General features: G+C 56.8%; 57 protein-coding genes and 5 tRNA genes (2 of these 62 running past the window's edge). 22 read left to right on the plus strand and 40 right to left on the minus strand.

Annotation, left to right across the window (positions count from 1 at the left end; genetic code table 11):
- The 9 genes from MKleb_RS20930 to MKleb_RS20970 form a co-directional block, all read right to left on the minus strand.
- Positions 1–1,038, minus strand: partial view of a heme lyase CcmF/NrfE family subunit gene (locus MKleb_RS20930; protein ID WP_025107311.1) — the 5' portion only. It extends 900 nt beyond the left edge of the window; the window shows 1,038 of its 1,938 coding nt (coding positions 1–1,038); it begins with the start codon at positions 1,036–1,038; its stop codon lies off the left edge, out of view.
- Entirely contained in the window at positions 1,035–1,514 is a 480-nt protein-coding gene (ccmE, locus tag MKleb_RS20935) for a cytochrome c maturation protein CcmE (RefSeq protein ID WP_025107310.1), read from the minus strand. The genes MKleb_RS20930 and ccmE overlap by 4 nt, the downstream gene beginning before the upstream one ends.
- Positions 1,511–1,714 (minus strand): heme exporter protein CcmD, encoded by a 204-nt coding sequence (ccmD, locus tag MKleb_RS20940; protein ID WP_025107309.1) that lies wholly within the window; start codon positions 1,712–1,714, stop codon positions 1,511–1,513. Before ccmD ends, ccmE begins: the two co-directional genes overlap by 4 nt.
- Positions 1,711–2,448: a heme ABC transporter permease gene (locus MKleb_RS20945; protein ID WP_025107308.1), complete on the minus strand. Its 738-nt coding sequence runs from the start codon at positions 2,446–2,448 to the stop codon at positions 1,711–1,713. Before MKleb_RS20945 ends, ccmD begins: the two co-directional genes overlap by 4 nt.
- A 97-nt stretch (positions 2,449–2,545) precedes the next feature.
- Positions 2,546–3,202 (minus strand): heme exporter protein CcmB, encoded by a 657-nt coding sequence (gene ccmB, locus MKleb_RS20950; RefSeq protein WP_086074038.1) that lies wholly within the window; start codon positions 3,200–3,202, stop codon positions 2,546–2,548.
- Positions 3,202–3,843: a cytochrome c biogenesis heme-transporting ATPase CcmA gene (ccmA, locus tag MKleb_RS20955; protein WP_029946929.1), complete on the minus strand. Its 642-nt coding sequence runs from the start codon at positions 3,841–3,843 to the stop codon at positions 3,202–3,204. Before ccmA ends, ccmB begins: the two co-directional genes overlap by 1 nt.
- A 7-nt stretch (positions 3,844–3,850) precedes the next feature.
- Entirely contained in the window at positions 3,851–5,245 is a 1,395-nt protein-coding gene (locus MKleb_RS20960; protein WP_025107305.1) for a cytochrome-c peroxidase, read from the minus strand.
- A 405-nt stretch (positions 5,246–5,650) separates the two neighbouring features.
- Positions 5,651–6,844 carry an MFS transporter gene (locus MKleb_RS20965; protein ID WP_014839275.1) on the minus strand — a complete coding sequence of 398 codons (1,194 nt, stop codon included), beginning with the start codon at positions 6,842–6,844 and terminating at the stop codon, positions 5,651–5,653.
- Positions 6,845–6,907: 63 nt separating this feature from the next.
- Complete coding sequence (locus MKleb_RS20970) at positions 6,908–7,684, minus strand: SDR family NAD(P)-dependent oxidoreductase (RefSeq protein WP_025107304.1); 777 nt, start codon at positions 7,682–7,684, stop codon at positions 6,908–6,910.
- Positions 7,685–7,829: 145 nt separating this feature from the next.
- Here MKleb_RS20970 and MKleb_RS20975 point away from each other — a divergent pair, with 145 nt between their 5' ends.
- Positions 7,830–8,750, plus strand: a complete 921-nt coding sequence (locus MKleb_RS20975; RefSeq protein WP_025107303.1) for a LysR substrate-binding domain-containing protein — start codon at positions 7,830–7,832, stop codon at positions 8,748–8,750.
- Between the two features lie 39 nt (positions 8,751–8,789).
- On the opposite strand, the gene MKleb_RS20980 is transcribed toward MKleb_RS20975, so the two are convergent.
- From MKleb_RS20980 to MKleb_RS21010, 7 genes are all read right to left on the minus strand, one after another.
- A complete protein-coding gene (locus tag MKleb_RS20980) occupies positions 8,790–9,563 on the minus strand; it encodes a transporter substrate-binding domain-containing protein (RefSeq protein WP_025107302.1) in 774 nt (257 codons plus the stop codon).
- A 35-nt stretch (positions 9,564–9,598) separates the two neighbouring features.
- Entirely contained in the window at positions 9,599–10,393 is a 795-nt protein-coding gene (locus MKleb_RS20985; protein WP_025107301.1) for a CatB-related O-acetyltransferase, read from the minus strand.
- Positions 10,394–10,528: 135 nt separating this feature from the next.
- Positions 10,529–11,593, minus strand: coding sequence for a fimbrial protein (locus MKleb_RS20990; protein ID WP_049103470.1), 1,065 nt, complete (start codon positions 11,591–11,593; stop codon positions 10,529–10,531).
- Between the two features lie 48 nt (positions 11,594–11,641).
- On the minus strand, positions 11,642–14,176 hold the full coding sequence (locus tag MKleb_RS20995) for a fimbria/pilus outer membrane usher protein (protein WP_108703521.1): 2,535 nt from the start codon (positions 14,174–14,176) through the stop codon (positions 11,642–11,644).
- 28 nt (positions 14,177–14,204) lie between these two features.
- Complete coding sequence (locus MKleb_RS21000) at positions 14,205–14,864, minus strand: fimbrial biogenesis chaperone (RefSeq protein ID WP_217076173.1); 660 nt, start codon at positions 14,862–14,864, stop codon at positions 14,205–14,207.
- A 163-nt stretch (positions 14,865–15,027) separates the two neighbouring features.
- Positions 15,028–15,624, minus strand: coding sequence for a fimbrial protein (locus MKleb_RS21005; protein WP_014226488.1), 597 nt, complete (start codon positions 15,622–15,624; stop codon positions 15,028–15,030).
- Positions 15,625–16,288: 664 nt separating this feature from the next.
- The gene (locus tag MKleb_RS21010) at positions 16,289–17,809 is read right to left on the minus strand and encodes an acetaldehyde dehydrogenase ExaC (protein WP_025107297.1); all 1,521 of its coding nucleotides are present in this window, start codon (positions 17,807–17,809) and stop codon (positions 16,289–16,291) included.
- A 249-nt stretch (positions 17,810–18,058) separates the two neighbouring features.
- Between MKleb_RS21010 and MKleb_RS21015 the strand changes: the two genes are divergently transcribed.
- Positions 18,059–19,846: a sigma-54-dependent Fis family transcriptional regulator gene (locus tag MKleb_RS21015; RefSeq protein WP_025107296.1), complete on the plus strand. Its 1,788-nt coding sequence runs from the start codon at positions 18,059–18,061 to the stop codon at positions 19,844–19,846.
- Positions 19,847–19,859: 13 nt separating this feature from the next.
- Here MKleb_RS21015 and MKleb_RS21020 read toward each other — a convergent pair whose 3' ends face one another.
- Positions 19,860–20,456: a phosphatase PAP2 family protein gene (locus MKleb_RS21020; RefSeq protein WP_025107295.1), complete on the minus strand. Its 597-nt coding sequence runs from the start codon at positions 20,454–20,456 to the stop codon at positions 19,860–19,862.
- Between the two features lie 182 nt (positions 20,457–20,638).
- Between MKleb_RS21020 and MKleb_RS21025 the strand changes: the two genes are divergently transcribed.
- From MKleb_RS21025 to MKleb_RS21035, 3 genes are all read left to right on the plus strand, one after another.
- On the plus strand, positions 20,639–20,938 hold the full coding sequence (locus tag MKleb_RS21025; RefSeq protein WP_014226491.1) for an ArsR/SmtB family transcription factor: 300 nt from the start codon (positions 20,639–20,641) through the stop codon (positions 20,936–20,938).
- A gap of 9 nt (positions 20,939–20,947) precedes the next feature.
- Complete coding sequence (locus MKleb_RS21030; protein ID WP_014226492.1) at positions 20,948–21,469, plus strand: rhodanese family protein; 522 nt, start codon at positions 20,948–20,950, stop codon at positions 21,467–21,469.
- A 91-nt stretch (positions 21,470–21,560) separates the two neighbouring features.
- A complete protein-coding gene (locus tag MKleb_RS21035) occupies positions 21,561–21,740 on the plus strand; it encodes a YodC family protein (protein WP_014226493.1) in 180 nt (59 codons plus the stop codon).
- Positions 21,741–21,786: 46 nt separating this feature from the next.
- Here MKleb_RS21035 and stpA read toward each other — a convergent pair whose 3' ends face one another.
- Positions 21,787–22,188: a DNA-binding protein StpA gene (gene stpA, locus MKleb_RS21040; RefSeq protein WP_014839288.1), complete on the minus strand. Its 402-nt coding sequence runs from the start codon at positions 22,186–22,188 to the stop codon at positions 21,787–21,789.
- A 704-nt stretch (positions 22,189–22,892) separates the two neighbouring features.
- Between stpA and alaE the strand changes: the two genes are divergently transcribed.
- Positions 22,893–23,342: an L-alanine exporter AlaE gene (gene alaE / locus MKleb_RS21045; protein WP_014839290.1), complete on the plus strand. Its 450-nt coding sequence runs from the start codon at positions 22,893–22,895 to the stop codon at positions 23,340–23,342.
- A 41-nt stretch (positions 23,343–23,383) separates the two neighbouring features.
- Here alaE and MKleb_RS21050 read toward each other — a convergent pair whose 3' ends face one another.
- A complete protein-coding gene (locus MKleb_RS21050) occupies positions 23,384–23,734 on the minus strand; it encodes a DUF2002 family protein (RefSeq protein WP_004123942.1) in 351 nt (116 codons plus the stop codon).
- 149 nt (positions 23,735–23,883) lie between these two features.
- On the opposite strand from MKleb_RS21050, the gene MKleb_RS21055 reads away from it, so the two are divergent.
- Positions 23,884–24,210, plus strand: a complete 327-nt coding sequence (locus MKleb_RS21055; RefSeq protein ID WP_004123945.1) for a DUF883 family protein — start codon at positions 23,884–23,886, stop codon at positions 24,208–24,210.
- 63 nt (positions 24,211–24,273) lie between these two features.
- Here the strand turns inward: MKleb_RS21055 and MKleb_RS21060 are convergent, their stop codons facing one another.
- A complete protein-coding gene (locus tag MKleb_RS21060) occupies positions 24,274–25,632 on the minus strand; it encodes a MocR-like pyridoxine biosynthesis transcription factor PdxR (RefSeq protein WP_025107294.1) in 1,359 nt (452 codons plus the stop codon).
- A gap of 87 nt (positions 25,633–25,719) precedes the next feature.
- On the opposite strand from MKleb_RS21060, the gene MKleb_RS21065 reads away from it, so the two are divergent.
- The 14 genes from MKleb_RS21065 to leuA all read left to right on the plus strand — a co-directional run bounded on the left by MKleb_RS21065 (position 25,720) and on the right by leuA (position 40,391).
- On the plus strand, positions 25,720–26,151 hold the full coding sequence (locus tag MKleb_RS21065; protein WP_004853446.1) for a carboxymuconolactone decarboxylase family protein: 432 nt from the start codon (positions 25,720–25,722) through the stop codon (positions 26,149–26,151).
- A gap of 182 nt (positions 26,152–26,333) precedes the next feature.
- A complete protein-coding gene (nrdH, locus tag MKleb_RS21070; protein WP_004853449.1) occupies positions 26,334–26,579 on the plus strand; it encodes a glutaredoxin-like protein NrdH in 246 nt (81 codons plus the stop codon).
- Positions 26,576–26,986, plus strand: coding sequence for a class Ib ribonucleoside-diphosphate reductase assembly flavoprotein NrdI (nrdI, locus tag MKleb_RS21075; protein WP_025107293.1), 411 nt, complete (start codon positions 26,576–26,578; stop codon positions 26,984–26,986). Before nrdH ends, nrdI begins: the two co-directional genes overlap by 4 nt.
- Positions 26,959–29,103, plus strand: a complete 2,145-nt coding sequence (gene nrdE / locus MKleb_RS21080; protein ID WP_025107292.1) for a class 1b ribonucleoside-diphosphate reductase subunit alpha — start codon at positions 26,959–26,961, stop codon at positions 29,101–29,103. The genes nrdI and nrdE overlap by 28 nt, the downstream gene beginning before the upstream one ends.
- Positions 29,104–29,113: 10 nt before the next feature.
- A complete protein-coding gene (nrdF, locus tag MKleb_RS21085) occupies positions 29,114–30,076 on the plus strand; it encodes a class 1b ribonucleoside-diphosphate reductase subunit beta (protein WP_014226498.1) in 963 nt (320 codons plus the stop codon).
- Between the two features lie 345 nt (positions 30,077–30,421).
- The gene (proV, locus tag MKleb_RS21090; protein WP_014226499.1) at positions 30,422–31,624 is read left to right on the plus strand and encodes a glycine betaine/L-proline ABC transporter ATP-binding protein ProV; all 1,203 of its coding nucleotides are present in this window, start codon (positions 30,422–30,424) and stop codon (positions 31,622–31,624) included.
- A complete protein-coding gene (proW, locus tag MKleb_RS21095; protein WP_004853456.1) occupies positions 31,617–32,681 on the plus strand; it encodes a glycine betaine/L-proline ABC transporter permease ProW in 1,065 nt (354 codons plus the stop codon). The genes proV and proW overlap by 8 nt, the downstream gene beginning before the upstream one ends.
- 62 nt (positions 32,682–32,743) lie before the next feature.
- Complete coding sequence (gene proX, locus MKleb_RS21100) at positions 32,744–33,739, plus strand: glycine betaine/L-proline ABC transporter substrate-binding protein ProX (protein WP_014226500.1); 996 nt, start codon at positions 32,744–32,746, stop codon at positions 33,737–33,739.
- Between the two features lie 278 nt (positions 33,740–34,017).
- A complete protein-coding gene (locus MKleb_RS21105) occupies positions 34,018–34,764 on the plus strand; it encodes an AzlC family ABC transporter permease (protein WP_014226501.1) in 747 nt (248 codons plus the stop codon).
- Entirely contained in the window at positions 34,754–35,089 is a 336-nt protein-coding gene (gene ygaH, locus MKleb_RS21110; RefSeq protein WP_009652550.1) for an L-valine transporter subunit YgaH, read from the plus strand. Before MKleb_RS21105 ends, ygaH begins: the two co-directional genes overlap by 11 nt.
- 91 nt (positions 35,090–35,180) lie before the next feature.
- Positions 35,181–35,711 (plus strand): transcriptional repressor MprA, encoded by a 531-nt coding sequence (mprA, locus tag MKleb_RS21115; protein ID WP_004104785.1) that lies wholly within the window; start codon positions 35,181–35,183, stop codon positions 35,709–35,711.
- Between the two features lie 132 nt (positions 35,712–35,843).
- Positions 35,844–37,016, plus strand: coding sequence for a multidrug efflux MFS transporter periplasmic adaptor subunit EmrA (gene emrA / locus MKleb_RS21120; RefSeq protein ID WP_004853464.1), 1,173 nt, complete (start codon positions 35,844–35,846; stop codon positions 37,014–37,016).
- A gap of 15 nt (positions 37,017–37,031) precedes the next feature.
- Entirely contained in the window at positions 37,032–38,570 is a 1,539-nt protein-coding gene (gene emrB, locus MKleb_RS21125; protein ID WP_004123984.1) for a multidrug efflux MFS transporter permease subunit EmrB, read from the plus strand.
- A 144-nt stretch (positions 38,571–38,714) separates the two neighbouring features.
- On the plus strand, positions 38,715–40,391 hold the full coding sequence (leuA, locus tag MKleb_RS21130) for a 2-isopropylmalate synthase (RefSeq protein ID WP_025107291.1): 1,677 nt from the start codon (positions 38,715–38,717) through the stop codon (positions 40,389–40,391).
- On the opposite strand, the gene MKleb_RS21135 is transcribed toward leuA, so the two are convergent.
- From MKleb_RS21135 to pncC, 16 genes are all read right to left on the minus strand, one after another.
- Entirely contained in the window at positions 40,370–41,137 is a 768-nt protein-coding gene (locus MKleb_RS21135; RefSeq protein ID WP_014839297.1) for an AraC family transcriptional regulator, read from the minus strand. The two genes, leuA and MKleb_RS21135, sit on opposite strands and share 22 nt — an antisense overlap.
- A gap of 54 nt (positions 41,138–41,191) precedes the next feature.
- The gene (gene luxS / locus MKleb_RS21140) at positions 41,192–41,707 is read right to left on the minus strand and encodes an S-ribosylhomocysteine lyase (protein WP_004104795.1); all 516 of its coding nucleotides are present in this window, start codon (positions 41,705–41,707) and stop codon (positions 41,192–41,194) included.
- 165 nt (positions 41,708–41,872) lie between these two features.
- Positions 41,873–43,429 (minus strand): glutamate--cysteine ligase, encoded by a 1,557-nt coding sequence (gshA, locus tag MKleb_RS21145; RefSeq protein ID WP_025107290.1) that lies wholly within the window; start codon positions 43,427–43,429, stop codon positions 41,873–41,875.
- Between the two features lie 66 nt (positions 43,430–43,495).
- Entirely contained in the window at positions 43,496–43,924 is a 429-nt protein-coding gene (locus MKleb_RS21150) for a YqaA family protein (protein ID WP_025107289.1), read from the minus strand.
- Positions 43,921–44,487 (minus strand): fructose-1-phosphate/6-phosphogluconate phosphatase, encoded by a 567-nt coding sequence (gene yqaB / locus MKleb_RS21155; protein ID WP_014226508.1) that lies wholly within the window; start codon positions 44,485–44,487, stop codon positions 43,921–43,923. The genes MKleb_RS21150 and yqaB overlap by 4 nt, the downstream gene beginning before the upstream one ends.
- Positions 44,488–44,614: 127 nt before the next feature.
- The gene (locus MKleb_RS21160; RefSeq protein ID WP_004853477.1) at positions 44,615–44,929 is read right to left on the minus strand and encodes a BON domain-containing protein; all 315 of its coding nucleotides are present in this window, start codon (positions 44,927–44,929) and stop codon (positions 44,615–44,617) included.
- 318 nt (positions 44,930–45,247) lie between these two features.
- Positions 45,248–45,324: transfer RNA gene (locus MKleb_RS21165), tRNA-Arg, on the minus strand.
- A 192-nt stretch (positions 45,325–45,516) separates the two neighbouring features.
- Positions 45,517–45,593: transfer RNA gene (locus MKleb_RS21170), tRNA-Arg, on the minus strand.
- A 192-nt stretch (positions 45,594–45,785) separates the two neighbouring features.
- Positions 45,786–45,862 (minus strand) — tRNA-Arg (locus MKleb_RS21175).
- A 194-nt stretch (positions 45,863–46,056) separates the two neighbouring features.
- A tRNA-Arg gene (locus tag MKleb_RS21180) sits at positions 46,057–46,133 on the minus strand.
- Between the two features lie 4 nt (positions 46,134–46,137).
- Positions 46,138–46,230, minus strand: a tRNA-Ser gene (locus tag MKleb_RS21185).
- A gap of 323 nt (positions 46,231–46,553) precedes the next feature.
- A complete protein-coding gene (gene csrA, locus MKleb_RS21190) occupies positions 46,554–46,739 on the minus strand; it encodes a carbon storage regulator CsrA (protein WP_217076176.1) in 186 nt (61 codons plus the stop codon).
- A 238-nt stretch (positions 46,740–46,977) separates the two neighbouring features.
- Positions 46,978–49,605: an alanine--tRNA ligase gene (gene alaS / locus MKleb_RS21195; protein ID WP_025107288.1), complete on the minus strand. Its 2,628-nt coding sequence runs from the start codon at positions 49,603–49,605 to the stop codon at positions 46,978–46,980.
- 130 nt (positions 49,606–49,735) lie between these two features.
- On the minus strand, positions 49,736–50,236 hold the full coding sequence (gene recX, locus MKleb_RS21200) for a recombination regulator RecX (RefSeq protein WP_009651620.1): 501 nt from the start codon (positions 50,234–50,236) through the stop codon (positions 49,736–49,738).
- 71 nt (positions 50,237–50,307) lie between these two features.
- Positions 50,308–51,366 carry a recombinase RecA gene (gene recA, locus MKleb_RS21205; RefSeq protein WP_004104808.1) on the minus strand — a complete coding sequence of 353 codons (1,059 nt, stop codon included), beginning with the start codon at positions 51,364–51,366 and terminating at the stop codon, positions 50,308–50,310.
- Positions 51,367–51,446: 80 nt separating this feature from the next.
- Complete coding sequence (gene pncC / locus MKleb_RS21210; RefSeq protein ID WP_014226512.1) at positions 51,447–51,944, minus strand: nicotinamide-nucleotide amidase; 498 nt, start codon at positions 51,942–51,944, stop codon at positions 51,447–51,449.
- A 204-nt stretch (positions 51,945–52,148) separates the two neighbouring features.
- Here pncC and MKleb_RS21215 point away from each other — a divergent pair, with 204 nt between their 5' ends.
- The gene (locus tag MKleb_RS21215; protein WP_025107287.1) at positions 52,149–52,376 is read left to right on the plus strand and encodes a hypothetical protein; all 228 of its coding nucleotides are present in this window, start codon (positions 52,149–52,151) and stop codon (positions 52,374–52,376) included.
- Between the two features lie 36 nt (positions 52,377–52,412).
- Here MKleb_RS21215 and MKleb_RS21220 read toward each other — a convergent pair whose 3' ends face one another.
- The 4 genes from MKleb_RS21220 to mltB all read right to left on the minus strand — a co-directional run.
- Complete coding sequence (locus MKleb_RS21220) at positions 52,413–53,291, minus strand: metal ABC transporter substrate-binding protein (protein WP_014226514.1); 879 nt, start codon at positions 53,289–53,291, stop codon at positions 52,413–52,415.
- Between the two features lie 8 nt (positions 53,292–53,299).
- A complete protein-coding gene (locus MKleb_RS21225) occupies positions 53,300–54,163 on the minus strand; it encodes a metal ABC transporter permease (RefSeq protein ID WP_014226515.1) in 864 nt (287 codons plus the stop codon).
- The gene (locus tag MKleb_RS21230) at positions 54,160–54,870 is read right to left on the minus strand and encodes a metal ABC transporter ATP-binding protein (RefSeq protein WP_162557671.1); all 711 of its coding nucleotides are present in this window, start codon (positions 54,868–54,870) and stop codon (positions 54,160–54,162) included. The genes MKleb_RS21225 and MKleb_RS21230 overlap by 4 nt, the downstream gene beginning before the upstream one ends.
- 203 nt (positions 54,871–55,073) lie before the next feature.
- A protein-coding gene (mltB, locus tag MKleb_RS21235) for a lytic murein transglycosylase B (protein WP_009651581.1) crosses the window boundary here: on the minus strand, positions 55,074–56,077 show its 3' portion. The gene runs 73 nt beyond the window's last position; the window shows 1,004 of its 1,077 coding nt (coding positions 74–1,077); its start codon lies beyond the right edge, outside the window; it ends in the stop codon at positions 55,074–55,076.

A 56,077-nucleotide genomic window follows, 5' to 3' on the forward strand; every position in this document is an offset into this window, starting at 1 on the left:
CCAGAGCGCATTATTTACCCGAGAGCGGACTTTATAGCCACGCATGGCGAACAGCAGTAAAGAGCCGCCAATGACCAGCACCATAAAGGCTAGAATAAACATGCCGCGCGCCGGGTCGGAGGTAAAAGCGTGAACCGAGACCAGCACGCCGGAACGCACCAGAAAGGTCCCCAGCAGACAGAGCGAAAATGCGCAGATAGCGAGCAGAAGCGTCCACGCCTTGAAGCTGGCGCGCTGTTCAGTGACCGCCAGCGAATGCAGCAGCGCGGTGCCGGCCAGCCATGGCATCAGCGACGCGTTTTCCACCGGATCCCAGAACCACCAGCCTCCCCATCCGAGCTCGTAGTAAGCCCACGCGGAGCCCAGCACAATACCGAGCGTCAGGAAGGCCCACGCCGCCAGCGTCCACGGGCGAGAGAAGCGCGCAAAGGTGCTATCCAGCCGCCCGCTCAACAGCGCGGCTATCGCCAGGGCAAAACTCACCGAGAAGCCCACATAGCCCATATACAGCAGCGGCGGATGGAAAATGAGCCCGGGGTCCTGCAACAGCGGGTTCAGGTCGCGCCCTTCAATGGCAAATTCCGGCAGCGTACGGGCAAACGGGTTGGAGGTGAACAGAATAAACAGCAGAAAGCCAACGCTGATCGTTCCCATCACCGCCAGCGCCCGGGCGACAATATCAAGCGGCATTCGCCTGCTGCGCAGCGCTACCGCCACTGTCCAGCCGCTCATCAGCAGCACCCATAGCAGCAGCGAACCTTCATGTGCGCCCCAGGCTGCGGCCACGCGGTACCGGACCGGCAGCTGAGTATTGGCGTTACTGGCCACGTAGCTCAACGTAAAATCGTTGGTAATGAAGGCGTTAATCAGCACCATAAAGGCGCCCATAATGAGGATGAACAGCAGAACGGCAAATACCCGGGAAGAGGCCATCATTCGCCTGTCCCCCCGCGCCGCGCCCCACAGCGGATAGACGGAAAGCAGTAGCGCGACGCCAAGCGCCAGGCACAGCAGCCCGTTGCCGACTTCAGGCATCATAAGGATGTGTCCCTGTAGGCGCTATCCGGGCGACGATGGTTGCTCTCCATCGCTTTTTCCACGTCTGGCGGAGTGTAGTTCTCATCGTGTTTGGCGAGCACTTCTTTCGCCTGTATCCGGTTGTGCGCATCAAGCTCGCCCTGAACCACCACGCCCTGCCCTTCGCGGAACAGGTCCGGCAGAATGCCTTCGTAGCTGACGTCCACCGAACCTTCGGCGTCATAGATGCTAAAACTCACCTGCAGCGAATTCGCATCCCGCTTCACGCTGCCGGGCGCGACCATCCCGCCGACGCGCAGACGCTGACCCCGCTCGGGCCGCTGCTGCGTTTCGCGCTTGCCGTAGAGGATTTCGCCAGGCGTATAGAACAGGTCGATACTGGAACGCAGCGCATAGAGCACCAGCGCGGTGGTCAGCGTTAGCCCGGCGATCACCGCGAGGGCGACCCACAGGCGGTTTTTGCGGCGAATATTCATATCGCCTCCCGCGCCGCGCGCCTGCGGGCTTCACGGGCGCGCTGCCGGGCGATATCGCGCAGAATGACACGATGCAGGATCGCGCTGTGCGCGACCAGCGCCGCCAGCGGGAGAATGGTCAACGCCACCGCCAGCCAGACGTAAAAGGCATAGCCGCCCATGGTCAGGAAATCACTCCAGCTTGTAAATGCGCTGCTCATCGACGACCTCTTTTTAAAATCAGTTCACTGACCCACGGGCGACGTTTTTCCATGAGCAAAATCAGATTCCGCATGCGCATTAGCGCCAGCGTGATAAACAGCAGCAGGTAGCCGATAATCGCCAGCCGCAGCGGCGCGCGCATCGCCGGGGCGATGCTTTGCTGCATATTCGTTGAGCCCTGATGCAGGGTGTTCCACCACTCAACCGAGTAGTGAACGATAGGTAAATTCACCACGCCAATCAGCACCAGAATAGCCGCCGCGCGCCCGGCCAGACGGCGATCGTCAAAAGCGTGCCACAGCGCTATCGCGCCGACGTAGAGAAACAGCAGCACCAGCTCAGAGGTCAATCTGGCATCCCAAACCCACCAGGTTCCCCACATTGGCTTACCCCACGCGGAACCGGTCACCAGCGCCACAAAAGTAAACACCGCCCCCACGGGCGCCATCGCCGCCAGCGCCAGATTGGCCATTTTCATCTGCCAGACCACGCCGATGAACGCCGCGGCCGCCATCAGGGCATAAATGCCCATAGACCACATTGCCGCCGGAACATGCAGATAGATAATGCGATAGCTCTCGCCCTGCTGATAGTCCGCGGGCGCAAAGCCAAATCCCCAGACCCAGCCTGCGATCAGTACCAGCGCGCTGGCGCCGCCCAGCCACGGAGCGACCCTGCCGCAGAGCTGATAAAGCCGCGGCGGATTCGTCAGTTGAATCCCTGTTTTCCTCATATTTCAGTCACCAGAAATAAAGATAAATCCATTGATAAGCCCGGGCCTGAATCCCAGGCGCCGCAAACCTGATAAGCGCCATCCATCAAAAACCGCGCTAGTGCAGACTGACGCGTAGTGCCGCCGCCGTCGCAAAGGGGCTTAACGTTGCGCTGCCCGCCAGCAGCGCGCCCAATATCGCCATATACCCCGCCACGGGCAGATGCATGGAGGCCGCATCCATCGCGGCGGTAGCAAAAATAAGTAAGGGAATAGTCAGCGGCAGAACCAGAATGCTTAACAGCGCGCCGCCGCGCTTAAGTCCGACGGTGAGCCCCACGCCCGGCGCGCCGAGGAACCCCAGCGTCGGCGTCCCTAATAGCAGGGTCAGCGCCATAATTTTCCAGCCATAGACGTCCATGCCCAGCAGCAGAGCCACCAGCGGCGACAGGATCAGCAGGGGCACACCGGTGACCACCCAGTGAGCCATCACTTTAGCCACGACCACCGCCGGCAGCGGTAAAGGCAGCAGCATCAGCTGTTCAAGGCTGCCGTCCTGTAAGTCGTCGCGAAACAAGCGCTCGAGCGCCAGCAGCGAGGAGAGCAGCGCAGCGACCCAAATAATGCCGGGCGTCAGCCGCGCCAGCAGCTGCGGCTCCGGACCAACGGCAAGCGGAAACAGCGTAATGACAATCAGAAAAAACCACAGCGGATTGGCGATTTCCGCGCGATGGCGAAACGCGACCCGCAGTTCAAGGCAAAAAATCCGCCACATCACGGTTCCGCCCTCTCGCCGCACAGCGCAATGCGTCGAATCCTGTCGGATGCCGCGCTAATTGATTGATGAGCAGTGAAAATGACGATGCCGCCTTGCTCCGTGTGCTGCGCCATGCGCTGAATCAGGCGTTCGACGCCCTCCGTATCGACGGCGGTAAAAGGTTCGTCGAGGATCCACAGGCGGGCGCGGGTCAGCCAGAGGCGCGACAGCGCCACGCGCTGCTGCTGACCGGCGGAGAGCTGGTTAACAGGAATATCGTCGAAGCCGGCAAGCCCGGCCTGCTTAAGGGCCTCCCGGCACTGGGCGATATCATCGTGTTGATGGAGAAAGCGCAGGTTTTCCATGGCGGTCAGCCTGGCTTTGATTCCCGGCTTATGGCCAATCCACAGCAGGTTTTGCTGGTAGCTATCGCGCACGCGATGCAGAGGGCGGCCTTGCCAGTAGATTTCTCCGGCATCAGCGCGGGCCAGCCCGATAAGCAGGCGCAGGAGAGTGGTTTTCCCCGCACCGTTGCCTCCGGCTATCTGCACCCAATCGCCCGCCGAAACGCTGAATGAAAAATCTTTCAGCAGCGTCCGACCATCGCGTTCGCAGTGCAGTTTAATGGCCCTGAGCCAGCTCCGGGAACTTTCGCTCATCATCCCGTTATTGCCCCGGCTGATACGGCGTATAAACACCGGTCAGGCTATGCAGAAAAGCGACAATATCATCGATATCTTTTTGCGCTAAATCCGTACCGACCTGATAGCGCAGCATCAGTTTTACTGCGCCATCAAGCGTCGGAACATCACCGCGATGAAAATAGGGCGCGGTGAGCGCCACGTTGCGTAGACCCGGCACTTTTTGGCGTAATTTATCCCGTACCTCTTTCGTCACATTCATTCGGCCAATATCAGCAGCCGTGATTTCACCAAAATTAAAATCACGCTTCAGCCCCAGCGGTTCAAAAGAGCGGCCGCCGAGAATAATACCGCCGTGACAGGTAGCACATTTATTATCTTTAAATAGCTGATAGCCATGTTTTTGTTGCGCGGTCAGCGCGTCTTCATCACCGCGCAGCCAATTATCAAATGGCGCGTCGGGGGTAATTAATGTTTTTTCAAATTCAGCGATAGCGTCAGTGATGCGCTCACCGCTAAAACCTTGCGGATAAACGGCTAAAAAATCCTTTTTCAATACGGGATCTTTATCCAGTTTATTAATAATGTCTCCCCAGGATTTTGATGCCATCTCAATGGGGTTTAACGGCGGGCCACCGGCCTGTTCTTGCAGCGTTGATGCCCGTCCGTCCCAGAATTGCTCAATATTAAAGACGGCGTTAAATACCGTTGGCGCGTTAATTGGCCCAACAGCGCCCCCCACGCCGATAGACGTTTTTCTGCCATCGACCCCGCCCGCGTTTAACGCATGGCAGTGTGCGCAAGAAATGGTGCTATCCCCGGACATTCGCGCGTCGTGATAAAGACGAAAACCCAGCGCAGCTTTCCGCTCATCAACGGGCAGCTTTTTAGGGATCGGCTGGAGAGGTTCATTGCGATGCTGCGCGGCGGTATCAGCGCTGGCGTAGTAGCGCTCGCGCTGGTGCTTAATCCAGTTGAGTATCTCAATACGTTCGCTGTCGCTAACGCCGCCGGTCCAGTGCAGCGCGACGTATCGCGTAGGCGGCATCGTTTGATGCTGCATAACCCACTCAATCTTGTTTAATTCACTTTGTGAAACGGGTTTATCGTCAATCAGTGACGTACGCACGGATTGAAGGTTAAAGGATTTGTATCCCAGCTGTACGTCATAATCCATCAGCTGTTTGGCAACGGGAAAAGCGGCGTAAAAGGGCAACTCCGCCGAGGGCGTATGGCAATAGTCGCAACCTTTTTCACTAAAAAAAGAGAGAACTTTATTATTCTCGGCAACCGCCGAGAACCGGACGTCGTTTTTTTTAATACGCTGACTGTCGTAATACCAGATATAGCCTGACAACCCTAAATAACATAACACGCCTGCGGTAATGACCGAGGCTGTAATGGTCGCAATTTTCTTCATAAGATCATTCCTTTGAGGCATTGCAGCTGAGATAATGACGTTTTATATTTATAGTTTCACGTAACATCATAGCGGTGACGGCGCCGTGGATATTGATTAGCGTCAAAGCCGATGACAGGCAGGACCTATAGATATAATAACCACACCCTATCATCACTATATTATTCTGCGCTGCGCGCGGCGGCTAAAAATCTCACCCCTTTGCTCAATTTTCCATGTATTCACCCTTATTATACAAACGGGTAAAACATTAATGAGAGGATTCACATTAGCGTGTTTCCATTAAGCAGTAAAAAAGAGAGATGAATTTTATCTCACCCTACCAATTCATATTTTAAATTTGCTCTCGCGGCAGAAATAAAAAGCGGAAAAATAATTCCGCCTGCGTTTGAAAAGCTAAGAGGATTAACCCCTTAGCGTTGGGCGTCGGCCTGCCAACAATGCGATCAGCGCAACCGCAACCGGCACCAGCGAACCCCACAGCACGGCATTCCAGCCGAAGAGGTTCATCAACGCGCCCGAGGAAAATGAGCCAATCATCATGACGCCGAAGACAATAAAATCATTCAGCGATTGCACCTGAGTTTTCTCTTCCGGCCGGTGGAAATCCATGATCTGCGCCGACGCGCCGGTAAAGCCGAAGTTCCAGCCGATACCCAGCAGGATCAGCGACAGCCAGTAGTGCATCACGTCGATACCGGCGAGGCCAACCATCACCGACAGCAGCAGCAGAACTAAACCGGCCGCGTTAATACGCCGGGCGCCGAAGCGATTAATCAGCTTGCCGGTAAAAAATCCGGGACCGTACATGGCGATCACGTGCCACTGAATGCCCAGATTCGACGCCTGCTGGGAGATCCCGTGCATATGCATGGAAAGCGGCGCCGCGGTCATCAGGAAGTTCATCACCATATAGGATATAGCGCCGCTAAAAACCGTCCGGGAAAACCCCGGCTGGCGCACGATTTCGCCCAGCGGGCGCCCGCCCGATTTGGCCTGCGCCGCCGGCTCGGGGGTTTTTACCCCCAGCAAGACCAGCGCGGATACCGCCGCCACCAGCCCCTGAGCGATAAAGGTCATCGCAAAGGTGTGCGGCGGCCACAAATTCATGGTCGCGGTCACCAGCATCGGGCCGATGATCCCCGCCGCCACGCCGCCGCCCATGACCAGCGAGAGCGCCCGCGCGCGCCGCTCGCCGCTGACGCCGTCGGTAGCGGCAAAGCGGAAGGACACCGCCACCGCCGCATAGGCGCCGCCGAAAAAGGCCGCGAGACAGAACAGTCCGAACGAAGCGATCGCGACCGCCAGCGCCGCCAGCGCTCCCGTCAACACGCCGGCGCCGGTACCGACCATAAAGACCGTTTTGCGCCCGCGTCTTCTGGCCAGCGCGCCAAACGGCAAAATACAGGCCGCCATCCCCAGCACAAAAATGGTGATGGGCAGCGTGGCCAGCGTCGGCGAGGGCGCGATGGCGTTGCCCACAATCGCCCCTGTGGCGTAAAACACCACCGAGTTTGCCCCTGCGAGCGCCTGCGCCGTCGCCAGGCGAACAATATTTTGGTTTTGCTGTCCGACGGGCAGCGTTATCTCAGCGCTCATGACTCTCTTTATCCTGAATTCGTTTGCGTTATGCCAATACCCTGACTGACATAATGAACGTAATCAGGCATGACGACCAGCCATCACGCCGCCATCAATATCCCAAACCGCGCCGGTCACCCAGCGGGTGCTATCGCTGAGCAGAAACGCCACGGTTTGCGCGATATCATCAGGCGTGCCGACGCGGCCAATGGGATGGAAGCCGTCAAAGCTGTTCATCACATCCTTCACATCCTCTTTAGGGATAAACCCTTCATATATCGGCGTATGCACCACCGCCGGCGATACCGCATTGACCCGAATCCCGCTGCCGCCCAGCTCAATCGCCAGATTTTTGGTCAGCGCATGCAGACCCGCTTTCGCCATGGAGTAGGCTGACGACGGCGTTGCGCCGATGGCCTGCTGCGCCCACATCGAGCCGATATTCACAATCGAACCTTTGATGCCATTAGCCAGCATATTGCGCACCACCTCGCGGGTGATAAAAAACGTCGCGCGGTTGAGATGCATATACCGATCGTAGTCAGCCATTTCATGTTCGATAAACGGCTTCGGGAAGAAAACGCCGGCGGCGTTGACCAGCAGGCTGATATCCTGATGTTCCGCGTTAATAGCGGCCATAACCTGCTGCATACCGCTTTCGCTCGTCAGGTCAGCGACGATAACATCCACCTTCCCCGCTGCCGCCAGCGCCTGACGCGCCTGTTCGGCTTTCTGCCGACGATTGCCCACCAGCACCACGCTGCCGCCATTCTCCACCACCCGTTTGGCCGTCGCCAGCCCCATACCGCTGGTCCCGCCAACCACTAACAGTTTTTTCCCCATAAACGCCGTATTCATCATTCACCTCTTCACGCTTTATTTGTGTGGCCTAAGCATGCCTTTCCTGCAGCGCGCTGACGAATGAGAAGAAATAGCCAAGCGACAAAGAAAATCTATCTTGATGGCCTATACTGAGACGCAAATTCACTGGGGGATATTCACCATGCGATCGCTTAACCGACTGAAATGGCTTCACGCATTTGAAGCCACCGCCCGCCACGGCAGCTTTACCGGCGCGGCGCGCGAGCTGGGCGTGACGCCCGCCGCCGTCGGGCAGCTGGTCAGGGCGCTGGAAGAGTGGGTCGGCCATCCGCTGCTGCACCGTACCCGTAGCGGTAAAGAGCGTCTCACCCTGGTGAGCGAAGCGCAGGCGGCGCTGCAGGATATTACTCAGGGGCTGGATAAGCTGGAGAGCGGACTGAATAAGCTTCGCGGCCGCCGGGCGCGTTCCGTGGTGGTGATTACCGCCTCGCAGGTGCTGATGATGAACTGGCTGATGGAGCGCTTAAACCGCTTCTCTGAAGTCCATGATAATATCGACCTGCGTCTCAACGTTACGGAAAAGCTGATGGATGTGGCCCACGGCGAAGCGGATTTGGCGGTACGCTGCGGTCGCGGCGACTGGCCCGGGGTCGATAAAACCTGGCTGATGGATGAAGAAGCGGTGCTGGTGTGCAGCCCGCTAATCGTCCCGGCAGACAAAACCGTCTGCGGCGAGTGGCTGGCGGCGCAAAAGCTGATTCATGATGATACACCCTATCCCGGCGCCAGCTTTCCATCATGGGCGGAAGTGCTGGAGGCCGCTCAGGCGCCAACGGCGCGCGATAGCGGGTTGCATATTAACTCAACGTCGGCGGTCATCCTGGCCGCGCTCAGCGGGCGCGGCGTCGCTATTGTTCGCCGGGCGCTGGTACAACAGCTCCTCGCCACCGGCCAGCTCGTTCAGCTACACCCGGCCCGCCGCTGGCCGCTCACCTGGTCCTACTATATTGTGACGCCCCAGCATGCGGTCATGCGCCCGGAAGTGAAGGTGTTTTATGACTGGCTGCTTCACGATGTGCTGGCGGAAAACCCGATACGCTGAATATCTTCCGCCACACCCGCATAGAAAACCTTTATTGCTTTATGGTTTTAGCTGGTCATGAATGCGCCACTTCTGTTTCAGCACGTTTTTGTCTTGGCTGGCCAGCCACTGGTTAACCTTGTCCAGCAGCTGCGGGTTATCTTTATTCATCATATAGACTTTGAAGCTGGCGGTGCCCGGGAACGGCTGCTCATTGGCCACGCAAAACACGCCCGGTTCATTGCTCTGGTAATAGACGCCCTCAATCAGGTCGGTCACCATCATATCCGCCGTTTTCTGCCGCAGCGCTTCAAGGTTATCGATATTGTTTTTCACCCGAATAATCTGCGCCTGCTTGATATGTTCATCGACAAAGCTTTGGTTGGTGCCGCCCGGATTCACCACCACCTTCACGTTTGGCTGGTCGATTTTTTCCAGGCTACCGAGCGCCGGCGCCGCCGCGCAGTTAGCCAGCGCAATCTTGCCGTTCGGCACCACCGGCTGGCTTAACGCGAAATCTTTCGCCCGAGCTGCGGTTTCCGTCACCCCGCCCATGGCGATATCAAACTTATCGGCCTTCAGGTCGGCGGAGAGCGTGGGCCAACTGGTCGTCACAAAGCTCACCTTTAGCCCAAGCCGCTTGCCGAGATCTTTCGCCATATCAACATCGTAGCCCACCAGCTCCCCGGCTTTATTATGAAACGCCAGCGGCGCGTAATCCCCCGGGACGCCGACTTTCAGTTCGCCGCTTTGTTGAATGCTGTTCATGTCGCGCGCCTGGGCGCCAAAGGCGACGGCAGCGATGACGAAAACAAGACCTGACTTCGACTTCATCGTTATATCCTTGTTCAAATGTGAACCGTTTATGATTACACCGCGCTGCGCAGCGGATGCTGTTTATTGTTTATAAAATCTTTAATCATGGATATCGTCAATACCGGCGGCGAGAAAGGCGGCATCGTTCCTTCGGCCACCCGCCCGGCGAGCTGCTCGCAAAAGCGCTCAACCTGATTAACCGGATACCCGGCAATATCCTGGGCGGAGTAACGCCACCATCGTAGCGCCATCAGCTGCTCAATAATCGCCTCGCTGAAGCGCATGCGGATGATCTTCGCGGGATTACCGCCGACGATGGCGTACGGTGCGACGTCTTTGACCACCAGCGCGTTGGCGGCAATGACAGCCCCATCGCCAATAGTAATCCCCTGCGCCAGGGTGACATTCTGGCCAATCCACACATCGTTGCCGATGGTTATCGGCCGGGGCGTTTTTGCAAAAGGATAAAACTGGTTGGTCCTGCCGCTATCGGCAGCCAGCGTCGCCATCACGCCGGAATGATGGGCATAAAACACCGGGCTGGCGCTGGCCCACTCCAGGGGATGTCGGTCGCCGAGCACCTGTAACCGATCGGCAATCGACGTGTAGCGCCCCACGTTAATCAGCGCCGGCAGCAGGGTTCGCGTATAGCTAAAGGCGCCCAGCGAGGCCAGCCGTTCGCCGCAGCGTCCCCAGTAGGTGGTATAGGCCTCGGTGGCTAAGTTTTCCGGTATCTCAATCGGCAGGTCGTCACGGTAAAAGGCGTGGCCGCAGGCCAGCGTCTGCCCGCCGACAAAAATCCGCTGCGCCTGCAATAGTGGCTTAAGCTCCCCAAAGGCGATTTTCATTATCGATTTTCCCGCACAAAAGTATTACCGGACAGCCGCTTAATCTCTCGATCATTGATAGCGTACCGATCCGCTCGCCGTGCGAAAAATCGTTATGACTTCTCTTTTTTGTGAGCGACAGCGCGAAAGCGACGGTCAGTTATACTCCAGCGCAAACGTCACCATGCTATTGGCGGTACCGGCGGTTACCGCGTCATCCGTCTGTACGTACTGGGCGTTAAAGTTGATATTTTCCGCCGCCCCCGCGCTGCTGGCGGTAATCCGCTTGAGTACAGGTAAGTTACTGGCCTCATTGATTTTGACGCCGGTTCCGGCGGCGGGCGCTGGGGCACTGTTATTGCCGTAGGTGAGCCTGACGCCCACACCGCTCGCGGAGGCGTTTGCTTTACTTAGCGCCAGAGTATCCGTTCCCCCGGATGGCGAGGTGACGCCAAAAAAGCCGATGCGGATATCGGTTGGCGTGGAGCAGAAGACCGGTATGGAGAAGCGCTTCGCGACGCCGCCGGTGGTGTTTTTGCCCTTAAACTCCGCTTTATTTACCGTGCCGAGGCTAACGTGAATATTCGCGGTTGAAACCTGACAGCTGCCGCTGCTGCCGATATCGACATTCAGCGCCGCCATATCGAGCGTGACCGGCGAGCTGGCGACAAAACCGCTGCGGCTGTCGGCCTGCTGCTGGATAGTGAGTTCGCCAATCTGCGGCTGCGCCGGAACGTTTGCGTGGTTGCCGCTGACCAGGGCGACATTACCGGTCTTATAAAACGTCACAAAGACTTTCACCACAATCTGCTGCTGGTTCAGCAGATTAGCCATCTCATTGCTGTCGCAAACCGTCACGGATTCCCCATTACCGGCCGCATGGCTGCCATCAATAAAGCGAACGGCGCCGCCGCTGCACTGGAAGCCCAGCGAGTATCCTATGCCGTCCAGCGCTGAGGGGAACACGTGCTGACCGCCGATTGACAGCGGCGTTGAGGCCGTTTTTAGCTGCCGATAAACCAGACGCTTTGCCGCCGCTTTCGGCACCTGAAGATCGCAGGAGAAATGAATCCCGCTGCCGTTATCCGCCATCATGCCGGTCATCTGGGTATTCAACGGCAGCGTGGGCAGGTACTTGATATTCTGGACGTTCACGGTCATCTGGCCGATATCTCCTCTGCAGGTTTCCGCCCAGCCGCTGTGGCTATAAATCCCCGCCATCAGCAGGAATAAAAACGATACTATGCGCAAAATCACCTCTGTGCAGACCTACTGGCAGAGGCCAGAGACGGTTTTAACCGGACTCTGCCCCTGCTGTACGGTATCGGTAAGATGGAAATGCAGTGCGCATCTCCGTGAGAGATTGTCGGCGTTCCAGGCGGCATCGAGCGTCCCTTCTTGCGGAATACCGCTCAGATAGACCTGCCCGCCATCCGCCACCATGCCGCCCGGCGCCGCGCCCCGATCGTCTTCTGCTTTACGCAAGCGAACGCTGGCGCCGAACGGCAGCGGGCCGTGGCTATCGCTGAGGGTAAACAGCACGCGGCTGCCGATGTGGGTCTGATAGTTTGCCTGCACCACCGCCCCGCCGCCGGGGATCACCGTCTGCCCTTCAAGTTCAACATCGGCATCGTCGGCCAGCGATTCGGTATCGAGCGTAATGGTATTTTTGCGATACGCCGTCAGCGAGGGCACCACCGCATAGCCCCGCCAGTCGGTATGCACGTTGCTGCCGTTCTGAATCGCCACGTCGGCGGCTCCCGGCGCGCGTACGATGGCAAAGCTTTCGCCGACGGTCTGACCCAGCGTCACTCCATGAGGATGGGCGACGATGGACCCCGATGCGCCCCAGGTCAGCTGATGGCTTGCGCTATCGCGGCGATAGCCGAGCTGCGCGGTTCCATAGCCGCCGTGGTAATCGAGCGATGCGCTGCTGTTGCTGCCCTGGCCGCCGTTAACGTAGCCCTGCTGAAGGGAGTAGTAGAGATTGGGATTGCGCGGAAGCGAACCGTACAGCGACGCCTGCTGCGAGGTGCGTCCGTTATTGTCGGAGGTGGTGCTGTAGCTAACCGCACTCTCGGACAGCGGGCCGCCAAGCGGAATGCTCAGGTTCAAGGACCACGAGCGATCGTCTTTTTGGCGATCGGATGACTGGGTGTAGTAATAACCCACGCCCCACGAAACGCCTCGCCAGGCGCTGTAAAAACCGAGATGGATCGTTTCATCGCGGCTCTGGCGGTGCCAGTACTCCTGCGACCAGGCGGAAATCGCCAGGCTGCTCATACCGCCAAACGCCTGAGAAAGGGAGACCTCTTCGCGGCTGCGCTTGTTATCCAGCAGGCCATTGCGGCTCTCAAGCGCGCTGGCTTCGCTGAAGTCGTAATAACCGCCTGAGGAGTAGCGATAGCTGGCGAGGCTAAATGAGGTGCCGGTGCCGGCAAAATCCTTCTGGTACTGCACCCGTACCGAATGGCCGGCCGAGCGCTTTCCCGACGGCGTCGTGGTGTTCGCCCATGTCGCATCGCCTCCAAGCGATCCGAGCTCGCCAAAACCGCGCCCGACGCCGAGCGCCCACGACTGGTAATCCTGCGCCAGCTGGCTACCGCCGTAGAGCGTGAATTCAGCCGGTAGCCCATAAAAGAGCGTACCCTGCAAAAACGTCGGCGAGCGCGCCTGGCTCTGCTCCGAATGGTAGCGTCCGGCGCTCAGGCTGAATTTCACGCGTCCTTCCCGCAGCATAAACGGGACGGCTGAAAAGGGCTGGGTAAAGGTCCGCACCGAACCATCGCTCTCTTTTACCTGCACCTCGAGATCGCCGCTTTGCGCCGTTGGATAGAGGTCGTTTATCGCAAACGCTCCCGGCGAGACGAACGTTTCATAGATAACGTAGCCATGCTGGGAGATGGTGACTTTGGCGTTGCTGTGCGCCATTCCGCGGATCGTCGGGGCGAAGCCGCGCTGGCTATCCGGCAGCATTTCATCATCGGACATCAGCTGAACGCCGCGAAACTGCACGCTGTCGAAAACGTCGCCGGTCGTAAAGGTATCGCCCATCCGCAGCAGGCTTTTGAGTGACTTCAGGTCGCGCTGTAGCCAGGTACTCTGAGAATTCCAGCGCCGGGTCCGGTCATACTCCATCGACGAGACGTTACGCAGGCGCCAGGCACCGAGGTTAACCCCGCTGCGTAGATTCAGGTAGCTGGAGCGGCTGCTGTCATCCGTCTGCCGGGTTTGCGACCCGGTCAGGTTATAGTTAACAAACGCCGCCGGGATACCGTCATCCCAGCGTGCCGGATCCACGTATCCGCGGCTTTGGGCGTTCATGGCCGCCTGGGGAATACTTAAGTTCAGACGCTGAGTGGCGAAATCAAAACGGCTGCTGGCATCGGGGATGTAGCGCTCGATGCGAGTAAACGTTTCTCCCTCATGCAGGGTATTAAACGCCGGGAAAGCGCTGACGTTGACGCCATATTCCGCCAGCTGCGCCGGGGTTAACTGCGGCCGCAGTTCGCCGTTGCTGTCGACAAATGTCACCTCGCCCTGGGCTATCTCCTGGTTATTCACCCAAATGCTGACCGGGTATGTCCCGGGCTGCTGGCCGCCAGCTTTAGCAAAATAGTGTAAATCAGCGGTCTTTTGCTGCGGATTAGTAAATTCTAATGCCGCCGGATCAAAGTAGTCCTCCGCCCGCGCGATACCGCTTTGGTACAGCAGAAAAAGCGCCGTCGGCAATAATAAAATCCCGCCGGTTGGCGCCGCGATCGCCGAATAAACGGAAGTCATATCCGAAGTGTTATTTTTCACAATATCCTGACCAGGCGAAGCAAATTAATTACTGTTGCGCGTAATCCGTAATACCACCGAAGTCATTAATGGCGCGCCATTTAACTACCCCGGAATGAGTAATCGGCCACGCTTTATGATCAAAGGGGCCAATCATGCCGGGTTGCGGAATATCTGTACCGCCAACCGAAATAACAAAAAAGGAGACAAAATAGGGCGTCGGGTTTTGGGCAACCAGCCTGGAACCTTCAATGTTAAACGTCAGCTTGCGCCATGCATCGTCAGGCTCGCCCGCCAGACCATTCGGGCGATAGAAGATCTTAAACTTTGATTTAATATTGACCTGAAGCTTGTTCACTTCATCTTGTTTCGTTGGTGCAATACTTTTCACATTGAGCCAAAAAACGGATTCGCGATCGGTGGGCAGCGTTCCACCAATATAGTTAATACGCAATACGTTCTGCTGTTCAGGATCGAGACGGAAAAGCAGCGGCGTCACAATAAAAGGCACCCGGCTTTTATTGTTTTCCGTATAGTTTTCTACCCACGATTGCACCAGATAAGGTGAATGAGTATCAGCGTTGGTGACCGATATTGCGGCTTCACGTTTCCCTTCCTGATAAACAACACGGGTTCCTCCCATGACAATACCGGCCTGTGCCGCAGTTGATAGCAATAAAAAGGCTATCGCGGCGATCGTTCGTTTCATAATGACTACCGTCCGGGAATAATAAAAGCGGGTATCACTGCCTGAAGCTGATAAATAATCTGCATTAATTATGCCGACCCTATTTCAGCCGGGCGGCGGCGGCTGGCGGCTTACCCGGCGTGGGAAGCCATGAATAACCGCAGCTTTACCCGCTTCCAGGGTATTAGTTGTAAACCATATTGAAGTTGGCCGTACCGTTGGCAGAACCGGCGGAAACCGCGCTGGTTGAGACATAGTCAGCAAAGAATTCCAGATCGGCGGTACCCGTTGCCGCGCCGCTCGCGCCAGCGGTAACGCTGTGGCCGCGTGAGACGGCGCCGAGATCAACCGGCGTCGACTTATCATCTTCATACAGCTTTATCGCTACCCCACTTGCGGTACCGTTAATCGCCAGCAGATCGCTATTGTTGGTATCGCGGGTACCGTCAAACAGCACCGAGACGGTGGTAACGGTAGAAGGACAATCTTTCACTTTGATATGGAAGGCGGTTTTGGTCGTTTCAGAACCTGCGCCGGTAAAATAGCTGCTCGCCCATTTCCCCAGATCGACGCTCTGATTTGCGCTGGTGCTATCAACATTACAGGAGGAATCGGTAATCGATCCGGTAAATTCGACCTGCCCACCCGTCCCCTGCGTGCCCGCATTAGAACCGGGGTTAACGGTCATTGCCGATCTGGCGGGTTGTGAAGGCGAGGATAATGCGCTAGCGGACACCAGAGCACCGACAAACATTGCCATAATACGAAATTGCGTTTTCATTATTCATCTCATCTCTAACTTATATTTTCGACAGATTGCGCGCGAGGGATTAAGCCCCGGGCAAATCTGCGTGCAGATCCTCCATGTTAATAATATTCGCGTTCCGTCCGCAGGACATCAGGCAGCAAAAATAAGCTGCTTAATTGGCTATTTTGATAAAAAGAAGTTCTTCGGCGAAATTGATAAACCCTTTATTAAGGTAACAAATAAATACTATCCCTACCGATTACAAATCGCAATATTTTGTTATGTTAATGAAATGCTGTTTTATTTTACATATAAAGATAATATTAAAAACATTATGCGCATTGTTAATTAATGCAACCAAAAATCACGATGCAATAACATCAAAAAGCAACATCAGGCGGTGTAATTTAACAATCACCCCTAATTTCACCGCGATTTTTCGGCAATAATTCTGTGAGCGGACTGGGTTTTTATAGAATATTAGGATAAATCTTAGATTGGCTTTTATCTTATTTTCGTTGTCGAATAAACAATAATCACGCGAGTCATTATAAGCAGGAGATATTGATGACAAGTGTATTTCATCTGAAAGCCGGAGAGGAAAGATGAATAACAATACTTTCTTTGTGGAATAATAAACCCGCAATCGATGCTGAAGATTGCGGGTTATCCTAAAATAAATAGCTGACAGGGACGATCAGAACAGGCCCAGCGGCGCGGTACCGTAGCTCACCAGCAGGTTCTTCGTCTGCTGATAGGCATTGAGCGCCATCTTATGGGTTTCGCGCCCTACGCCGGACTGTTTGTAGCCGCCGAACGCGGCGTGCGCAGGGTAGATGTGATAGCAGTTGGTCCACACCCGACCGGCCTTAATGCCGCGCCCCATGCGATAAGCCAGGTTGGTATCCCGCGTCCACACCCCGGCCCCAAGGCCAAACTGGGTTTGGTTTGCAATAGCCAGCGCCTCGGCTTCATCTTTAAAGGTGGTGACGCCGATAACCGGGCCAAAGATCTCCTCCTGGAAGCTGCGCATATCGTTGCGGCCCTGAATCAGCGTCGGCTGAATATAGAAACCGTTATCCAGTTCGGCAGAGATGCTGGCGCGTTCGCCGCCGGTCAGGATCTTTCCGCCTTCATCGCGAGCGATCTTAATATAGGAAAGGATCTTATCGAACTGCTGACGCGACGCCTGCGCGCCGATCATCGTATCGGTATCAAAGGGGTCGCCGCGGCGAATTTGCGCCACCTTCTCCATGACCCGCGCCATAAAGGGCTCGTAAATAGACTCCTGAATCAGCGCGCGGGACGGGCAGGTGCAGACCTCGCCCTGATTAAAGAAGCCCAGAACCAGGCCTTCAACCGCCTTCTCGATATACTCTTCTTCGCCTTCCATCACGTCGGCAAAGTAGATGTTCGGCGATTTACCGCCCAGCTCAACGGTACAGGGGATAATGTTTTCCGCCGCGCAGGCCATGATATGGCGGCCTACCGGCGTTGAGCCGGTAAAGGCGATTTTGGCGATGCGTTTACTGGTTGCCAGCGCTTCGCCCGCCTCTTTGCCAAATCCCTGAACCACGTTAAGGACGCCCGCCGGGAACAGATCGCCAATAATCTCCAGCAGCAATGTAATGCTGAGCGGCGTCTGCTCTGCCGGTTTCAGCACCACGCAGTTGCCCGCAGCCAGCGCCGGAGCGAGCTTCCAGGCGGCCATCAGCAGCGGGAAGTTCCACGGAATAATTTGTCCGACCACGCCGAGAGGCTCATGGAAGTGATAAGCCACCGTCGTTTCATCAATCTCCGCCGTGCTTCCCTCCTGCGCGCGCAGGCAGCCGGCGAAATAGCGGAAGTGATCGACCGCCAGCGGCAGGTCGGCGTTGAGGGTTTCGCGGATCGGCTTACCGTTATCCCAGCTCTCCGCTACCGCCAGATATTCCAGATTGGCCTCAATACGGTCGGCAACCTGCAGCAGCAGATTAGCGCGGTGCTGAGCCGACGTTTTGCCCCAGGCGTCGGCGGCCCGGTGCGCCGCATCAAGGGCGAAGTCGATATCTTTGGCATCAGAACGCGGAAACTGCCCGATGTTGCTACCGTCGACCGGGGAGGTATTCATAAAGAATTCTCCACCGATGGGTTCAACAAATTTACCGTCAATAAAGTTACCGTAGGCTGACTTCAGTGAAACCAAAGCGCCCGGTGTGTCAGGATGAGCATAACGCATCGCGAATCTCCTTCATGTAGGGTTGAGGGCAGCGGCATATTAGTTTTGTACGGCGGCTCGCTGCGTCTCTCGTCTATTGCAGGGGTTATGCCATTTTTTATATTTTAAAAAAGAAATTAATTTTCAATAAATTAGATAGGTCACGTCACTTTCTGTCGCACAGAATCTCTCTTATGTGTCGCAAATCGCAACACCACGAAAACCATATAGCTACAATATTGCAACACAAATTAAACGACGAGGTGTCCCGTGCCAGGAAATCCGTTTGCCCTGACGCCAGAGATCGAAGCGAACCCGCTGCTCAGCGACTCCTGGTGCCGTAGCCAGCGCTATGGCCTCGACCCCGCCACGGATGACTTCCCTCGCCTGCACGCCAGCGAACTGGCCGACAGGCTCGCCAGACACAGCCGCCTGCAAACGCTGGCCCAGCCGGTCGTTAATGAGCTATCCCGCAAAGTCAACGCTCTGCAATCCGTCGTGGTTCTCTCTGACGCCAGCGGTCTGGTTTTGCAAACCTTTGGCGATACGCACGCCATGCAGAAAGCGCAGCGCTTCGCTTTAGCGCCGGGCAACCTGTGGAGCGAAAGCGGACGCGGAACCAACGCCATTGGCACCGCGCTGGCGATTGACGACAGCTGCGAAATCGATGGCCGCCAGCATTTTCTGACCAGTAACCAGGGTCTTTATTGCGCCGCCGTGCCGCTGCAAAGTCCCGATGGCAAAATAGCCGGGGTGCTGGATATCTCCGGCCCGGCCCGGTACCCGCACGCCCGCACGCTGGCGTGGGTAAAAGGCGCCGCGAAGCAGATAGAATATCTGTGGGTTAAACAGAGTCTGCATCCGCAACAGTGGCTGATGAGCCTGCATCCTCAGCTGGAAAAGCTCGACGGCGTCGACGAATGTCTGCTGGTCTTTACCGACAATGTGCTGATGGCGGCTAACCGGCTGGCGATGCGCGAGTTCTCACTTAACGCAGATCGGTTCGGCCACCTCACGTTCCAGCAGCTTTTTCCGCAGCTGCGGCAAACCGCCGTCAGCGTACCGCTGCCGCTCGTCGCCGGAGATCGAAACTACTATTACCGTCTACGCGCTCCCGTGACCGCTGGCGTGGCAGTGACCGCGCGCCCCACCCTCGAGCTGCCTTTCTCCAGCCAGCGCGAAGGCGAAAAGCTGCTGCGCCTGCTTAACGCCGGGATTGGGTTGTGTATCGAAGGCGAAACCGGCTGCGGCAAAGAGTACGTCAGCCGTACCCTGCATCGGCACAGCCGCTGGAGCGGCGGCAAATTCGTCGCCATCAACTGCGCCGCGCTGCCGGAATCACTGATTGAATCCGAGCTGTTTGGCTACCAGCCCGGGGCGTTTACCGGCGCAAACAAAAACGGCTACATCGGCAAGATTCGCGAAGCCGACGGCGGCGTACTGTTTCTTGATGAGATTGGCGATATGCCGTTAACGCTTCAGACCCGGCTGCTGAGGATCTTACAGGAGAAAGAGGTCACGCCGCTTGGCGCCAGCCAGAGCTCGCCGGTTAATTTCGCGGTGATTTGCGCCACCCACCGCAATCTGGCGCAGCGCGTCGCGGAAGGGACCTTCCGCGAAGACCTGCTCTACCGCCTGCGTGAGTTTGCTTTAACGCTGCCGCCCTTGCGCGAATGGCCTGAACTATCCGGGTTTATCCAACGATTGTGGCGCGAGCTGGGCGGAGAAAAGCGTCGCATCGCGCTGGCCCCGGAAGTTGTGCAACACCTGACGTCTCATCCCTGGCCGGGCAACGTCCGCCAGCTGCAAAGTGTGTTGAGGGTACTGCTGGCCCTCGCCGAAGAGGGTGAAACGCTGGGGATAGATGATTTGCCCCAGGAGTATCGAAGCCCGCCCGCCGCCCGCCCGCTGCGCGGGCTTCAGCAGCACGATGCGCAGCTGATTGCCGACACGCTGGCAAGCTATAACGGCAACATCAGTAAGGCCGCGCAGGCGTTAGGCGTCGCGCGCAGTACGCTGTATCGCCGTGCGGCCCGTCGCGGAAGCCATAGCGCATAGCCTTCTGATTCGCTCAGGGCGTGAAGCGCGGCGGTAGCCAGGCGAACAGGCGTCTGCTTATCGCTTCACACAGGGAGGTTAAGCGGTGCCCAATGCCCGACCAGATAAGCTTCGCGACGCAGACGCCGCAGGCTGAAACCAACGCCGCCCCCACCATGTCCAGCGGAAAGTGAACCCCAAGAAAGATCCGCGACCAGGCCACGGGCAGCGCCGCCAGCAGCAGAAAGAGCCCCGCGGCGCGTGAGCGCAGCGAGAGCAGTGCAAACGCGGCGCTAAACATCACCGTGCCGTGGTCGCTCGGGAAAGAGTTATCCGCCGGATGATTTATCCAGGTATGGCCGAGCGGGATCATAAACGGCCGCGGATGAAACAGCAGCATTCCGCAGATCGATCCCAATCCCAGCGCGATCAGAATACTCAAGGTACAAAACAGCGCCTGCCGATGACCCTGCCGCCCGCCGGAAAACCACAGCCAGAGCAGAATGGCCGGAACCACAAAGATGATCCCGCTCGCTGAAAAACGTGCCAGTGCCAGGATCGCCTCCGGCGTGCCGGGCGATGCGTTCAGCGCTAAAAAGGCGCTTTGATTAAGGGTTTCCAGTGCGTTCATGGCGGTAGCTCGCGACAGTCTTATTTCCGTCATTATCGCCACCCTGGCTTAAGTTACGCTTAACCCGGCGCTCAAGAATCGTCCTGGTTTTGGCCACGCTGCTTAGCCACAGCGGCAGCCATTGCTGGCGTAATACGCTTTTTTATTTTAGACTTTACTAAATTTAGAAAAGACTAAAATAAATGAATACACCCGAACAGCTACAGGCCAGCGCCGGTGAAGCCGCCGCGCTGCTGAAAGCCATGAGCCATCCCAGCAGGCTATTGATTCTGTGCATGCTATGCGATGCGCCGGGCACCAGCGCCGGCGAACTGGCGCGGATAACCGGGCTGAGCCCCTCCGCAACTTCCCAGCATCTGGCGCGGATGCGTGATGAAGGCCTGATCGGCTGCGAACGTCAGGCGCAGCGCATTCACTACTTCATTACCCGGCCAGCGGTTCAGCAAATCGTCGCCGCGCTGAAGTCAATCTATTGTCCTTAAGGAGCCTTTATGCCTATTGCTACTCTTTCGCCTGCCGAAGCCCAGGCGCTCGTCGCCCGGGGCGGCCGGCTGATCGATATCCGCGATGCCGATGAATACGCCCGCGAGCATATTCCCGGAGCGGAGCTCGTGCCGCTGGCGACGCTGACGAATGGCGCAGCGCTGCACGCCAGTCCCGAAGAGACGATTATTTTTCACTGTCAGGCGGGATCGCGCACCCAAAATAACGCGGCCCGTCTGGCGCAGGCCGCCGCACCGGCGCAGGTAAAGCTGCTGGCTGGCGGAATTCAGGCGTGGAAAGCGGCCGGTCTGCCGGTGAAAGAGGATAAATCACAGCCGCTGCCGCTTATGCGTCAGGTACAGATCGTCGCCGGCGCCCTGATTTTGCTTGGCGTCGCTTTAGGTTATGCTTTCAGCAGCGGCTTTTTTCTGCTTAGCGCCTTCGTCGGCGCCGGCTTAACCTTTGCCGGTATTACCGGGTTTTGCGGTATGGCGCGTCTTTTGGCTTTGATGCCCTGGAACCGTCGCTAGCCTCTACCTCTTTTGAGAGACTGTTGGTAACGCTTTTGCTGAGCTATGGTTATGTCAGCGAAAAGATTCATCAGCACACAGGAGAAGCAGTATGTTTTCAGTCGGTGACCTGGTACAACCGCGCGCGGGTGGGCCAAAACTTAAAGTCGTTGAAGTCCAGGACGATCGCATTATTGCCGTTCAGGCAAGCAACGAGCAGGGTGAGAAATATACGCTGAAGGCCGCCGATGTGACGGCTTATAAAGAAGACGGCGATTTTGGCGTGTGCTGATTAAGCCGGCTAACGATAACGGTGGGTCTCCCCACCGTTTTCAATATTAGATCAGGAAGCTATCGAGGGATTTTCCCTCAGCCACCGCTTTAGCCAGCGGCTTCGGCATACGTCCCTGCCCGGTCCAGGTTTTCTCGGCGCCGGTATGGTCGGTAAAACGATATTTAGCCGGACGCGGCTGGCGCTTTTTGCTCCCTTTCGGGGAAGCGCTATTGTAGCCCGCTAATTGTTCAGGGGTAATGCCGTCAGCCATCATTAATTCCAGCCAGGTATTTATTTTTTCCTGATGTTCTGCGCGCAGCGCCTGAGCCGCCTGCTCCTCAGCGCGTTTTTCTTCAGTGACGGTCCTTAGCTTTGCCAGCATATCTTCAAGCACGTCAATGGAGAATTCACGGGACATGGCGCGAAGTGAACGGATATTATTCAATTTCTCTAATAGTAATGACATATAATTCAAAAAATTCCCAAATAGCAAATGAAACAAAGATTACGGCGCTAGTTTAATTGATATGATAATGTATTTCCAGCCTTTCACTAATTCCTGATATAGCACCAGAAATGTTTAGCAATTAATAAGGCAAACAAATCGATAAAAGCGAAATTATCAACACTGAATAAATTCTTTTGCAAATAATACTATTCGCCAGGCAACGTCTTTATCTTATTACCTGTATGCTCAGCAGGTTATCCGTATATTTACGGTTGCGCCTCGCAGGGCGCTACGGCGTTTATAGAATAGTCATGCAAAAAATCCGAATGTCCACCCAGCAGACAAATCAGCATATAATGCTGCCATTCCTCTTTTATACGTGTAAAAAACGCCAAAAGTGACACAACTCACACCGCTACGCGATTCTGTCGCGAAATCCCCCCTTACAACCCGGATTGGCTCTCATCTATATGACGTATTTATTTTACAACCAATTGAAAAACAATAAAAAAATCAGTAAAGAGAACAAAAGTAGCGTAACGAACAAAAAATAGCCTGACGCAGAGTATTTTATCGACCAAAAGCCTTTAAATAAAAATTTATAGCTAGTTGCCTCTTTTAATGCAGAGATATAATCTACGCACATCAAAACAGGCACCCAAAAACGCTGAATAACCGCGAATCTTTTGGCATTATCGACTTCATTTTCGAGGAGCATACCAATGTTCTCTGCGCAGTCCCGCTTGCGTCATGCGGTAGCAGACACCTTTGCGATGGTGGTGTACTGCACCGTTGTGAACATGATGATCGAAATTTTTCTCTCCGGAATGACTTTCCAGCAGTCGTTATCTTCGAGACTGGTGGCGATCCCGGTGAACATTATTATTGCCGTGCCTTACGGTTTTTATCGCGATTTCGCGATGCGCCAGGCGCGCCGCATTAGCCCGTCCGGCTGGATGAAGAATATTGCGGATGTGGTGGCCTATGTGACGTTCCAGTCGCCGGTATACGTCGCGATTCTGCTGGTTGTCGGCGCCGACTGGCATCAGATCGCCGCGGCGGTAAGTTCCAACATCGTGGTATCGATGATGATGGGCGCAGCGTACGGCTATTTCCTCGACTACTGCCGCCGCCTGTTTCGCGTCAGCCCCTATCAGCAGGCCAAAGCCTGAGTTGATACAAAAAAGCGACTGGTTCAGCCAGCCGCTTTTTGTCAGCTATACTGCGTTTCGCCAAACAGGCCACTCAGAAAACGCTCAAGCGCCATGCGCGAACTGAACCCGTGTGGAATACCATAATGCTGCTGAGCATCGCCCGCTAAATAGAGCGGGAACTGCTCGTAGTGATCGCAGGTTTTGATATCCGACGCGGGCTCCGCAAGCGTTGTGCTGCGCTCTTTTAAAGCCGGATGAATAATTAACGCGGTACGCCCCATACGAGCTTCACGGTTCACATAAACATAATTATCGCCACGGCGATAGCCGTACGCTTTTTGCGTCACAACATCCATGGTGAAGCCGGCTTTTTCAAGAACACGCGCCACCTCATCGGGTCTTAAATACATACTCATTCCTCATTATCTTTTACCGCACGTTAACCTTACCTTATTCATTAAAGGCAACGCTTTCGGAATATTCCATAAAGGGCTATTTACAGCATAATTCAAAATCTTGTCCTACACTTATAGACTCAATGGAATTAAGGGAGAAACCAATGGCCAACCGAGCAAACCGCAACAACGTAGAAGAGAGCGCTGAAGATATCCATAATGATGTCAGCCAATTAGCGGATACGCTGGAAGAGGTGCTGAAATCATGGGGCAGCGACGCCAAGGACGAAGCGGAGGCCGCGCGTAAAAAAGCGCAGGCGCTGCTGAAAGAGACCCGCGCGCGGCTTAACGGCAATAACCGCGTTCAGCAGGCGGCGTGCGATGCCATGGGCTGCGCAGACAGCTACGTGCGCGATAAACCGTGGCAAAGCGTCGGCGCCGCAGCTGCCGTTGGGGTATTTATTGGCGTATTGCTGAATTTACGTCGATAATAAAACAGCCAGACCCATGAAGATAACAAATACGCGTCTACCCCTGCACTGCAGGGGTTTTTGTTATCCCTGCGGGTAAAGCGCGACATAAAGCTTACGCACAGCCTGATTCGCCATTTCTGCCGACGTCAGGTTGGTGAAGCTCATTATCAGCCCCCCTTCTCCCCGAGTCTCCATCCGCCAGTCGCTCAGCGCCTGTACGGCCAGACCGGCCCGTCTGGCGCGCTGCGCCAGAGGCCGATCGTCTCCGACAACCCTGACCACCATCTGGATCCCGCCCGCCTGAGGCACGACGGTGAATCCCTGCGCCCGCAGCGCCGACTCAAGCCACAGTCGGCGCTGGGCATAGCTGGCGCGCATTTTCTTCAGATGCCGCCAGAAGTGGCCTTCGCGAATAAAATCCGCCAGCGTCTGCTGCCACAGCGTCGGCACGCTACAGCACATCAGCGCGGCCTGTTCACGAAACGGCGCCACCAGCGGCTCAGGCACCACCAGCCAGGCCGCGCGTAATGCCGGGAACAAAGACTTGCTGAACGCCCCGGCATAGATGACCCGCTGCGGGGCGTCGAGGCTTTTCAGCGGCGGCAGCGGCTTACCGTGATAGCGGAATTCGCTATCGTAATCATCTTCGATAATCCACGCGTTATTCTGCGCCGCCCATAGCAGGAGCTGTCTGCGCCTGGCCAGCGATAGCGCCACGCCGAGCGGGCTTTGATGAGCCGGGGTCAGCAGCGCGAAATGGGCACTCGGGTAATGCCGCTGCGCCCAGGGAATATCCATCCCGTCGTCGTCGACCGGAACGGGATTGATCGCCACCCCCTCGTCGTTCACTACCGGCCGGATCAGCGGAAACCCCGGATCTTCCATCCACATTTGCTGGCCAGGCCGCGCCAGCGTGCGCAAAATAAGGCGCATCGAGGCCGCGTAGCAACCGGTGATCAAGACCTGCTCAGACCGACACTCAATACTGCGCGACAGACGCAAATAATCGACGATCGCCCGGCGAAGCGTCGGTTCACCGCTGGGATCGCCTGGCGCGAGGTCAAAACGCGTTTGTGTACGCAGACGCCGACCCATCACGCGCGCCCACAGGCCGCGTGGAAACAGATCCAGCGCGGGCAGCCCCAGTTGAAACGGCAGCGGCGCCGCGGGTTCATCGCCCTCGACGGGCTGAACGGGCGCGTTTTGCTGCGGCAGCAGCCGATCGCTGACAAAGGTCCCCGCCTGTCCGCGCCGCTCCAGCCATCCCTGCGCCACCAGATCTCCCCAGGCGTTCTCAATCGTCGCCCGCGACACGCCAAGCTCCTGAGCATAGACCCGACTTGCAGGCAGCCTGCTGCCCGGAGCCAGCTCACCGCGCTCAATCGCCTGCTTAAGCTGTCGGGCAATGCGCTGGTAGTGCGGAATTTTTTTACCGTCCATCATGGTCTGCTTTTTTCATCGCAATATGGCTATCTTATGCAGTCCATTATAGTGCTATTTTCCTCGCGTCTTAATGAGGAGAGTAAAATGAACACACTACGTCAGCCGTACAATGAACTGAGCCCGGAAGTCTATAACGCCCTGGTTCAGGCCAAAATTGCGCTGGAAAAAAGCGAGCTGGATGGCGCGCTGATCGAGCTGGTGTATTTGCGGGTATCGCAAATCAACGGCTGCGCCTTCTGTCTGGAGATGCACAGCAAAGCCCTGCGTAAATCCGGCGTCGCGCAAAACAAGCTGGACGCGCTGGCAGGCTGGCGGGTGAGCGCCCATTTCAGCGATGCGGAACGCGCGGCGCTGGCGTGGGCGGAATCGGTGACCCATATCGCCGAAAGCCATGCGGAAGACGCCGTTTATCAGCCGCTGCTGGACCATTTCAGCGCCCGCCAGATCAGCGATCTGACCTTCGCCATCAGCCTGATGAACGCCTTTAATCGTCTGGCGGTGAGTATGCGCCTGTAATTTCACGGCAAGAAATCCCGCCCCCCGCCGGATCCTCCCGCGGGGGCTAACCTTTACAAAAACCATATATATTGAGTTGTTGAACTTTTAAATAACTACATCTAGTATTTCCTTCAACGATAACCCATAGCACGCGACATCAATTTTACGTCGTACTGTTATCTTAAATGGAAATACGAATCATGCGCATTACTATTTACACTAAAAACGACTGCGTGCAATGCCATGCCACTAAACGGGCCATGGAAACCCGCGGGTTTGAATTCGACATGATCAACATCGACCACCATCCTGAAGCCGTCGATATGCTGCGCGAGCAGGGTTTCCGTCAGCTGCCGGTGGTGATTGCCGGAGAGACCCGCTGGTCCGGCTTCCGTCCCGATATGATCAATCGCCTGCGCCCGACAGCGTCAGCGGCCAGCGTATGAGCCTGATCGTCTACTTCTCCAGCAGTTCCGAAAATACGCACCGGTTCGTCCAGCGTCTGGGGCTGCCCGCCGTGCGTATACCGCTTAACGAACGCGAGCACATCCAGGTAGACGAACCCTACATTCTTATCGTCCCCAGCTATGGCGGCGGCGGCACGGCGGGCGCGGTCCCCCGGCAGGCGATCCGTTTCCTCAACGATCCGCATAACCGCCAGCTCATTCGCGGCGTCATCGCCGCGGGCAATCGTAATTTTGGCGAGGCCTACGGCCGGGCAGGCGACGTCATCAAGCAGAAATGCGGCGTACCGTATCTCTATCGCTTTGAGCTGATGGGCACCCCGCAAGATGTCGACAACGTGCGTAAAGGAGTAAGCGAATTTTGGCAACGACAACCGCAGAACGTATAACCACCGAGGCGCCGGATTTCCACGCCCTCAACGCGATGCTGAATCTCTACGACAGCAACGGCCGCATTCCGTTTGACAAAGACCATCAGGCGGTAGCGGCGTTTATGGCCAACCACGTTGAGCCGAATACCGTGCCCTTTACCAGCCAGGACGACAAGCTGACGTGGCTGGTCGCCGAAGGCTATTACGACGCCAGGGTGCTGGCCCGCTACGATCGCTCGTTTATTCATGCGCTGTTCGCGTACGCTCAGGACTACGGTTTTCGCTTCCAGACGTTTCTCGGCGCATGGAAGTTCTATACCAGCTACGCGCTGAAAACCTTCGATGGTAAGCGCTACCTTGAAGGCTTTGGCGACCGCACCTGCATGGTAGCCCTGGCCCTGGCGCAGGGTAACGAGGCGCTGGCCCGGCAGCTAACCGATGAGATCCTCTCCGGACGTTTTCAGCCCGCCACGCCGACGTTCCTCAACGCGGGTAAACAGCAGCGCGGCGAGCTGGTCTCCTGCTTTCTGCTGCGCATCGAAGACAATATGGAATCCATTGGCCGGGCGGTGAACTCGGCGCTACAGCTATCCAAGCGCGGCGGCGGCGTGGCGTTTCTGCTCTCCAATCTTCGCGAAGCCGGGGCGCCAATCAAGCGCATCGAGAATCAGTCCTCCGGCGTGGTACCGGTGATGAAAATGCTGGAAGACGCCTTCTCCTACGCCAACCAGCTCGGCGCGCGCCAGGGGGCCGGCGCGGTCTATCTGCACGCCCATCATCCCGATATCCTGCGTTTCCTTGATACCAAACGCGAGAACGCCGATGAAAAAATCCGCATTAAAACGCTCTCGCTCGGGGTGGTGATTCCGGATATCACCTTTCAGCTAGCGAAAGAAGATGCGCAGATGGCGCTCTTCTCGCCCTACGACGTCGAGCGCCTGTACGGTAGACCGTTCGGCGATATCGCGGTAAGCGAAATGTATGCACAACTGGTGGCCGACGCGCGGGTCAGCAAGCGCTGGATCCGCGCCCGCGATCTGTTCCAGCGGCTGGCGGAAATTCAGTTTGAATCCGGCTATCCGTACATCATGTTTGAAGACACGGTTAATCGCGCGAACCCAATTGCCGGGCGCATCAATATGAGCAACCTGTGCTCGGAGATCCTACAGGTTAACGCGCCTTCTACCTTTGACGAAAACCTGGATTACGCCAGCATCGGCCAGGATATCTCCTGCAACCTCGGCTCGCTGAATATCGCCCATACTATGGACTCTCCTGATTTCGCCCGCACGGTTGAGGTCGCGGTGCGCGGTCTGACCGCGGTGTCCGAAATGAGCGATATCCGTTCGGTACCGTCGGTCGCGGCGGGCAATGCCGCCTCGCACGCCATCGGCCTTGGGCAGATGAATCTGCACGGCTATCTGGCGCGCGAAGGTATTGCCTACGGCAGCGAAGCGGGGCTGGATTTCACCAATTTCTATTTCTATACCATCACCTGGCACGCGCTGCGTACCTCGATGCTGATAGCGCGGGAAAAAGGCACGCGTTTTGCCGGATTCGAGCAGTCGCGGTACGCCAGCGGTGATTATTTCCGCCCCTACCTGGAAGGCGACTGGCAGCCGAAAACGGCGAAAGTCCGCGCGCTGTTTGCCCGTGCCGGTATTGTCCTGCCCGACCGCGATATGTGGCGGCAGCTGCGCGATGACGTGATGCGCTACGGCATTTATAACCGCAACCTGCAGGCGGTGCCGCCGACGGGCTCTATTTCGTACATCAACCACGCGACCTCCAGCATCCATCCGATCGTGTCGAAGATAGAGATCCGCAAGGAGGGGAAAACCGGACGCGTTTACTATCCGGCGCCGTTTATGACCAACGACAACCTGGCGCTGTATCAGGACGCTTACGAAATCGGCCCGCAGAAGATCATCGACACCTACGCCGAGGCGACGCGCCATGTCGATCAGGGGCTGTCGCTGACCCTATTCTTCCCCGATACCGCCACCACGCGCGATATCAATAAAGCGCAAATCTACGCGTGGAAGAAAGGCATCAAAACGCTCTATTACATCCGTCTGCGCCAGCTGGCGCTGGAAGGTACCGAAATCGAAGGCTGCGTGTCCTGCGCGCTGTAAGGAGAACAGGATGACCCATTTATCGCGCATCAGCGCCATCAACTGGAACAAAATTGAAGATGATAAGGATCTGGAGGTCTGGAATCGGCTGACCAGCAACTTCTGGTTGCCGGAGAAGGTGCCGCTGTCTAACGATATCCCCGCCTGGCAAACGCTCACGCCGGCGGAACAGCAGCTAACGATTCGCGTCTTCACCGGCCTGACGCTGCTCGATACCATCCAGAATACCGTTGGCGCCCCGGCGCTGATGGCCGACGCCCTCACCCCGCATGAGGAAGCGGTGCTGTCGAACGTCAGCTTTATGGAGGCGGTGCACGCCCGCTCCTACAGCTCCATTTTCTCGACGCTCTGCCAGACCAAAGACGTCGATGCCGCCTATGCCTGGAGCGAACAAAACGCGCCGCTGCAGCGCAAAGCGCAGCTGATGCTGGAGTACTATCAGGCAGATGAACCGCTGAAGAAAAAAATCGCCAGCGTCTTTCTCGAATCGTTCCTCTTCTACTCCGGCTTCTGGTTGCCGATGTACTTCTCCAGCCGGGGGAAGATGACCAACACCGCCGATCTGATTCGCCTGATCATCCGCGATGAAGCGGTACACGGTTATTACATTGGCTACAAATTCCAGAAAGGGCTGGAAATAGTCAGCGCCGAGAAGCGCGAGGAGATGAAAAACTTCGCCCTCGACCTGTTGATGGATCTGTATGACAACGAACTGGCCTACACCCGCGAACTGTACGCCGATAGCGGCTGGATTGAGGAGGTCAACGCCTTTCTCTGCTACAACGCCAATAAGGCGCTGATGAACCTCGGCTACGAGGCGCTGTTCCCGGCGGAAATGGCCGCCGTCAATCCGGCGATCCTCGCCGCGCTTTCGCCGAATGCCGACGAAAACCACGACTTCTTTTCCGGTTCAGGTTCATCGTATGTGATGGGAAAAGCGGAAGAAACCGTCGACGGCGATTGGGACTTTTAGCCTTACTTTCACCAGGAATATATCAGCATATTTCCTGGTGATTTATTTCACATTATTTGTTTTCGCCTCACTCAATATCTTTCGGTCATCACCGTGTCATATTCAACAGCATGCCCTCGATTTTCGCCTGAATTAACGCAACATAACTAAAAAATATCGACCATAAGTCATTCGCGCTCAGCCCTTATATCACGGGGGATGCACCGGAATTCTCCCTTGCGCATTTCCCTGGCAACGCCACATAAAGGGTTGTCACAGATTCTCAGTATGTTAGGGTGTAAAAAAGCAATTATCATCACCGGGTACCGTATCGATATTAATAAATAACAGGAAACACTCTATTGCATGGCAATTAAATTAGAAATCAAGAATCTCTATAAGATATTTGGCGAGCACCCGCAGCGGGCTTTCAAATATATCGATAAAGGACTATCGAAAGAACAAATACTGGAAAAGACGGGGTTATCGCTTGGCGTAAAGAACGCCAGTCTGACCATTGAAGAAGGCGAGATATTCGTCATCATGGGGCTCTCCGGATCGGGGAAATCTACCATGGTTCGCCTTCTCAATCGCCTGATTGAACCCACCCGTGGCCAGGTCCTGATCGACGGCGTCGATATCGCTAAAATCTCTGACGCCGAGCTCCGCGAGGTGCGCAGAAAAAAAATTGCGATGGTTTTTCAATCCTTTGCGCTTATGCCGCATATGACCGTGCTCGACAACGCCGCTTTCGGCATGGAGCTGGCCGGCGTGCCGACTCAGGAACGCCAGGAGAAAGCGCTGGAGGCGCTGCGCCAGGTCGGCCTGGAAAACTATGCTCATGCCTACCCGGACGAACTCTCCGGCGGCATGCGCCAGCGCGTTGGTCTCGCCCGCGCGCTGGCGATTAATCCCGATATTCTGTTAATGGATGAAGCCTTCTCCGCGCTCGACCCGTTAATTCGTACCGAGATGCAGGATGAGCTCACTAAATTACAGGCCAGACATCAGCGTACCGTGGTCTTTATTTCCCACGATCTTGATGAAGCCATGCGTATTGGCGATCGGATTGCCATTATGCAAAATGGTGAAGTGGTTCAGGTCGGCACGCCGGATGAAATACTCAATAATCCGGCCAATGATTATGTCCGAACCTTCTTCCGCGGCGTCGATATTAGCCAGGTGTTCAGCGCCAAAGATATTGCCCGCCGTAGCCCGGTGGGGCTGATTCGCAAAACGCCCGGCTTTGGCCCGCGTTCCGCGCTGAAATTGCTGCAGGATGAAGACCGCGAATATGGCTACGTCATTGAACGCGGGAATAAGTTTGTTGGCATTGTCTCCATTGATTCCCTGAAAGCCGCGCTAAGCGAAGGTCAGGGAATTGATGCGGCGTTAATCGACTCACCGCAGGCGGTGGATGCGCAAACGCCGCTCAGCGAGCTGCTCTCTCACGTCGGCCATGCACCGTGCGCGGTGCCGGTTGTCGACGAGGGGCACCAGTACATCGGCATCATTTCCAAACGGATGCTGCTGCAGGCTTTAGATCGCGAGGGGGCAAACAATGGCTGATCAATCTAACCCGTGGGACACCGCACCGGCGGCGGATAGCGCAGCGCAATCCGCCGATGCCTGGGGCACCTCTACGCCGGCGCCGACCGATGGCGGAGGTGCCGACTGGCTGAGCAGCGCGCCCGCGCCGCAGCCGGAACACTTCAATATTATGGACCCGTTCCATAAAACGCTGATCCCACTCGACAGCTGGGTCACGCACGGTATCGACTGGGTCGTGATGCATTTTCGTCCGGTATTCCAGGGAATACGCGTACCGGTGGATTACATCCTGAGCGCCTTCCAGCAGCTGCTGCTGGGTATGCCGGCGCCGGTGGCGATTATTATTTTCTCGCTGATTGCCTGGCAGATTTCCAGCGTCGGCATGGGCGCGGCGACGCTGATTTCGCTGATCGCTATCGGCGCTATCGGCGCCTGGTCGCAGGCGATGGTGACCCTGGCGCTGGTGCTGACCGCGCTGCTGTTTTGTATGCTGATCGGCCTGCCGCTTGGGATATGGCTGGCGCGGAGCCCGCGGGCGGCGAAAATTATCCGTCCGCTGCTCGACGCGATGCAGACCACGCCGGCGTTTGTCTATCTGGTGCCCATTGTGATGCTGTTCGGTATCGGCAACGTTCCGGGCGTGGTGGTCACCATTATCTTCGCCCTGCCGCCGATTGTTCGTCTGACCATTCTGGGGATTAACCAGGTGCCGGCGGATCTGATTGAAGCGTCGCGCTCCTTCGGCGCCAGCCCGCGTCAGCTGTTGTTTAAGGTTCAGCTACCGCTGGCCATGCCGACGATTATGGCCGGGGTCAACCAGACGCTGATGCTGGCCCTGTCGATGGTGGTCATCGCCTCAATGATTGCCGTTGGCGGTCTCGGCCAGATGGTACTGCGCGGCATCGGTCGCCTTGATATGGGCCTGGCCACCGTTGGCGGCGTCGGGATTGTTATCCTCGCCATTATTCTTGACCGTCTGACTCAGGCCGTAGGACGGGACTCACGCAGCCGCGGCAACCGCCGCTGGTATGCAACCGGCCCACTGGGGCTGATAACTCGCCCTTTCTGTAAATAAGAGCCCATCCCCCCGACAGCCGGGGGGATAGACTTCCCTTCTGATAAGTAAAAGGAACAACGATGCGACATACAGCGATCCTTGCCACAGCGTTAACCGCCCTCATTTCCACCACCGCCTTCGCGGCGGATCTGCCTGGCAAAGGCATTACCGTTAAGCCGATTCAGAGCACCATTTCGGAAGAGACCTTCCAGACCCTGCTGGTCAGCCGCGCGCTGGAGAAACTCGGTTATACCGTCGATAAGCCGAGCGAAGTGGATTACAACGTTGGCTATACTTCGCTCGCCTCCGGCGACGCCACTTTTACCGCCGTCAACTGGCAGCCCCTGCACGACGATATGTACGCTGCCGCCGGCGGGGATAAAAAGTTCTACCGCGAAGGCGTGTTTGTGAACGGTGCGGCGCAGGGCTATCTGATTGATAAGAAAACGGCCGAGCAGTACCACATTAAATCTATCGATCAGTTAAAAGACCCGAAAATCGCCAAACTGTTTGACACCAACGGCGACGGTAAAGCCGACCTGACCGGCTGCACCCCGGGCTGGGGCTGTGAAGCGGTGATCAACCATCAGCTTGATGCCTATGGCCTGAATAATACCGTCACCCACAATCAGGGTAACTATGCCGCCATGATGGCCGACACCATTGCCCGTTATAAAGAGGGCAAGCCGGTCATCTACTACACCTGGACACCTTACTGGGTCAGCGATGTGCTGAAGCCGGGTAAAGACGTCGTCTGGCTGCAGGTGCCATTCTCCTCCCTGCCGGGTGTGCAAAAAAACATCGACACGAAGCTCTCTAATGGCGCCAACTACGGCTTCCCGGTCAGCACCATGCATATCGTCGCCAATAAGGCCTGGGCCGAGAAAAACCCGGCGGCGGCGAAGCTGTTTAGCATCATGAAGCTGCCGATTGCCGACATCAACGCCGAGAATGCCATGATGCACGAGGGACATGGTTCAGAAGCAGATATCCAAGGCCACGTCGACGGCTGGATCAAAGCCCACCAGCAGCAGTTTGACGGCTGGGTGAACGAAGCGCTGGCCGCGCAGAAATAGTCTCCCACTTTATAGCCAATTCCCGGAGGCGATGCTACGCATCTGCCCGGGCTACAAAAGCCGTAGCCCGGGCAAGGCGCTTTGCGCCGCCCCCGGGGAAGACCGCATCCTGCACAACACGACATCTCCTGTTCTAAATGATGGATTGATATGCAAATAAACTGCATAACTTTAGCCATCAACGTTTTCGTTACTGTTAAGCCGCACCGCTCTCTGCTAAGGTAAATCCACCTGTTTATTCATGTGATTTTCACGTGAGTTATCAATAAGCAATTCCTATGGAAAATCCTGACGCATTGACGCACTCTCCTCCCGCTGACGCGGCCACGCTGGCTGAAGGCCTGAAAGACAGCCTGCCGATCGTCATCAGCTATATCCCCGTGGCCTTCGCCTTCGGCCTCAACGCCACTAAGCTCGGCTTCACTCCGCTGGAAAGTCTGTTCTTCTCCTGCATTATTTACGCGGGCGCCAGCCAGTTCGTGATCACCGCGATGCTGGCGGCGGGAAGCTCGCTGTGGGTCGCCGCGCTCACCGTCATGGCGATGGACGTTCGCCACGTTCTCTACGGCCCTTCCCTGCGCAGCCGCATCCAGCGCGCGCTGAGCAAGAAAAAAACCGCGGTATGGGCATTCGGCCTGACCGATGAGGTCTTTGCCGCCGCCACTGCTAAACTGGTACGCGACAATCGACGCTGGAGCGAAAACTGGATGATCGGTATCGCTTTGATGTCCTGGGCGTCATGGGTCTTCGGTACGCTGATCGGCGCTTATTCGGGCAGCGGCCTGCTGACCGACTTTCCGGCGGTGGAAGCGGCGCTGGGCTTTATGCTTCCCGCGCTGTTTATGAGCTTTTTGCTGGCTTCTTTCCAGCGCAAGCAGTCGCTTAGCGTAACCGCCGCGCTGGCAGGGGCGCTGGGGGGGATCATCCTGTTTTCCATTCCCGCCGCCATCCTTGCCGGGATCGTCTGCGGCTGTCTGACCGCGCTGGTGCAGGCCAGCATTGAGGGGATGCCCGATGAACAGTGATGTTTTAATTATCGGCGTCGTGGTCGGCTGCGTAAATTATCTGTTCCGCTATCTGCCGCTGCGCCTGCGCGCCGGGAACGCGCGTCCGACGCGTCGCGGGCCGGTCAGCGTGCTGCTGGACACCATCGGCATCGCCTCTATTTGCGCGCTGCTGGTGGTCTCCAGCGTACCGGAAATTCTCCACGATGCCCGCCGCCTGCTGCCCACGCTGGCTGGCTTCGCCGTGCTGGGCCTGGCTTTCTGGAAAACGCGCAGCATTATTTTGCCTACACTATTAAGCGCCCTAACCTACGGTGTTGTCTGGAAAATCGGCACATGGCTATAAGCTTAAAGTATCAATTTCTGTCAATAATTCATTTGATTTATTTGTCACAATAGTTATTATATCGACTGTAATTAATGAGGTCATAACCAAAATGGATAGTTCGTTTACTCCCATTGAGCAAATGCTCAAGTTCCGCGCCAGCCGTCACGAAGACTTTCCTTTTCAGGAGATTCTGCTCACCCGTCTTTGCATGCATATGCAGGGAAAATTGCTGGAAAACCGCAACAAGATGCTGAAAGCGCAAGGGATTAACGAGACATTGTTTATGGCGCTGATCACGCTCGAGTCTCAGGAAAACCACAGCATTCAGCCTTCCGAGCTGAGCTGCGCGCTGGGCTCTTCGCGTACCAACGCCACGCGCATTGCCGACGAGCTGGAAAAACGCGGCTGGATTGAGCGCCGCGAAAGCGATAACGATCGTCGCTGCCTGCATTTACAGCTTACCGAAAAGGGGCATCAGTTCCTGCGCGAAGTGTTACCCCCGCAGCACAACTGCCTGCATCAACTCTGGTCTTCTTTAAGCACCAGCGAAAAAGATCAGCTCGAGCACATCACCCGTAAGCTGCTTGGTCGCCTTGACCAAATGGAAGAGGATGGCGTGCTTGCGGAGTCTCTGCGCTAAGCGCGGAACCAACCGCTCAACAATTTTTCTGGATTGACAAGGAAAACGGACAGGCCAGCAGATCTTCTGCTGGCCTTTCTGATAAACAGGTCGGCTCAGCCGATGTGAAATAATAAGATCGTGGAGAATAACATGAGCGCAAATGCGGAGAGCCAAACCCCGCAGCAACCGGGCAGCAAAAAAGGGAAACGTAAAGGCGCCCTCCTGCTGCTGACCTTGCTCTTTATTATTGTTGCCGTGGCATACGGGATTTATTGGTTTTTGGTACTGCGTCACTTCGAAGAGACCGACGACGCGTACGTGGCAGGGAATCAGGTACAAATTATGGCGCAGGTGTCCGGCAGCGTGACGAAAGTCTGGGCCGACAACACCGACTACGTGCAAAAAGGCGATCCGCTGGTCACCCTCGACCAGACCGATGCCCAGCAGGCGTTTGAAAAAGCGCAAACCCAGCTGGCCGCCAGCGTACGTCAAACGCGCCAGCAGATGATCAACAGCAAGCAGCTGCAGGCCAGCATCGACGTGAAAAAAACCGCGCTTTCCCAGGCGCAGACCGACCTTAACCGTCGTATTCCGCTGGGGGCCGCCAACCTGATTGGCCGCGAAGAGCTGCAGCACGCGCGCGACACGGTTGCCAGCGCGCAGGCCGAACTGGACGTGGCGATTCAGCAATATAACGCCAATCAGGCGATCGTTCTGGGCACGAAGCTGGAACAGCAGCCTGCGGTACTGCAAGCGGCCACCGAAGTGCGTAACGCCTGGCTGGCCCTGCAGCGGACGAAAATCGTCAGCCCGATTAGCGGCTACGTTTCTCGTCGCTCCGTACAGCCCGGCGCGCAAATCAGCAGCACCACCCCGCTGATGGCCGTCGTACCGGCGACCAACCTGTGGATTGACGCCAACTTTAAAGAAACCCAGCTGGCGCACATGCGTATCGGTCAACCGGCCACCGTGATCAGCGATATTTACGGTGACGATGTGAAATACACCGGTAAAGTGGTCGGCCTCGATATGGGCACCGGTAGCGCCTTCTCGCTGCTGCCCGCGCAGAACGCCACCGGCAACTGGATCAAAGTGGTTCAGCGCCTGCCGGTACGTATCGAGCTGGATGAAAAACAGCTGGCAGAGCACCCGCTGCGCATCGGCCTTTCGACCCTGGTTGAGGTGAACACCACCGACCGCGGCGGCGAGATGCTGGCAAGCCAGGTGCGCAGCTCTCCGGTTTACGAAAGTAATGCCCGCGAAATCGGCCTTGAGCCGGTCAATAAGCTGATAAACGACATCATCCAGGCCAACGCCGGATAATTCGGGGTGAGCGTAATGCAACAGCAAAAACCGCTGGAAGGCGCGCAGCTGGTCATTATGACCATTGCGCTGTCGCTCGCGACCTTTATGCAGGTGCTGGACTCCACCATCGCCAACGTGGCCATCCCCACCATCGCCGGTAACCTTGGCTCATCGTTGAGCCAGGGGACCTGGGTTATCACCTCGTTTGGGGTGGCGAACGCTATCTCCATTCCGATTACCGGCTGGCTGGCAAAACGCGTAGGTGAAGTGAAGCTGTTCCTCTGGTCGACGGTGGCGTTCGCCATCGCCTCCTGGGCCTGCGGCATGTCAAACAGCCTGACGATGCTGATTTTCTTCCGCGTGATTCAGGGGATCGTCGCCGGTCCGCTGATCCCGCTGTCGCAAAGTCTGCTGCTCAGCAACTATCCGCCCGCCAAGCGCTCTATCGCCCTGGCGCTGTGGTCAATGACGGTGATCGTCGCGCCGATTTGCGGCCCCATCCTCGGCGGCTATATCAGCGACAACTACCACTGGGGTTGGATCTTCTTTATCAACGTGCCGATTGGCATCGCCGTGGTGGTCATGACGCTACAGACCCTGCGCAACCGCGAAACCCGCACCGAGCAGCGGCGGATTGACGGCGTTGGCCTGGCGCTGCTGATTATTGGTATCGGTAGCCTGCAGGTGATGCTCGACCGAGGTAAAGAGCTGGACTGGTTCGCCTCAAACGAGATCATCATCCTGACCATTGTCGCAGTGGTGGCGATAAGCTTCCTGATCGTCTGGGAGCTAACCGACGACAACCCGATAGTCGACCTGTCGCTCTTTAAGTCGCGAAACTTCACCATCGGCTGCCTGTGTATCAGCCTCGCCTATATGCTCTACTTCGGCGCTATCGTGCTGTTGCCGCAGCTACTGCAGGAGGTATACGGCTATACCGCCACCTGGGCCGGTCTGGCCTCGGCCCCGGTCGGGGTGATCCCGGTTATCCTGTCGCCGATTATCGGCCGCTTCGCGCATAAGCTGGATATGCGTCGGCTGGTCACCTTCAGCTTTATTATGTACGCGGTCTGTTTCTACTGGCGCGCGTGGACCTTCGAACCGGGTATGGACTTCGGCGCCTCGGCGTGGCCGCAGTTTATCCAGGGCTTCGCGGTGGCCTGCTTCTTTATGCCGCTGACGACCATCACGCTGTCCGGCCTGCCGCCGGAACGGCTGGCGGCGGCATCGAGCCTGTCGAACTTCACGCGTACCCTGGCGGGCTCCATCGGCACCTCGATTACCACCACCATGTGGACGAACCGCGAGGCGCTGCACCATGCTCAGCTTACCGAATCGGTGACGCCGTATAATCCCAACGCCCAGCAGATGTACGATCAGCTGCAGGGATTAGGGATGACGCAACAGCAGGCGTCCGGCTGGATAGCGCAGCAGATAACCAACCAGGGGCTGATTATCTCCGCCAACGAAATTTTCTGGTTCTCGGCGGCGATATTTATCCTTCTGCTCGGGCTGGTGTGGTTTGCCAGGCCGCCGTTTAGCGCCGGGGGCGGCGGCGGCGGCGCGCACTAAGGTTTGACCTGAAGGGATCTGCGGATCCCTTTTTTATTGCCCAAAACGCAGGTTGTCCGGTTTACGCTAGTTGATGTCCAGTTCGCTGGAGATACCTTTTCGCCTTGTCATGCACGATGAAGATCCGCTAAGAAGGAGAAAATCATGCTGACTCAACCCGGTGAAAAATACCGTCCCTATCCGCCGATTGCCCTGCCCGACCGCCGCTGGCCGGAGCAAAAAATAGCCCGCGCCCCCCGCTGGCTCTCCACCGACCTGCGCGACGGCAACCAGGCGCTGGCCGAGCCGATGGACAGCGCGCGCAAGCTGCAGTTCTGGGACTTGCTGCTGGAGTGCGGATTTAAAGAGATCGAGGTGGCGTTTCCCTCGGCTTCGCAAACCGATTTCAACTTTGTGCGTCAACTGATTGAAGAACGGCGTATCCCGCAGGATGTGACGATTCAGGTGCTGACCCAGGCGCGGGAAGATTTAATCCTCAGAACCTTCGAATCGCTGCGCGATGCCCACCGCGCCACCGTTCACCTCTATAACGCCACCGCTCCGCTGTTCCGCGAGCTGGTTTTTGGAATGAACAAAGCGCAGGTGGTCGAGCTGGCGACCCGCGCCACCCGGCTTATCCGCCAGCAGTGCGAACAGCAGCCGCAAACCCGCTGGCAATACGAGTATTCCCCGGAAACCTTCTGCTTCACCGAGCCGGAATTCGCGCTGGAGATTTGCGAAGCGGTGGCGGAAATCTGGCAGCCCTGCGCCGAACGGCCGATGATTATCAATCTGCCCGCGACGGTAGAAGTGAGCACGCCTAACGTTTATGCCGATCAAATTGAGTATTTTTGTCGTCACTTCTCGCGCCGCGCCGATGTGTGCATCAGCGTCCATCCGCATAACGACCGGGGAACCGGCGTCGCCAGCGCGGAGCTGGCGGTGATGGCCGGCGCCGACCGCGTCGAAGGCTGCCTGTTCGGCAACGGCGAACGCACCGGTAACGTCTGTCTGGTGACGCTGGCGATGAATCTCTACAGCCAGGGCGTCGATCCCCGGCTCAGCTTCTCCGAAATGAACCGGGTGGTCGAAATTGTCGAAAGCTGCAACCAGATCCCGGTTCATCCGCGCCACCCTTGGGCGGGAAGCCTCGCCTATACCGCCTTTTCCGGCTCGCATCAGGATGCGATCAAAAAAGGGTTCGATGCCCGCCGGCCCGGCGATCGCTGGGAAATGCCCTATCTGCCCATCGACCCGCAGGATATCGGCTGTAGCTACGAAGCGGTGATCCGCGTCAACAGCCAGTCCGGCAAAAGCGGCAGCGCGTGGCTGATTGAGCAGAATCATGGCCTGAAGCTGCCGCGCGCGCTGCAGCAGGATTTTAGCCTGCACGTTCAGCACGAAACCGATACGCATGGTAAAGAGATGACCCAGAACGCGCTGTGGCAGCTGTTTCGCGCCCGCTACGGACTTCTGCCCCAGCCGCCGCTTGCGCTGCTGGATTACCAAAGCGATAGCCAGCAGGACGGCCAGCTTTCTCTGCAGGCGACCCTGCGCATCGCCGGTGAAACGCGACGACTGCAGAGCCGCGGCAACGGCCTGCTGTCCGCCGCCGCCAGCGGGCTGAGCGGCCTGTTAAACCAACACATCGTGATTAAAGATTATCATGAACACACCCTCGGCGAACGTAGCGACAGCCGTTCAGTGGCCTATATTCGCTGCGTCTTCCCGAATGGCGACAGCCGCTGGGGGGTAGGAATTGATAGCGACGTGGCGCGCGCCTCGCTGCAGGCGTTGTGCAATGCGATGAGCGCAGGCCATTACGCCGGCGAGCGGAAGTAGTCGCTGGGGGCAACGCCTATCACCCGGCGAAACATGGCGCTAAAAGCGCTATGGCTGCCGTAGCCGAGATCCAGCGCCACCCGCAGTACCGAATGCCCCTGTGCCAGGCGAACCAGCGCTTCCATCAGCTTCGCCCGGCGCACCCACTCGCTCCAGGTGAGCGAGGTCTGCTGCTGAAAATGACGATTCAGCGTGCGCTCGCTCATGCTGCTCTCCTTCGCCGCCTCGGCGCTGCTCCAGGGTTCGCCGGGCGCTTCTCTTACCTTCTGGCATAAACGGCGCAGCGCTTCGCTTTGCGGCTCCGGCAGGCCAAACGGCAGCACTGCCATGCCGCGAATTTCATCGAGGATCAGTTCGTAAATGCGTTCATCGCGGCTGCCCGGCGCGTAGGATTCCGCCAGCGTCAGCGACGCGACGATCAGTTCACGCAGCAGCGGAGTCACCTGGACTATCTGGCAGGATGAGGGGAGATCGGCCCGGGCAAGGGGATCGATAAACAGGGTTCGCGCGGCCGCGACGCCGGTCACCCGTAGGGTATGCGGCGTACCGGCGGGCAGCCAGACGCCACGCCCCGGCGGCACAACCCAATAACCCTGTGCGGTTTCCACCCGCACCACGCCGCTGAGGATATGCAGCAGCTGGGCGCAATCGTGCTGATGCCAGGGTTCGCTATCGCCATGGGCGTAATCATGGGCAAAAGGCACCAGCGAACGGTGTTGAAAATTGAAGGTTAAAGTCGTCGACATCGCGGCGTCAGGGAGTAGCGGCCCGACGCGGTTCGCCGGGCCGTGGCAGAAGCACTAGATGTGCAGTTCTTGCAGTTTTTCTTTCGGCAGCGCCAGCTCATCGTTGCTGTTGACGCGGACATCGCGCTCAATAATATGGCGAGCGATTTCCTGAGCTTCCTCCAGCGAGTGCATGGTGTAGGTTCCGCACTGATAAACGTTCAGCTCCGGGATCTGATTCTGATCTTTCACCTTCAGCACGTCGGCCATCGCCGCTTTCCAGGCATCCGCGACGCGCTGCTCGTCCGGCGTACCGATCAGGCTCATATAGAACCCGGTGCGGCAGCCCATCGGAGAGATGTCGATAATTTCCACACCATTGCCGTTCAGGTGATCGCGCATGAAGCCGGCAAACAGGTGCTCAAGGGTGTGAATGCCTCTTTCCGGCATCACTTCCTGGTTTGGCACGCAGAATCGCAGATCGAAAACGGTGATTTCATCGCCGTGAGGCGTGTTCATTTTCTTCGCGACACGCACCGCAGGCGCTTCCATTCGGGTATGGTCGACTGTGAAACTATCTAACAACGGCATTCTTCACCTCCGATAGTGATTTTTTTTAAAATAAAATGAACTCTTTTTGAGGCCGCGAGTCTGAGTATATGAAAGACGCGCATTTATTATCATCATCATCCCTGAATCAGAGATGAAAGTTTGGCCACAGTGATGTGGCCGTTTTCTTTTTTACGGCTCGTAAAACTACGCGTGCCTCGCCAGTAGCGCTTCAAACGGCTCGCTATCCGCCGCCTCCACCTTCTTCTGACGCTGTACCGATGCTTCACGCTCGGCGACAAAATCCGCTTCGCTTAAAATTTCCAGCGGCTCTTCGCGCAGCATCGTCCGATACCGATCGGCCAGCTCTCTGCCGGTACCGCCAATCCCCTCTTCAAGCATAGAACGCAGAATGCGCGCCGAGAAGGTTAATTCCGGGTTATCGAAGCAGGCGACCAGCTCATCGCAGACCTGCTGATAGGCCTGGCATCCGTGGATGCTATCCAGCGTTTGCGCCACGCGGCGTAAATCGCGGAACAGATCTTTGCCGACCTGAGCCAGCGGGAACTGAGCGGTTTCGCAGCCAATACCCAGCGTCAGGCCCGGCTTACGGCCTTCCAGAATCACCCGATTCCAGTTGGTGCGCGTGCACAGCAGCTCGTCGCTGCTCATCTCCGGCGCATCGGCCAGCACGCACCAGACCATAAACAGATCGAGGAAACGCACCTGCTGCTCATCAACGCCAATCGGTGAGAACGGATTGATATCCAGGGAGCGAACTTCAATGTACTCAATACCGCCGCGCAGCAGCGCGTCGGAAGGCGTTTCGCCGCTGCGGGTCACGCGTTTCGGGCGAATCGGCGCGTACAGCTCGTTTTCGATCTGCAGCACGTTGCTGTTGATTTGCAGACGCTTACCGTCTTTCTCCAGCCCGATATTTTCATACTCTTCGGAAGGCGTTTTAATCGCCCGCTTCAATCCTGCCACATACTCGTAGAGATCGTTAAACGTAATTCCGAGATTACTTTGCGATTTATTGGTATAGCCCAGATCGCTCAGACGCAACGAGGTCGCATACGGCAGGTAGTACATGCCGTTGCCGGCTTTCTCAAACGGCAGCGCCGTCGGTTTGCCCTGCAGGAACGATGAGCAGATCGCCGGAGAGGCGCCGAACAGGTATGGAATCACCCAACCAAAACGGTAATAGTTGCGAATGGAGCGGAAATAGCCCGCGGAAATCGCCTCTTTACCGCTTTCAGCATCCTCAACGCCGCACTTAGCCTGCCAGAAAGCCATCGGCAGCGAGAAGTTATAGTGCACGCCGGAGATGGTTTGCATCAGCGCGCCGTAGCGATTTTTCAGCCCTTCGCGATACAGCGTTTTCAGGCGGCCGATATTAGAGGTACCGTACTGCGCCAGTTCAATATCCTGGCCGGGCGCGATATAGCAAGGCATGCTCAGCGGCCACATCCGCTCGTCGCCAATATGGCGTGCGGTATAGCGATGAACATCGCGCATGAGGGTGAGCATATGCTGGATATCGCCATCAACCGGCGTAATAAATTCCAGCAAAGCTTCGGCAAAATCGGTGGTAATCCATTTATGAGTCAGCGCTGAACCCAGTGCCTGCGGATGACCGGTAGTGGCCAGCGTGCCGTCAGCGTTGACGCGCAGCGTTTCGCGTTCAAGACCACGTTGAATACCCTGCAGCGCCTGCGGATTTTTTTCCAGCCAGGCCAGCGCCTGTGATACGTCCGGGATCAATTTGACCTCCCGCCTGTCGAAATCGTTTGAATTAGCATAATTGTAATGGTTGAACCGTCAGTCCAATTAGTGCCACCACGTCATGCCCTGAAGCGTTATCGCCGCAATGACGATATAGCGTAATGCTTTGCCAAGGCATAAAAAAAAGAGCACTGGTCCCCAGGAAATGCGCATCCATCCCGCCAGTAAACACAGCAAATCGCCTATAACAGGCGCCCAGCTTAATAATAGCGTGACCGCGCCGTAACGCCTCAGCCAGCCGGTCGCCTTCTCCTGCCAGCGCGATGTCTTGCGCAGCGGAAACAGGCGCCCCAGAATAACGTTAGTTACCCCTCCAAGGCTATTACCGATTATTGCTATTAAAACCAGTAACCACGGCTGACTCACTCCCGCCAGAAGCATGGCGATCAACACCACTTCCGAGTTACCGGGAAGCAGCGTAGCGCTTAAAAAGCTGCTGGCAAACAGCGATATCAGCGACAGCGCGTCGCTCACAACAATCGCACGTCCACGGCATCCATTCCGGCGCGCTTCGCCGCCTGCAGACCGAAGTCCGCATCTTCAAAGACCACGCATTTTTCCGCCGCAACGCCCATGCGCTCAGCGCAGAGTAAGAAAGTATCAGGAGCGGGTTTATGGTTAGCGACATGATCGGCAGCAACCACCGCCGAGAAGTAGTGACGCAGGCCCAGATGAGCCAGCAGCGCTTCAGCAACGGCGCTCTCGCTGCCGGTACCGACTGACATCGGACGACGACCGTGCCACTCTTTAACCACTTCAATCAGCGGCAGAGGACGGACGCTATCAAGCAGCATCGCTTTCACCGCGTCCGTCTTTTCCCGCGCCAGAAGATGAGGATCTAAATCAGCCTGGTTTAATTCGATAATGGCCTGAGCAATCCGCCAGGTTGGAGAGCCGTTCAGCGCGACCATAGCCTGCATATCAAAACGCATACCGTAACGTCCGAGAACCTCGTTCCATGCCTTACGATGCGTCGGCTCGGTATCGAGGATCGTGCCATCCATATCAAAAATCAGTCCTGCATAACGTTCGTACATCGTCTTCTCACCAACCGGTTAAGGAGGTCTTACTGTAACGCAAAAGGTCAGGTTTGTCGCTGCCAGCGGCAGATGCGACAAGGGCGCTCGAAGGCGCCCTTGTCGATACAGATGCAATCTGATGCGTTTATTTGATTCTTAAATCGTTCTCCACCACGCGAACGCCCTGCACTTTTCGCGTCACTTCTACCGCACGTTTAGCGCTTTCGGCGGATGAGACAAAGCCGCTCAGCTGTACACGACCTTTAAAAGTCTGAACGCTAATTTCCGAAGACTTAATCTCTTTATCATTGAAGAGCGCGGTTTTGACTTTGGTGGTCACGACGGTATCGTCAATGTACCCACCAGTACTTTCCTTTGTGGACGAACCTGCGCAGCCCGCCAGCGATACGGCGACCAGAAGCGTCGCGCAAAACGCAGATATTGCTTTGAACCATTTCATGGATTTCTCTCCTTGCACTTATCTCACCCAAAATCAGATCGATATACAGGAATAAATTATAGTGGAAAGAGGGAGTTGCCAATGAAAAAAGTGCTGAAGAATAAGGTGAATGATTGCGCTTAAGGGGTTTTGAGGCAAGGAGAGTGGCTGGCCGTGAAACAACAGCGTGGCTGCTATCTCGGAGAAGATGGTGCATCCGGGAGGATGACTCACTGGGTTCGCCCTTCGGGCCGTTGCTGAAGCAACGTTATCCTCCCTGGCGCTGGCGATTATCTCGCAGACCATGGAACAACAGCGTAGCTGCTATCTCGGAGAAGATGGTGCATCCGGGAGGATTCGAACCTCCGACCGCTCGGTTCGTAGCCGAGTACTCTATCCAGCTGAGCTACGGATGCATCGGGAAACTTGCTTTACTGCCGATATTGATACCGCTGCTAAAGCCGTATCAAGTAAGAGATGATGCATCCGGGAGGATGACTCACTCGGTTCGCCCTTCGGGCCGTTGCTGAAGCAACGTTATCCTCCCCGGCGCTGGCGATTATTTCGCAGACCGTGAAACAACAGCGTCGCTGCTATCCTGGAGAAGATGGTGCATCCGGGAGGATTCGAACCTCCGACCGCTCGGTTCGTAGCCGAGTACTCTATCCAGCTGAGCTACGGATGCATCGGGAAACTTGCTTTACTGCCGATATTGATACCGCTGCTAAAGCCGTATCAAGTAAGAGATGGTGCATCCGGAAGGATGACTCACTCGGTTCGCCCTTCGGGCCGTTGCTGAAGCAACGTTATCCTCCCTGGTGCTGGCGATTATCTCGCAGACCGTGAAACAACAGCGTAGCTGCTATCTCGGAGAAGATGGTGCATCCGGGAGGATTCGAACCTCCGACCGCTCGGTTCGTAGCCGAGTACTCTATCCAGCTGAGCTACGGATGCATCGGGAAACTTACTTTACTGCAGATTTTGATACTGCTGCTAAAGCTGTATCAAGTAAGATGGTGCATCCGGGAGGATGACTCGCCTTGCGGCTCGCCCTTCGGGTCGTTGCTAAAGCAACGTTATCCTCCCTGGTGCTTGCGGCTAATACCGCCACCTCATTCACACCTTCGTTGCTGAAGATGTGGAGAATATGGTGCATCCGGGAGGATTCGAACCTCCGACCGCTCGGTTCGTAGCCGAGTACTCTATCCAGCTGAGCTACGGATGCAAAATGGCGGTGAGGCGGGGATTCGAACCCCGGATGCAGCTTTTGACCGCATACTCCCTTAGCAGGGGAGCGCCTTCAGCCTCTCGGCCACCTCACCACACGCCTCTTACGAGTGCTTCGAAGAACTTGTTTCTGCTCTTCGTCGCTGCGATGGCGCACATAATACTTTCTGGTACTTATAAGTCAAACCTTTTTTCGAGACCTTTTTTTCGTTTGCACACTTCCCGCGCAATTAGCCTGTGAAAACGGCAAAAAGAGTATTTTATCAACAAGAAATTGCTGATTACGCCGCGGCTAACGCAAAAGATAACTGTCGCGGATGCGGAGAAAGAGACAAAAATGAGAGGTTATCGGAGAGGAAAATTGGCAAAAACGGCGGGTGGAAGGAGGCGCCTCACAAAATAGCGAGGCGCGAAAACCTTAGTAACTGGACTGCTGGGATTTTTCAGCCTGGATACGCTGGTAGATCTCTTCACGATGCACGGAGACTTTTTTAGGGGCATTAACGCCAATACGTACCTGGTTACCCTTCACCCCTAAAACTGTCACAGTGACCTCATCTCCAATCATGAGGGTCTCACCAACTCGACGAGTCAGAATCAGCATTCTTTGCTCCTTGAAAGATTAAAAGAGTCGGGTCTCTCGTATCCCGGCATTATCCATCATATAACGCCAAAAAGTAAGCGATGACAAACACCCTACGGTGTAAGCAGTCACGGCATCACATTCTGTTAAACCTAAGTTTAGCCGATATACACAACTTCAACCCGACTTTATCGTTATCAGTGCTTCTCGCGCAAGATGCTGTAATCCGAGAATCACAGCATCTATGCAATTATAGTTATTACAGTTTTGCGCTTACCCAGCCTTTCACACTGGCTAACGCAGCAGGAAGAGCAGACGCATCGGTACCGCCGGCTTGCGCCATATCCGGACGACCGCCCCCTTTACCGCCCACCTGCTGGGCGACCATACCAATCAGTTCCCCGGCTTTCACGCGGTCTGTCACATCCTTAGACACACCTGCAATCAGAGAAACCTTACCTTCTGCGACCGTGGCCAACACGACAATCGTTGAACCCAGCTGATTTTTCAGATCGTCAACCATAGTACGCAGCATTTTCGGCTCAACGCCGGCCAGCTCGCTGACCAGCAGCTTAACGCCGTTAATCTCTTCCGCTTTGCTGGAGAGATTTGCGCTCTCCTGCACGGCAGCCTGCTCTTTCAGCTGCTGCAGCTCTTTTTCCAGCTGACGGCTGCGTTCTAACGCGGCGCGGACTTTGTCACCGAGGCTGTGGGTATCCCCTTTCAGCAGCTGTGCAATATCGCCCAGCAGATCGCTCTGCGCATGCAGCATCGCCATCGCGCCTTCGCCGGTCACCGCTTCGATACGGCGCACGCCAGCGGCGGTACCGGATTCAGAGGTAATGCGGAACAGGCCGATATCACCGGTGCGCGAGGCGTGCGTACCGCCGCACAGCTCGGTGGAAAAATCGCCCATGCTCAGCACGCGAACGCGATCGTCATACTTCTCGCCAAACAGCGCCATCGCGCCGGATTCACGCGCAGCGTCAATATCCATGATATTGGTTTCGATCGGCAGGTTGCGACGAATTTGCGCGTTCACCAGATCTTCTACCGCACGGATCTCCTCCGGCTTCATCGCTTCAAAATGCGAGAAGTCGAAGCGCAATGCTTTGTCGTTGACCAGAGAGCCTTTCTGCGCAACGTGCGTACCGAGAACCTGGCGCAGCGCCGCGTGCATCAGGTGCGTCGCGGAGTGGTTCAGGCGGATACGCTGGCGGCGAGCCTGATCGACATCGGCCTGCACGGCGTCGCCGACTTTAAGCGAACCGCTGGTCAGTTTACCAATATGGCCAATTGCCTGACCGTACTTCTGCGCGTCGCTGACCTGGAAGGAGAAACCGACGCCCTTCAGTTCGCCTTTGTCACCCACCTGGCCGCCGGATTCGGCGTAGAACGGCGTCTGGTCGAGGATAACAACCGCTTCCTGACCGGCGTTCACCGCGTCAACCGCTTTACCATCGATAAACAGCGCTGTGACTTTGCCATTCAGTTCCAGGCTGTCATAGCCTTTAAACTCAGAGGCGCCGTCGACGCGGATCATCGCATTGTAGTCCGCGCCAAAGCCGCTGGATTCGCGCGCGCGACGGCGCTGCTCTTCCATCGCGGCTTCAAAGCCGGCTTCGTCAACCTTGATGTTGCGTTCGCGGCAAACGTCCGCGGTCAGGTCAACCGGGAAGCCGTAGGTGTCGTACAGGCGGAAAGCGGTTTCGCCGTCCAGCGTGTCGCCCTGCAGTTTAGCCAGTTCTTCATCCAGCAGCGCCAGTCCGCGCTCCAGCGTACGGGCAAACTGCTCTTCTTCGGTCTTCAGCACCTGCTCAACCTGAGCCTGCTGCTGTTTCAGCTCTTCGCCGGCGGAACCCATCACGTCAATCAGCGGGGCAACCAGTTTCCAGAAGAAGGTCTCCTTCGCGCCCAGCATGTTGCCATGGCGAATTGCGCGACGAATGATGCGGCGCAGCACGTAGCCGCGGTTTTCATTCGACGGGATAACGCCATCGGCAATCAGGAACGCGCAGGAACGAATGTGGTCAGCGATAACGCGCAGCGACTTGTTCGAGAGATCGGTCGCGCCGGTAACCTTCGCCACGCTCTTAATCAGATCGCGGAACAGGTCGATATCGTAGTTGGAGTTGACGTGCTGCAGCACGGCGGCAATACGCTCGAGGCCCATACCGGTATCTACGGACGGCTTCGGCAGCGGCTCCATGGTTCCGTCAGCCTGACGGTTGAACTGCATGAAGACGATATTCCAGATCTCAATATAGCGATCGCCGTCTTCTTCCGGCGTTCCCGGAGGGCCGCCCCAGATATGGTCGCCATGGTCGAAGAAGATTTCGGTGCATGGACCGCACGGCCCGGTGTCACCCATCTGCCAGAAGTTATCGGAAGCAAACGGCGCGCCTTTGTTGTCGCCGATGCGGATAATACGCTCGCGCGGTACGCCAACTTCATTTGCCCAGATATCGAACGCTTCATCGTCGGTTTCGTAGACGGTCACCCACAGTTTTTCTTTCGGCAGGGCGAACCAGTTTTCACCGGTCAGCAGTTCCCATGCGTATTTGATGGCATCTTGCTTGAAGTAATCGCCGAAGCTGAAGTTACCCAGCATTTCAAAGAAGGTGTGGTGACGCGCGGTGTAGCCGACGTTTTCCAGATCGTTGTGCTTACCACCCGCACGAACGCAACGCTGCGCGGTGGTCGCGCGCGAATAATTACGTTTGTCGAGACCAAGGAAAACATCCTTGAACTGGTTCATCCCGGCGTTGGTAAACAGCAGGGTCGGGTCGTTATGCGGCACCAGGGAGCTGCTCGCAACTACCTGATGTCCTTTACTATGGAAAAAGTCGAGAAACGCCTGACGGATCTCAGCGGTGCTCTTGCTCATAATTATCCTGAAATCAAGCTAACGAAATGTCGCTGGCAGCCACTACCCAGTATCGACCGGCAGGCTACTCACGAAAATAAAGTGGGAATAAGATAAGTTTTCTTCACGGGGAAGTAAAATCCCGGATGGGTCAATCTGCAAAATTTCGCCAGATTTCCTGAATATCCTCCATCAGATAGCCGCGGTAGAGCAAAAAGCGCTGAATTTTGACTTTTTCTGCAAATACGCTGGGCAGGGGTTCGCCATATTTTCGCTGCGCCTGCTCTTTGGCAAGCCTCGCCCAGTCGATTTCGCACTCGCGCATGGCTGCCTCTGTCGTCTCGCGGGAGATCCCCTTCTGCTTTAGCTCCTGGCGGACGCGCGCCGGGCCGTACCCCTTGCGGCTGCGGCTGGCAATGAACTGACGGACAAAGCGTTCGTCGTCCAGATAGCGGTTCTCAATGCACCATTCAACGACTTTATCGACCTCTTCCGGCGTCACATCTAACGCTTCAGGGCCGTTTTTGCTCATGACCGGTGCAGCCAGCTTTCGCCTTAGCTCCTGTTCGCTGTGGTCGCGCATTGCCAGAATGCGAATCGCGCGATCCAGCAGCCTGGCGTAGTCAGAGCGGCGGGATGAAGTTTCAGTCACGGTCAGCCTCGCTAATCAAAAAAAGCAAAAGGGCCGCATAAGCGGCCCCTTGTTAGTCTGTTCAGACGATATCAGAAATCTTGCTCGGTTTCCGCTTCGCTGTTGCCATCAACCGCGAAGTCCGGCGTGGAGTCCTGATTGCTCAGCAGCAGTTCACGAACTTTCTTCTCGATCTCTTTTGCCGCAGCCGGGTTCTCTTTCAGCCAGGAGATGGCGTTCGCTTTACCCTGACCGATTTTATCACCGTTATAGCTGTACCATGCGCCGGCTTTCTCAATCAGCTTCTCTTTCACGCCGAGATCGACCAGCTCACCGAAGAAGTTAATCCCTTCGCCGTAGAGGATCTGGAATTCAGCCTGTTTAAACGGCGCGGCGATTTTGTTTTTCACCACTTTAACGCGGGTTTCGCTGCCGACAACGTTGTCGCCCTCTTTCACCGCACCGATACGACGGATATCCAGACGCACGGAGGCGTAGAACTTCAGCGCGTTACCGCCGGTGGTGGTTTCCGGGTTACCGAACATCACGCCAATTTTCATACGAATCTGGTTGATGAAGATGAGCAGGGTGTTGGACTGCTTCAGGTTGCCCGCCAGTTTACGCATCGCCTGGCTCATCATACGCGCCGCGAGGCCCATGTGAGAGTCGCCGATTTCGCCTTCGATTTCCGCTTTCGGCGTCAGCGCCGCAACGGAGTCAACGACGATAACGTCTACCGCACCGGAACGCGCCAGCGCGTCACAGATTTCCAGAGCCTGTTCGCCGGTATCCGGCTGGGAGCACAGCAGGTTGTCGATATCGACGCCCAGCTTGCGTGCGTAAACCGGGTCCAGCGCGTGTTCCGCATCGATAAACGCACAGGTTTTGCCTTCGCGCTGCGCGGCGGCGATAACCTGCAGCGTCAGCGTGGTTTTACCGGAAGATTCAGGCCCGTAGATCTCGACGATACGGCCCATCGGCAGGCCGCCTGCGCCCAGGGCGATATCAAGGGAAAGCGAGCCGGTGGAGATAGTTTCCACATCCATGGAACGGTCTTCACCCAGGCGCATGATGGAGCCTTTACCGAATTGTTTTTCGATCTGGCCCAGTGCTGCCGCCAACGCTTTCTGTTTGTTTTCGTCGATAGCCATTATTACTCCTCTCATGCCGGGTGTAACCGGGTAGTGAATTCTGTTCTGTTGAAGCAATTATACTGTATAGTCATACAGTATCAAGTATTTTGTAGAAATTGTTGCCAGAGGAGATTTAGCGCGTAGGCCGTGGCCTGGCGGCGTACCGACTCGCGGTCTCCGGCAAAGCATTCGCGCCGGGTTACGCCCTGTCCGCTGGCGCTGGCCACGCCAAACCAGACGGTTCCCACCGGCTTTTCCGCGCTGCCGCCGTCCGGCCCGGCGATGCCGCTGACCGAAATGGCATAGTCCGCGCGAGCCGCACGCAGCGCGCCGATGGCCATCTCCACCACCACCGGTTCACTCACCGCTCCATGGCTAAGCAGCGTCGCTTCGCTGACGCCAATCATCTGCGATTTCGCTTCATTGCTGTAAGTGACGAAACCGCGCTCAAACCATGCCGAACTGCCGGCGATATCGGTAAGGGTTTTGGCGACCCAGCCGCCGGTGCAGGACTCCGCCGTGGTCACCGTCGCACCGCGCGCTTTCAGCGCCATCCCCACCTGCTCGCTCAGCTGCATTAATTCCGAATCTGTCATTCGTCGCCCCACGTAAGCTGTACAAAGAGGCCATCAAAGATAGCACTTTCAACGAAGATATGGGGACGAGGTAACGAATTTACGAGTCGGCTGGCGAAAAACATCGGCTATAGCCAACGCTGCATTTTCGGATAGCCGCCCGGGGGCGCCGGTGTCACAATTCACCGCACATATAAGGAAGAGTTAAATGAGAGGTTACCAGGAATGGCCAAAGCAACGCTTACCTCAGAGCAGAACGTGAAAAAAATTCGCCAGGTGCGCCTGTGCCTGTTTGTATGCGGCACAGTTTCGCTGCTAACCGCGCTACTGCATATTTTCACCCGCTCATTCAACCCGCTGTTCGAAGGCGTACAGATCCTGCTGGGCGTGGGCTGTATTGCCAGTGGATTCACATTGAACAAAAAAATCAAGCAGATACTCGCAGAACCATAGCGGCGGATAACCGGCCCATCGCGGGCCGGTTTTTATTTATTTCATACTCGCCGCGATCAGCTCCACGTTGTGACGCAGCATTTTCACGTAGCTGTCCGCCACGCCGCCCGGTTGAGAGAGGGCTTCAGGGTAGAGCTCTCCTCCCGGCTGCGCGCCCGTCGCGCTGGCAATCTGTTTAACCAGTCTTGGATCCAGCTGATTTTCCATAAACCAGGTATGCACCTCGTCGGCTTTAATTTGTCGAATTAATGCCGCCACCTGCGCCGCGCTGGCCTCACTTTCCGAAGATAGCCCCTGTGGCGCGAGGAAGGTCACGCCATAGGCGCGGCCAAAATAGCCGAAAGCATCATGGCTGGTCAGAACCTTACGCTTTGCCTGTGGAATGGCGGTGAACTGGCTTTTAGCCCAGCGATCGATCTCGTTAAGCTGGCTGATATAGCGTTTGCCGGAAGCCTCCAGCGCCAACTTATCTTCCGGGTCGGCTTTCACCAGGCCGTTGAGGATATTCTGCGCGTACAGCGCACCGTTCGCGGCGCTGTTCCACGCATGCGGATCGGTTACCGTTGCGCCATCTTCTTCAAGCGTGTGGGTTTTGACTCCGCGGGAAGCCACCACCAGCTCGCCTTTGAACCCGGATGCTTTAATCAGCCGGTCCAGCCAGCCCTCCAGCCCCAGGCCGTTGACCACCACCACATCGGCGTTGTTCAGCAGCGCGCTGTCTTTCGGCGAGGGCTCGAAGGTATGCGGATCGCCGTCCGGCCCCACTAGCGTATCCACATGCACATGTTCGCCGCCAATCTGCTGCACCATATCGCCCAACACGGAAAAACTGCTCACCACGTTTAGCGTTTTCGCCATCACCCCGTGCGATGCCAGACCCAGCGCCAGCGCCAGCCATATCCCGGTACGTTTCATCATTGTCCTTACCCCATTAATTTACGCCAGCCGACAACCAGCCGGCTGCGCGAGCCAAAAAACACCGATACAAAAAAGAGGCCGCTGGCGGTCAGCACAATGGCGGGTCCGGCAGGCAAATTCGCCGCCCACGACAGACTCAGCCCCATCCACGCGCAAAAACCGCCCATCAGAGCCGCCAGCAGCAGAATGCCCGGCAGCGTCCGCGCCCAGCAGCGCGCCGCGACCGCGGGCAGCATCATGACCCCCACCGCCATCAGCGTGCCGAGCACCTGAAACCCGGCCACCAGATTGAGCACCAGCAGGGCGAGGAACAGGCCGTGCAGCAGCGCAGGCACTCTTCGCGCGTTCACCTGAAGCCAGACGCTGTCGAAGGCTTCGCTGACCAGGCCGCGATAAAACAGGGCGATGCAAATCAGCGTCAGGCTGGCAACGCCGGTCACAAACAGCGCCGAATCGCGGTCTACCGCCAGAATCGAGCCGAACAGCAGATGCAGCAGGTCGACGTTAGAGCCGCGCAGCGAGACCAGCGTGACGCCCAGCGCCAGGGAGCCGAGATAAAATCCGGCAAAGCTGGCATCCTCTTTTAAAAGCGTGCGTCGGCTGACCCACCCCGCCACCAGCGCCACCGCAATGCCGGCAATAAAACCCCCGACGGTCATCGCCAGCAGCGACATCCCGTTAAGCAGGTAGCCCACCGCCACGCCGGGCAAAATCGCATGCGAGAGCGCATCGCCCATCAGGCTCATGCGGCGTAAAAGTAAGAAGACGCCGAGCATGGTCGTGCTCAGGGAGAGCGCCAGGCACACCACCAGCGCGCGGCGCATAAAGCCAAACTCGATAAAGGGCTGAATGAAGGTGTGCCAGATCATGCCAGCCTCGCGGAGTGAAAGGCGGGCAGCACATCAGGCGTACTGCCCCAGCGGGCGCGCTGCGGCGTCAGCAGCATCGTTTCCGGGAAATAGTCGGCGACCCGCTGGTTATCGTGCAGCACCGCCAGAATCGTCTGCCCCTGCTGATGCATTTCCAGGATCAGCGCCATCAGCTCACGGCAGGTGGCTTCGTCGATGCCGGTAAACGGTTCGTCGAGCATCACCAGCGGCGCGCGCTGCACCATCACCCTCGCGAAGAGCATGCGCTGAAACTGGCCGCCGGAGAGCGCCTCAATCGGCGTTTTCGCCATCGCTAGCAGCCCCACCCGCGCTATGGCCGCGACGATACGCTGGCGCACCTCCCCCCCGAGCCCGCGCAGCAACGATACCTGCGGCCAGGCCCCCTGGCTGACGACATCCTGCACCGTGAGCGGAAACTGCGACTCCAGCGCATGCCGCTGCGCCAGCCAGCCGATAACCGGCCGTCCGTCGCGCCAGTGCAGGCGGCCGCTGACCGGCGGGATAAATCCGGCCAGCGTCTTTAACAGCGTCGATTTCCCGCAGCCGTTCAGGCCGACGATAGCCGTCATACTCCCCGTTGCAATCGTGCCGCTAAGGGACGGCGCGATCGCCAGCCCTTCATAGCCAGCCACCAGATGATCGAGCTCTATCATGGCAGCGATACCGCCCACCAGGTTGCCAGCCACAGGGCGGCCAGCAGCACGCCGGCCATCGCCAGCCGGGCGATGCCTGAAGTCATCAATAAGGAAGTCAATGTTTACGCCTCAATAAAACGTTATAACATAACAATATTAAAAGAAGCGCGGAATGTAAATTGGCGTCAACAAAAGGAAATGCTGCAAAATGTTACAGACTCCTCTCCGGACGGAGAGGAGCACAGAAGACGGGATTACTGCATCCGGGCCTGAGAAACCGCCAGACCGAGCTGCCAGACGGCCATCGCGTAATGGGTGCTGTGGTTATAGCGGGTAATGGTGTAGAAGTTCGGCAGACCGTACCAGTACTGGTAGCCTGTGCCGATATCCAGACGCAGCAGGCTCGCCTGCTGGTGGTTACCCAGCGGCTGAGTCGGGGTAAGTCCCGCCGCCGCCAGCTGCGAGACGCTGTATTTGGTTTTGAACCCATTGTTCAGCCCAGGCGCCTGGCCCAGCGCCTGTACCGCCACCAGATCGCCACTCACCCAGCCGTGCTGCTTGAAGTAGTTCGCTACGCTGCCGATCGCATCGACCGGATCCCACAGGTTGATATGCCCGTCGCCGTTAAAGTCCACCGCGTACTGCCTGTAAGAAGAGGGCATAAACTGACCGTAGCCCATCGCGCCGGCAAAGGAGCCTTTCAGATCGAGCGGGTCATCCTGTTCGCTGCGCGCCATCAGCAGGAACGTTTCCAGCTCGCTGGAGAAGTATTCTGCCCGGCGCGGATAGTTAAACGACAGCGTCGCCAGCGCATCAAGGATGCGGGTTTTCCCCATCACCCGGCCCCAGCGGGTCTCGACGCCAATAATCCCGACGATAATTTCCGGCGGCACGCCGTAAACCTGGTACGCGCGGTTGAGCGCATCCTGATACTGGTTCCAGAACGCCACGCCGTTCTGCACGTTATCCGGGGTAATAAACTGTTTTTTGTAGCGCAGCCAGGCGCCGTTTGGCCCTGACGGCGGCAGTCCGGTGGGCGCCTGACGGTCCATCAGACGCAGCACATAGTCCAGGCGTTTGGCCTGCGAGAGAATTTGATGCAGCTGCTGTCGGTCGAAGCCGTGCTTGCTCACCATTTTATCAATGAACTGTTCCGCCGCCGGGTTATTGGCGAAATCGCCGCTCATCTCCATCACGTTATGCTGCGGCTCGAGTAAAAAACCGCCCGTGCCGCCCGCCATTTCCTTTTCCGCAGGAG

This window comes from Klebsiella sp. PL-2018 (genome assembly GCF_019048985.1).
Lineage (GTDB): Bacteria > Pseudomonadota > Gammaproteobacteria > Enterobacterales > Enterobacteriaceae > Klebsiella > Klebsiella michiganensis.

Excerpts from the sequence above, each read along its gene's own strand:
- ccmE (WP_025107310.1), bottom strand. The coding sequence starts at position 1,514 with ATGAATATTCGCCGCAAAAACCGCCTGTGGGTCGCCCTCGCGGTGATC.
- ccmD (WP_025107309.1), bottom strand. The coding sequence starts at position 1,714 with ATGAGCAGCGCATTTACAAGCTGGAGTGATTTCCTGACCATGGGCGGC.
- MKleb_RS20945 (WP_025107308.1), bottom strand. The coding sequence starts at position 2,448 with ATGAGGAAAACAGGGATTCAACTGACGAATCCGCCGCGGCTTTATCAG.
- ccmB (WP_086074038.1), bottom strand. The coding sequence starts at position 3,202 with ATGTGGCGGATTTTTTGCCTTGAACTGCGGGTCGCGTTTCGCCATCGC.
- ccmA (WP_029946929.1), bottom strand. The coding sequence starts at position 3,843 with ATGAGCGAAAGTTCCCGGAGCTGGCTCAGGGCCATTAAACTGCACTGC.
- MKleb_RS20960 (WP_025107305.1), bottom strand. The coding sequence starts at position 5,245 with ATGAAGAAAATTGCGACCATTACAGCCTCGGTCATTACCGCAGGCGTG.
- MKleb_RS20965 (WP_014839275.1), bottom strand. The coding sequence starts at position 6,844 with ATGAGCGCTGAGATAACGCTGCCCGTCGGACAGCAAAACCAAAATATT.
- MKleb_RS20970 (WP_025107304.1), bottom strand. The coding sequence starts at position 7,684 with ATGAATACGGCGTTTATGGGGAAAAAACTGTTAGTGGTTGGCGGGACC.
- MKleb_RS20975 (WP_025107303.1), top strand. The coding sequence starts at position 7,830 with ATGCGATCGCTTAACCGACTGAAATGGCTTCACGCATTTGAAGCCACC.
- MKleb_RS20980 (WP_025107302.1), bottom strand. The coding sequence starts at position 9,563 with ATGAAGTCGAAGTCAGGTCTTGTTTTCGTCATCGCTGCCGTCGCCTTT.
- MKleb_RS20985 (WP_025107301.1), bottom strand. The coding sequence starts at position 10,393 with ATGAAAATCGCCTTTGGGGAGCTTAAGCCACTATTGCAGGCGCAGCGG.
- MKleb_RS20990 (WP_049103470.1), bottom strand. The coding sequence starts at position 11,593 with ATGGCGGGGATTTATAGCCACAGCGGCTGGGCGGAAACCTGCAGAGGA.
- MKleb_RS21000 (WP_217076173.1), bottom strand. The coding sequence starts at position 14,864 with ATGAAACGAACGATCGCCGCGATAGCCTTTTTATTGCTATCAACTGCG.
- MKleb_RS21005 (WP_014226488.1), bottom strand. The coding sequence starts at position 15,624 with ATGAAAACGCAATTTCGTATTATGGCAATGTTTGTCGGTGCTCTGGTG.
- MKleb_RS21010 (WP_025107297.1), bottom strand. The coding sequence starts at position 17,809 with ATGCGTTATGCTCATCCTGACACACCGGGCGCTTTGGTTTCACTGAAG.
- MKleb_RS21020 (WP_025107295.1), bottom strand. The coding sequence starts at position 20,456 with ATGAACGCACTGGAAACCCTTAATCAAAGCGCCTTTTTAGCGCTGAAC.
- MKleb_RS21025 (WP_014226491.1), top strand. The coding sequence starts at position 20,639 with ATGAATACACCCGAACAGCTACAGGCCAGCGCCGGTGAAGCCGCCGCG.
- MKleb_RS21030 (WP_014226492.1), top strand. The coding sequence starts at position 20,948 with ATGCCTATTGCTACTCTTTCGCCTGCCGAAGCCCAGGCGCTCGTCGCC.
- MKleb_RS21035 (WP_014226493.1), top strand. The coding sequence starts at position 21,561 with ATGTTTTCAGTCGGTGACCTGGTACAACCGCGCGCGGGTGGGCCAAAA.
- stpA (WP_014839288.1), bottom strand. The coding sequence starts at position 22,188 with ATGTCATTACTATTAGAGAAATTGAATAATATCCGTTCACTTCGCGCC.
- alaE (WP_014839290.1), top strand. The coding sequence starts at position 22,893 with ATGTTCTCTGCGCAGTCCCGCTTGCGTCATGCGGTAGCAGACACCTTT.
- MKleb_RS21050 (WP_004123942.1), bottom strand. The coding sequence starts at position 23,734 with ATGTATTTAAGACCCGATGAGGTGGCGCGTGTTCTTGAAAAAGCCGGC.
- MKleb_RS21055 (WP_004123945.1), top strand. The coding sequence starts at position 23,884 with ATGGCCAACCGAGCAAACCGCAACAACGTAGAAGAGAGCGCTGAAGAT.
- MKleb_RS21060 (WP_025107294.1), bottom strand. The coding sequence starts at position 25,632 with ATGGACGGTAAAAAAATTCCGCACTACCAGCGCATTGCCCGACAGCTT.
- MKleb_RS21065 (WP_004853446.1), top strand. The coding sequence starts at position 25,720 with ATGAACACACTACGTCAGCCGTACAATGAACTGAGCCCGGAAGTCTAT.
- nrdH (WP_004853449.1), top strand. The coding sequence starts at position 26,334 with ATGCGCATTACTATTTACACTAAAAACGACTGCGTGCAATGCCATGCC.
- nrdI (WP_025107293.1), top strand. The coding sequence starts at position 26,576 with ATGAGCCTGATCGTCTACTTCTCCAGCAGTTCCGAAAATACGCACCGG.
- nrdF (WP_014226498.1), top strand. The coding sequence starts at position 29,114 with ATGACCCATTTATCGCGCATCAGCGCCATCAACTGGAACAAAATTGAA.
- proV (WP_014226499.1), top strand. The coding sequence starts at position 30,422 with ATGGCAATTAAATTAGAAATCAAGAATCTCTATAAGATATTTGGCGAG.
- proW (WP_004853456.1), top strand. The coding sequence starts at position 31,617 with ATGGCTGATCAATCTAACCCGTGGGACACCGCACCGGCGGCGGATAGC.
- proX (WP_014226500.1), top strand. The coding sequence starts at position 32,744 with ATGCGACATACAGCGATCCTTGCCACAGCGTTAACCGCCCTCATTTCC.
- MKleb_RS21105 (WP_014226501.1), top strand. The coding sequence starts at position 34,018 with ATGGAAAATCCTGACGCATTGACGCACTCTCCTCCCGCTGACGCGGCC.
- ygaH (WP_009652550.1), top strand. The coding sequence starts at position 34,754 with ATGAACAGTGATGTTTTAATTATCGGCGTCGTGGTCGGCTGCGTAAAT.
- mprA (WP_004104785.1), top strand. The coding sequence starts at position 35,181 with ATGGATAGTTCGTTTACTCCCATTGAGCAAATGCTCAAGTTCCGCGCC.
- emrA (WP_004853464.1), top strand. The coding sequence starts at position 35,844 with ATGAGCGCAAATGCGGAGAGCCAAACCCCGCAGCAACCGGGCAGCAAA.
- emrB (WP_004123984.1), top strand. The coding sequence starts at position 37,032 with ATGCAACAGCAAAAACCGCTGGAAGGCGCGCAGCTGGTCATTATGACC.
- leuA (WP_025107291.1), top strand. The coding sequence starts at position 38,715 with ATGCTGACTCAACCCGGTGAAAAATACCGTCCCTATCCGCCGATTGCC.
- MKleb_RS21135 (WP_014839297.1), bottom strand. The coding sequence starts at position 41,137 with ATGTCGACGACTTTAACCTTCAATTTTCAACACCGTTCGCTGGTGCCT.
- luxS (WP_004104795.1), bottom strand. The coding sequence starts at position 41,707 with ATGCCGTTGTTAGATAGTTTCACAGTCGACCATACCCGAATGGAAGCG.
- yqaB (WP_014226508.1), bottom strand. The coding sequence starts at position 44,487 with ATGTACGAACGTTATGCAGGACTGATTTTTGATATGGATGGCACGATC.
- MKleb_RS21160 (WP_004853477.1), bottom strand. The coding sequence starts at position 44,929 with ATGAAATGGTTCAAAGCAATATCTGCGTTTTGCGCGACGCTTCTGGTC.
- csrA (WP_217076176.1), bottom strand. The coding sequence starts at position 46,739 with ATGCTGATTCTGACTCGTCGAGTTGGTGAGACCCTCATGATTGGAGAT.
- alaS (WP_025107288.1), bottom strand. The coding sequence starts at position 49,605 with ATGAGCAAGAGCACCGCTGAGATCCGTCAGGCGTTTCTCGACTTTTTC.
- recA (WP_004104808.1), bottom strand. The coding sequence starts at position 51,366 with ATGGCTATCGACGAAAACAAACAGAAAGCGTTGGCGGCAGCACTGGGC.
- pncC (WP_014226512.1), bottom strand. The coding sequence starts at position 51,944 with ATGACAGATTCGGAATTAATGCAGCTGAGCGAGCAGGTGGGGATGGCG.
- MKleb_RS21215 (WP_025107287.1), top strand. The coding sequence starts at position 52,149 with ATGGCCAAAGCAACGCTTACCTCAGAGCAGAACGTGAAAAAAATTCGC.
- MKleb_RS21220 (WP_014226514.1), bottom strand. The coding sequence starts at position 53,291 with ATGAAACGTACCGGGATATGGCTGGCGCTGGCGCTGGGTCTGGCATCG.
- MKleb_RS21225 (WP_014226515.1), bottom strand. The coding sequence starts at position 54,163 with ATGATCTGGCACACCTTCATTCAGCCCTTTATCGAGTTTGGCTTTATG.